Annotated in this window: 36 protein-coding genes, 1 tRNA gene, 2 rRNA genes and 11 pseudogenes (2 of these 50 running past the window's edge); 26 read left to right on the plus strand and 24 right to left on the minus strand. The window is 60.4% G+C overall.

Going from position 1 to position 48254, the window contains the following annotated elements; translation table 11 throughout:
* Positions 1-842: the 5' portion of a sugar ABC transporter ATP-binding protein gene (locus tag ACVTFQ_RS24060; RefSeq protein ID WP_113177065.1), read on the minus strand. It extends 637 nt beyond the left edge of the window; the window shows 842 of its 1479 coding nt (coding positions 1-842); the start codon lies at positions 840-842; its stop codon lies beyond the left edge, outside the window.
* A gap of 359 nt (positions 843-1201) precedes the next feature.
* Between ACVTFQ_RS24060 and ACVTFQ_RS24065 the strand changes: the two genes are divergently transcribed.
* On the plus strand, positions 1202-1414 hold the full coding sequence (locus tag ACVTFQ_RS24065) for a hypothetical protein (RefSeq protein ID WP_112950239.1): 213 nt from the start codon (positions 1202-1204) through the stop codon (positions 1412-1414).
* 140 nt (positions 1415-1554) lie between these two features.
* Here ACVTFQ_RS24065 and ACVTFQ_RS24070 read toward each other — a convergent pair whose 3' ends face one another.
* From ACVTFQ_RS24070 to ACVTFQ_RS24105, 8 genes are all read right to left on the minus strand, one after another.
* Positions 1555-2301, minus strand: coding sequence for an SDR family NAD(P)-dependent oxidoreductase (locus ACVTFQ_RS24070; RefSeq protein WP_470424034.1), 747 nt, complete (start codon positions 2299-2301; stop codon positions 1555-1557).
* A gap of 17 nt (positions 2302-2318) precedes the next feature.
* Positions 2319-3404 (minus strand): glycerol dehydrogenase, encoded by a 1086-nt coding sequence (locus ACVTFQ_RS24075; RefSeq protein WP_113177039.1) that lies wholly within the window; start codon positions 3402-3404, stop codon positions 2319-2321.
* Positions 3395-4168, minus strand: coding sequence for an SDR family NAD(P)-dependent oxidoreductase (locus tag ACVTFQ_RS24080; protein WP_113177040.1), 774 nt, complete (start codon positions 4166-4168; stop codon positions 3395-3397). Before ACVTFQ_RS24080 ends, ACVTFQ_RS24075 begins: the two co-directional genes overlap by 10 nt.
* The gene (locus ACVTFQ_RS24085) at positions 4168-4851 is read right to left on the minus strand and encodes an HAD family hydrolase (RefSeq protein ID WP_113177041.1); all 684 of its coding nucleotides are present in this window, start codon (positions 4849-4851) and stop codon (positions 4168-4170) included. Before ACVTFQ_RS24085 ends, ACVTFQ_RS24080 begins: the two co-directional genes overlap by 1 nt.
* Positions 4848-6350, minus strand: a complete 1503-nt coding sequence (locus ACVTFQ_RS24090; protein WP_113177042.1) for a xylulokinase — start codon at positions 6348-6350, stop codon at positions 4848-4850. Before ACVTFQ_RS24090 ends, ACVTFQ_RS24085 begins: the two co-directional genes overlap by 4 nt.
* A gap of 27 nt (positions 6351-6377) precedes the next feature.
* Positions 6378-7355 (minus strand): ABC transporter permease, encoded by a 978-nt coding sequence (locus tag ACVTFQ_RS24095; protein WP_313760741.1) that lies wholly within the window; start codon positions 7353-7355, stop codon positions 6378-6380.
* A 13-nt stretch (positions 7356-7368) separates the two neighbouring features.
* A complete protein-coding gene (locus tag ACVTFQ_RS24100) occupies positions 7369-8883 on the minus strand; it encodes a sugar ABC transporter ATP-binding protein (protein ID WP_113177043.1) in 1515 nt (504 codons plus the stop codon).
* A gap of 128 nt (positions 8884-9011) precedes the next feature.
* The gene (locus ACVTFQ_RS24105) at positions 9012-9983 is read right to left on the minus strand and encodes a sugar ABC transporter substrate-binding protein (RefSeq protein ID WP_113177044.1); all 972 of its coding nucleotides are present in this window, start codon (positions 9981-9983) and stop codon (positions 9012-9014) included.
* Between the two features lie 197 nt (positions 9984-10180).
* Here ACVTFQ_RS24105 and ACVTFQ_RS24110 point away from each other — a divergent pair, with 197 nt between their 5' ends.
* From ACVTFQ_RS24110 to ACVTFQ_RS24135, 6 genes are all read left to right on the plus strand, one after another.
* Entirely contained in the window at positions 10181-10807 is a 627-nt protein-coding gene (locus ACVTFQ_RS24110; RefSeq protein WP_313760744.1) for a glucose-6-phosphate isomerase, read from the plus strand.
* Positions 10808-10832: 25 nt separating this feature from the next.
* Positions 10833-11486, plus strand: coding sequence for a bifunctional 4-hydroxy-2-oxoglutarate aldolase/2-dehydro-3-deoxy-phosphogluconate aldolase (gene eda / locus ACVTFQ_RS24115; protein WP_112989465.1), 654 nt, complete (start codon positions 10833-10835; stop codon positions 11484-11486).
* A complete protein-coding gene (locus tag ACVTFQ_RS24120) occupies positions 11483-12436 on the plus strand; it encodes a shikimate dehydrogenase family protein (protein WP_112950490.1) in 954 nt (317 codons plus the stop codon). The genes eda and ACVTFQ_RS24120 overlap by 4 nt, the downstream gene beginning before the upstream one ends.
* Before the next feature lie 2 nt (positions 12437-12438).
* Positions 12439-13368 carry a phosphoglycerate dehydrogenase gene (locus ACVTFQ_RS24125; protein WP_113177045.1) on the plus strand — a complete coding sequence of 310 codons (930 nt, stop codon included), beginning with the start codon at positions 12439-12441 and terminating at the stop codon, positions 13366-13368.
* An 84-nt stretch (positions 13369-13452) separates the two neighbouring features.
* The gene (locus ACVTFQ_RS24130; protein WP_313760746.1) at positions 13453-14241 is read left to right on the plus strand and encodes an MBL fold metallo-hydrolase; all 789 of its coding nucleotides are present in this window, start codon (positions 13453-13455) and stop codon (positions 14239-14241) included.
* 87 nt (positions 14242-14328) lie between these two features.
* Entirely contained in the window at positions 14329-15207 is an 879-nt protein-coding gene (locus ACVTFQ_RS24135) for an SIS domain-containing protein (RefSeq protein ID WP_111562348.1), read from the plus strand.
* A 5-nt stretch (positions 15208-15212) separates the two neighbouring features.
* On the opposite strand, the gene ACVTFQ_RS24140 is transcribed toward ACVTFQ_RS24135, so the two are convergent.
* Positions 15213-16610 carry an FAD-binding oxidoreductase gene (locus tag ACVTFQ_RS24140; protein ID WP_112950493.1) on the minus strand — a complete coding sequence of 466 codons (1398 nt, stop codon included), beginning with the start codon at positions 16608-16610 and terminating at the stop codon, positions 15213-15215.
* Between the two features lie 307 nt (positions 16611-16917).
* Between ACVTFQ_RS24140 and ACVTFQ_RS24145 the strand changes: the two genes are divergently transcribed.
* From ACVTFQ_RS24145 to ACVTFQ_RS24155, 3 genes are all read left to right on the plus strand, one after another.
* Positions 16918-17931 carry an ABC transporter substrate-binding protein gene (locus tag ACVTFQ_RS24145; protein WP_111562542.1) on the plus strand — a complete coding sequence of 338 codons (1014 nt, stop codon included), beginning with the start codon at positions 16918-16920 and terminating at the stop codon, positions 17929-17931.
* A 95-nt stretch (positions 17932-18026) separates the two neighbouring features.
* Positions 18027-18845 (plus strand): ABC transporter ATP-binding protein, encoded by an 819-nt coding sequence (locus ACVTFQ_RS24150; RefSeq protein WP_111562346.1) that lies wholly within the window; start codon positions 18027-18029, stop codon positions 18843-18845.
* Positions 18846-18855: 10 nt separating this feature from the next.
* The gene (locus ACVTFQ_RS24155) at positions 18856-19734 is read left to right on the plus strand and encodes an ABC transporter permease (RefSeq protein ID WP_313760747.1); all 879 of its coding nucleotides are present in this window, start codon (positions 18856-18858) and stop codon (positions 19732-19734) included.
* Between the two features lie 55 nt (positions 19735-19789).
* Here the strand turns inward: ACVTFQ_RS24155 and ACVTFQ_RS24160 are convergent, their stop codons facing one another.
* From ACVTFQ_RS24160 to ACVTFQ_RS24175, 4 genes are all read right to left on the minus strand, one after another.
* On the minus strand, positions 19790-21214 hold the full coding sequence (locus ACVTFQ_RS24160) for a sensor histidine kinase (protein ID WP_313760748.1): 1425 nt from the start codon (positions 21212-21214) through the stop codon (positions 19790-19792).
* Between the two features lies 1 nt (position 21215).
* The gene (locus ACVTFQ_RS24165; RefSeq protein ID WP_047511608.1) at positions 21216-21884 is read right to left on the minus strand and encodes a response regulator; all 669 of its coding nucleotides are present in this window, start codon (positions 21882-21884) and stop codon (positions 21216-21218) included.
* Positions 21885-22154: 270 nt separating this feature from the next.
* A complete protein-coding gene (locus ACVTFQ_RS24170; protein ID WP_113177049.1) occupies positions 22155-22526 on the minus strand; it encodes a DUF2147 domain-containing protein in 372 nt (123 codons plus the stop codon).
* A gap of 275 nt (positions 22527-22801) precedes the next feature.
* Complete coding sequence (locus ACVTFQ_RS24175) at positions 22802-23080, minus strand: hypothetical protein (protein ID WP_113177050.1); 279 nt, start codon at positions 23078-23080, stop codon at positions 22802-22804.
* A gap of 264 nt (positions 23081-23344) precedes the next feature.
* Between ACVTFQ_RS24175 and ACVTFQ_RS24180 the strand changes: the two are divergent.
* A pseudogene (locus ACVTFQ_RS24180) lies at positions 23345-24145 on the plus strand (DUF1295 domain-containing protein).
* Positions 24142-24252, plus strand: a pseudogene (locus ACVTFQ_RS24185) (SAM-dependent methyltransferase); the annotation flags it as partial. The pseudogenes ACVTFQ_RS24180 and ACVTFQ_RS24185, both read left to right, overlap by 4 nt.
* 61 nt (positions 24253-24313) lie before the next feature.
* On the opposite strand, the pseudogene ACVTFQ_RS24190 reads toward ACVTFQ_RS24185, so the two are convergent.
* The 3 pseudogenes from ACVTFQ_RS24190 to ACVTFQ_RS24200 form a co-directional block, all read right to left on the minus strand.
* Positions 24314-24967: pseudogene (locus ACVTFQ_RS24190) on the minus strand (Ti-type conjugative transfer system protein TraG); the annotation flags it as partial.
* Positions 24957-25119, minus strand: a pseudogene (gene traD, locus ACVTFQ_RS24195) (conjugal transfer protein TraD). The pseudogenes ACVTFQ_RS24190 and traD, both read right to left, overlap by 11 nt.
* Positions 25119-25205 (minus strand): annotated as a pseudogene (locus ACVTFQ_RS24200) (conjugal transfer protein TraC); the annotation flags it as partial. The pseudogenes traD and ACVTFQ_RS24200, both read right to left, overlap by 1 nt.
* A 253-nt stretch (positions 25206-25458) precedes the next feature.
* Here ACVTFQ_RS24200 and traA point away from each other — a divergent pair.
* Positions 25459-29040, plus strand: a complete 3582-nt coding sequence (gene traA, locus ACVTFQ_RS24205) for a Ti-type conjugative transfer relaxase TraA (protein WP_470424035.1) — start codon at positions 25459-25461, stop codon at positions 29038-29040.
* A gap of 1013 nt (positions 29041-30053) precedes the next feature.
* Here traA and ACVTFQ_RS24210 read toward each other — a convergent pair.
* A pseudogene (locus ACVTFQ_RS24210) lies at positions 30054-30923 on the minus strand (LysR family transcriptional regulator); the annotation flags it as partial.
* 220 nt (positions 30924-31143) lie between these two features.
* On the opposite strand from ACVTFQ_RS24210, the gene ACVTFQ_RS24215 reads away from it, so the two are divergent.
* Positions 31144-31389: a helix-turn-helix domain-containing protein gene (locus tag ACVTFQ_RS24215; protein ID WP_113178745.1), complete on the plus strand. Its 246-nt coding sequence runs from the start codon at positions 31144-31146 to the stop codon at positions 31387-31389.
* A 78-nt stretch (positions 31390-31467) separates the two neighbouring features.
* Here the strand turns inward: ACVTFQ_RS24215 and ACVTFQ_RS24220 are convergent.
* Positions 31468-31602, minus strand: a pseudogene (locus tag ACVTFQ_RS24220) (HlyD family type I secretion periplasmic adaptor subunit); the annotation flags it as partial.
* 560 nt (positions 31603-32162) lie between these two features.
* On the opposite strand from ACVTFQ_RS24220, the pseudogene ACVTFQ_RS24225 reads away from it, so the two are divergent.
* From ACVTFQ_RS24225 to ACVTFQ_RS24265, 9 genes and pseudogenes are all read left to right on the plus strand, one after another.
* Positions 32163-32417: pseudogene (locus ACVTFQ_RS24225) on the plus strand (IS110 family transposase); the annotation flags it as partial.
* Between the two features lie 157 nt (positions 32418-32574).
* The gene (locus ACVTFQ_RS24230) at positions 32575-33804 is read left to right on the plus strand and encodes a site-specific integrase (RefSeq protein WP_269704327.1); all 1230 of its coding nucleotides are present in this window, start codon (positions 32575-32577) and stop codon (positions 33802-33804) included.
* Positions 33801-35168, plus strand: coding sequence for a tyrosine-type recombinase/integrase (locus tag ACVTFQ_RS24235; protein ID WP_269704329.1), 1368 nt, complete (start codon positions 33801-33803; stop codon positions 35166-35168). The genes ACVTFQ_RS24230 and ACVTFQ_RS24235 overlap by 4 nt, the downstream gene beginning before the upstream one ends.
* Positions 35165-36169, plus strand: a complete 1005-nt coding sequence (locus ACVTFQ_RS24240) for a site-specific integrase (protein ID WP_269704331.1) — start codon at positions 35165-35167, stop codon at positions 36167-36169. The genes ACVTFQ_RS24235 and ACVTFQ_RS24240 overlap by 4 nt, the downstream gene beginning before the upstream one ends.
* Positions 36170-36253: 84 nt before the next feature.
* Positions 36254-37030: pseudogene (locus ACVTFQ_RS24245) on the plus strand (IS110 family RNA-guided transposase); the annotation flags it as partial.
* Positions 37031-37403: 373 nt separating this feature from the next.
* The gene (gene tnpA / locus ACVTFQ_RS24250; RefSeq protein WP_112946149.1) at positions 37404-37766 is read left to right on the plus strand and encodes an IS66-like element accessory protein TnpA; all 363 of its coding nucleotides are present in this window, start codon (positions 37404-37406) and stop codon (positions 37764-37766) included.
* Entirely contained in the window at positions 37763-38110 is a 348-nt protein-coding gene (gene tnpB / locus ACVTFQ_RS24255; RefSeq protein WP_470424036.1) for an IS66 family insertion sequence element accessory protein TnpB, read from the plus strand. The genes tnpA and tnpB overlap by 4 nt, the downstream gene beginning before the upstream one ends.
* A 72-nt stretch (positions 38111-38182) precedes the next feature.
* Positions 38183-39748 (plus strand): IS66 family transposase, encoded by a 1566-nt coding sequence (gene tnpC, locus ACVTFQ_RS24260; RefSeq protein ID WP_470424037.1) that lies wholly within the window; start codon positions 38183-38185, stop codon positions 39746-39748.
* Entirely contained in the window at positions 39748-40053 is a 306-nt protein-coding gene (locus ACVTFQ_RS24265) for a hypothetical protein (protein ID WP_112946152.1), read from the plus strand. Before tnpC ends, ACVTFQ_RS24265 begins: the two co-directional genes overlap by 1 nt.
* A 314-nt stretch (positions 40054-40367) precedes the next feature.
* Here the strand turns inward: ACVTFQ_RS24265 and ACVTFQ_RS24270 are convergent.
* Positions 40368-41144: pseudogene (locus ACVTFQ_RS24270) on the minus strand (IS110 family RNA-guided transposase); the annotation flags it as partial.
* Between the two features lie 131 nt (positions 41145-41275).
* Between ACVTFQ_RS24270 and ACVTFQ_RS24275 the strand changes: the two are divergent.
* From ACVTFQ_RS24275 to ACVTFQ_RS24285, 3 genes are read left to right on the plus strand one after another with little or no spacing between them, the layout of a single operon-like run.
* Entirely contained in the window at positions 41276-42505 is a 1230-nt protein-coding gene (locus ACVTFQ_RS24275) for a site-specific integrase (RefSeq protein WP_269704327.1), read from the plus strand.
* Entirely contained in the window at positions 42502-43869 is a 1368-nt protein-coding gene (locus ACVTFQ_RS24280) for a tyrosine-type recombinase/integrase (RefSeq protein WP_269704329.1), read from the plus strand. Before ACVTFQ_RS24275 ends, ACVTFQ_RS24280 begins: the two co-directional genes overlap by 4 nt.
* A complete protein-coding gene (locus ACVTFQ_RS24285) occupies positions 43866-44870 on the plus strand; it encodes a site-specific integrase (RefSeq protein ID WP_269704331.1) in 1005 nt (334 codons plus the stop codon). Before ACVTFQ_RS24280 ends, ACVTFQ_RS24285 begins: the two co-directional genes overlap by 4 nt.
* Positions 44871-44980: 110 nt before the next feature.
* On the opposite strand, the pseudogene ACVTFQ_RS24290 reads toward ACVTFQ_RS24285, so the two are convergent.
* From ACVTFQ_RS24290 to ACVTFQ_RS24305, 4 genes and pseudogenes are all read right to left on the minus strand, one after another.
* Positions 44981-45235, minus strand: a pseudogene (locus ACVTFQ_RS24290) (IS110 family transposase); the annotation flags it as partial.
* Between the two features lie 151 nt (positions 45236-45386).
* Positions 45387-45463, minus strand: a tRNA-Met gene (locus ACVTFQ_RS24295).
* Positions 45464-45640: 177 nt separating this feature from the next.
* Positions 45641-45755 (minus strand): 5S ribosomal RNA (gene rrf, locus ACVTFQ_RS24300).
* A 103-nt stretch (positions 45756-45858) separates the two neighbouring features.
* Positions 45859-48254 (minus strand): 23S ribosomal RNA (locus ACVTFQ_RS24305); it runs 405 nt beyond the window's last position.

The raw sequence follows: 48254 nt of genomic DNA on the forward strand, positions 1-48254 counted from the left end.
ATTTCGCCTTTCTTGACAGAGAAGGACACATCCTCGACCTTGCCTGTCGCGCTCAAACCCGTCACCTCTAGTCCGGTGACGTCAGTCGGCGTGTTGGTCTTTACATATTCCTCGCCGAGTTCACGTCCGACGATCATGCGGATCAATTCAGGACGATCGATATCCGCAAGGTCACCCGCACCGATATACAAGCCATCACGGAACACGGTGTAGGCGTCGGCGATCTGGAAAATCTCCGACAGGCGATGGGAGACGTAAACGACACCCTTGCCGGCGGCTTTCAATCGCTCGATGGTCTTGAAAAGCTGCTGCGCTTCCTTCTCGCCGATCGCCGAGGTCGGCTCGTCCATGAAGATCACTTCGGCATCATGGCTCAGCGCCTTGGCGATCTCGACCAGCTGGATCTGCGCGACCGACAGGTTCATCATGAATTGTGTCGGGCGGATGTTGAACTCGAGTTGCTCCAGCAGCCGCTGCGCATTCTGGTTCATCGTCTTGAAATCGATGCCGCCGAAACGGCCCGACGGCTCGCGGCCGAGATAGATGTTTTCCGCGACCGTCATGTGCGGCACGGGGCTGAGCTCCTGCTCGATAATGGCGATGCCCGATGCCAAGGCCGCCGCCGGACCGGAGAACTCCACATCCACGCCACGTCGGCGTATCGAGCCGGCGTCACGCTTGTGAATACCCATCAGGATCTTGAGAAAGGTGGATTTCCCCGCGCCATTGCCGCCGCAAAGCGCATGCACGGACCCAGCCTTGAGCTGAAACCGGCCATCGCGCAGTGCCGCAACACCGTTGAAGGACTTCCTCAGCCCTTCGACATCAAGAAGATATTCCAAGTCCATTCCTCCCAGCATCGTCCACCGGTCAGGTGGATCGATGGATCATCGCGCCCTCTCCATTGGAGCGATTTTTACAATTGTCAGCGACATTGTGACAATTGTCAATCCGATATCCGTCGTTTCTTGTGGGCGGAGCTTCGCATCGAATAATCCGGCTGCGAAGACGTCGAGAGCGACGTGTTCGACAGGGGGCGCACGCGAGGCCCGGAAAAGTGAGCTTGCTGGATAGCCAGCAAGCTTCGAAGCCAGAACGTTCATGAGGGTCGCTCGGAGCCGCGTTTAAGCGCAGAGCTGAGCATGCGCCGGTTGATGATGTGGGGCGCAAACGGAAGGGCGAAAATGCCAAACATGGCCTGATGGCGATCGCTGCGCGTCAGCCGGCAAGCCTCGATTACATGAGCAGCCGCTTCGTCTCGGAGACCCACGAGGATTTCGGGGAGAGGCTGGATGCCGGCGAATTGGACAGCGAGGTGAAGAAACAGATCCTGCTCGACATCTATCTTGAGCAACTCCTCGAGCAGTATCCGGAATGGGAGAATTTACAAGCGTGCTCGGTTGCGGGGTCCTGAACGTGCTGAGACTTGTAAATTGCGGAACCTCGAAGGGAGATGAACCGCCTACTTGGGTCGCCCCCCCTGAGACCCCGAAGATGTAGCAACGCTGGCTCCGCGGATTGACCCAGTCAGCCGTGATTTAGCAAACTATCTCTTCATCCGACGCTGTAGCCCCCGTCGACCGGCAGAGTGACACCAGTGACGAATGCGGCGGCTGGCGAGCACAGGAACAGTATGGGGCCGACGAGATCCTCGGCCGTTCCCCAGCGCTTCAGCGCCGATCGCTCGGCAATCTTCGCTTCGCTGTCCGGCTGCGACCACAACGGCTTCGTCATCTCCGTGCGGTGATAGCCCGGCGCTACCGCGTTCACGCGTACGCCGTCGCGGCCGTACTTGTGGGCCATGGCGCGCGTCAGCCCGACGATGCCCGTCTTGCTGGCGGTGTAGGCGGGAACGCTTTCGTCGGCCAGATAGCTCAGCATGGAGGCGAAATTGACAATGCTTCCGCCGCTCTTCTTGAGCAACGGAAAGGCAGCGCGGGAGAGACGCATGGCGCTGCTCAGATTGACGTCCATGACGTCGAGAAAGACATCCTCGTCCCACTCGCTGTCGGGGCGCGCGATGCCCTGGCAATTGACCAGCACATCGAGTGACGGCAGGTCGGCGAAAAATCGATCGACCGCGGCGCCGTCCCGTACATCCAGCCTTAAGAAGACGATCGAACCGGATGCGCTCGATCGGGCATCGTCGAGCCGGCGCTCCGAGCTGCCAGTGGCAAGCACATTGGCGCCCGCGTTGGCGAAGCCTCGCGCGACGGCTAGGCCGATGCCGCTTGTACCGCCCGAAACCGCCACCGTCTTGCCATCAAGGAAGTTCGGCGCGAACGCATCATTTACACCCATCATTTCTACTCCATTGATCAGATCAACGCCGCCAGCGCCTCGATCACCATTGCTTCGGTGACCGGCATCGGCTCGTTGTGGATGATTTCGCCGGCGCGGCAGGCGCGCCGCGCGACCATTTCCAGCTTCTCCTGGAAAGGCTCGGCAATCCCGATATCCGCCAGCCGCGTCGGCAGCCGGACCGATCGGCAGAAATCGCGCACCCGCGTGAATTCGTCATGCCGGCCCTGGATCTTCAATCCGGCCAGTACGCCGATGGCAACCTTCTCGCCGTGCAGGTGATGATGCACGTCCTCCAATTCGCAAAGGCCATGATGGATCGCGTGCGCGGCCGCCACGCCGCCAGATTCAAAGCCTATTCCCGACAGGAGGATGTTGGCTTCGACGACCCGCTCGATCGCAGGTCCCGCGGTCTTCGCATCGCATTCCGTGAGCGCCGCGGCGCCGAATTCCAGGATCGTTTCCCGACAGAATCGGGCCACCTCGAAGGCAAGCGGCAGCCCTGGCATCTTCATGCAGTTGAAGGCACCGCTTTGACGGCACGCGTCCGCCTCGTACCAGGTTGCCAGCGCGTCACCGATCCCGGCCGCGAGGAAGCGCGCGGGCGCGGCGGCGATCAAGGCCGTATCGACAAGAACCAGGTCGGGATTGGCAGGCAGGAAGCTGTCATAGGCGACGGTACCATCCTCGTTATAGACGACCGCGAGCGCGCTGCACGGCGCATCCGAGGCGGCAATCGTCGGCACCACGATCACTGGCAATCCGAGATCGCGGGCAGCCGCCTTTGCCGTATCAAGCGCCTTGCCGCCGCCGATGCCGATGACGACCTCGGCTCCCACAGTCCTGGCGCGGGCGACGAGGCTGGCGATTTCCCCTTCGGAGCACTCTCCACCGTGACGCACGATCTCGACATTGGCGTGACCATCGAAGGCATCCGTCACGGACTTCTCGAGCATGCCGAAAACGCCACGGTCGAGCAGCGCCACGGCACGCTTGCCATATGCTTGCGCCTTCCGTCCCAGCAGCCCAATCGCGCCCGCCGCCTGGATATAGCGGCCAGGGAAGCGTGCGCCGCGCGGCTTGATGCCGGCCGTCACCAGCATACGTAGCCTCCATCGGCGAGTACGATCGAGCCGGTCATCAGGCTGGATGCGTCGCTGGCGAGGAACAGGATGACGGAGGCAACCTCATCGGTGCGGCCAAGCCGGTTCATCGGCGTGCCGCCGACCCAGTGCCGGTACATCTCGGCGTCCTCGTAGACGTACTTGTTCATTTCCGTGTCGATATAGGTGGGCGCCACCGAATTAACGCGGACGCCGCGCGCGCCCCACTCGGCGGCGAGCGATTTTGTCAGGTGATGGACGGCCGCTTTGGAGGCATTGTAGTTCGCCTGCTCCTGCGGGCGATTGACGACGAAGCCGGACATCGAACCGACATTGACGATGGTGCCGGAGCCGCGTTCAAGCATCGACTTGCCGAACGCCCTGCAGCACCAGAAAACGCCATTCAAGTTGACGTCGATCACCTTGTTCCAGACGTCGTCGGCCATGGTCTCGGCCGGATGATTGCTGATGGCAATGCCGGCATTGTTAACGAGGATGTCGACGCGGCCATGGCGGGCGACGATCTCGTCATGGGCCGCCTGCACGGCCTTGACATCGGTAACGTCGAGCACGACGCTGTCGACGGAGTATCCCTTGGCGGCAAGCGTCGCCGTCGCGTCCTTGAGAAGCGCATCGTTCATGTCCGTCAGCACGACTTTCGCTCCGGCTTCCGCCAGTGCCTCGACGGCGGCATAGCCGATCCCGCGCGCGGCGCCGGTGGCGACGGCAATCTTGCCGGTAAGCTTGAACTTATCGAGATACATCAGTCGCATCCTTGAAGGGTCGTTTGTAGAGGAAAGGAAGAAAGTAGGCCGGCGAGCGTCGAAGCCAGATCGTTGGGATCGGCAAGGGTCGTCGACGGCGGAAAGACGAGATCGGTCCTATGCGGCTCCGGCCAGCCGATGACCGTCATTGCCGCGGCAAGACCAGCGACGGCGCCGGGGATGCTGTCCTCGACCACGATGCAGTTTTCGGGGCTGACCCCAAGCAGATGCGCTGCCCTGAGATAGGGCTCGGGATCGGGCTTTCCGCGCACCACGTCGTTGCGGCTGACGGTCACCAGGCCGGGCTGCTGCAGGCCAACGGCTCGCAGGTTGGCATCGACCAGCATGCGGTCGGAATTCGAAACGACCGCAAAAGGGGTCCGTGTTTCCACAAGCAGCCTCAGAACGGCATCGACGCCATGGCGGCGCTCCAGTCTGGCGGCATCGGCCAGATAGCAGCGATACTTGCCTTTGACATATTCGTCGAAGGATGGCTCAAAGCCGATCGTCTCCCGCAACAGTGCATGGCAATCGGCGCCGCTCATGCCGGTCATGCGATCGGCGAGCGCATCAGGCACGCGATATCCCATCTGCAGCAGAGCTTGTTTCATGGCATCGAAATGCAGCCCCTCGCTATCGACGAGGGTGCCGTCCATGTCGAAAAGTACGGCTCTTTCTGTCATTGCGGCAGCCCGTCGAGATCGTCGTACAGGGCCTGGCTGTGCGCGTAGAGTTTTTCGAAGAAGGACTGCATCGGCCGATATGTTTCAGCCCAGCGCGGATCGGGTGTGATCTCCTGCGCGTAGGAGACAAACGCTCCGGCTGCATCTTCCACGCTTGAAAACTGCCCTGTCGCCGCCGCCGCCATGATCGCGCAGCCGACGAGGCCGCATTCCGGCTCCGATGGAACGAGGATCGGAATGCCGTAGACGCTGGCCTTGATCTTCATCCAGAGTTCGGTTTTCGCCCCGCCACCCGACGCGATGACCCGCTCAAGCGGCGCACCCGAGATGCGGTCGAGAATATTGATGTGGCGCTTGGTGGCGAAGGCGACACCTTCGAGAACGGCGCGGTGCATATGCGCCAGACCATGCGCGGCACCGATCCCGAAGAATTGCGCGCGCGCATTGCGATGCTCGCCAAGCCGCTCGCCGGTGAGGTAGGGCATGAAGAACAGGCGGTCGGAGCCGGCAGGCGCCTCGGCTGCCTTTGCGACGATATCCTCATAGGAGGATTTCTTCCCGTCGAACGCCCGTCTTGCCCAGCGCATGGCGTCGCCCCCGGATTCCAGAAGCATGAAGGCGCCCCAGTTGCCTTCGACGGTCCCCACATTGCAGATCGAGGAATCCAGGAGCGGCTTCGCGGCGATCGCTGTGATGATTGCCGACGTTCCCATGACCTCGGAACCTACCCCCGGCCGGCAGACGCCAGACCCGAGCAAGGCCACCGGATAATCGGCCCCGCCGACCAGCACCGGCGTGCCCTGGCGCAACCCCGTCTCGATCGCGGCGCTTTCGCTGACGGCACCGAGTATCTCCGTCGGATTGCGAAGCGGCGCCAGCTTATCCGCATCGAGCCCGAGCAGCGCGATCATCTTGCGCGACCAGGCCCCGCTGCGGGGATCCATGAGAAAGCTTGCACCGCCATCGTTGCGATCCATGGCAATCTCGCCGGTCAGGCGCAGATTGACATAGTCCTTCGGCATCAAAACGGCGGACGCCTTGCTATAGGCCGACGCGTCGTTGTCGCGCAGCCATTGCAGCTTGAAACCCGGCCAGGCGGGCGTGGGCGGGTTGGCGCAATCGGCAAGATAATCGCTCGGCGCATGCGCGGCCTCGAAGGCAGTCACATAATCGACGGTGCGCTTGTCGTTCCAGAGCGGCGCGGTCTCGCGCACCAATTCGCCATCGCCCCCGACGAGCACCGTGCCGTGCATCTGGCCGCAGGCCACGATGGCGACCACGCGAGAGCGCGCATCGGCAACCTCGCCCAGAACCTCGCGGACCGTGACGACGACGCCCGCCCACCAATCCGCGGGGCGCTGCTCCGCCCAGCCGAACTGCGGAACGATCTGCTCGTGCTCGCGGCTGCGGACCGCAAGAATTTTGCCCCTGGTGTCGACGAGGGCGGCGCGAACGCTGCCGGTCCCGACGTCGATGGCAAGGAAGAGATCATTTGGCATGGCATTAACCCCTGCAGCAGGCGGACACTACTTGCGAAACCAGTTGGAGGCATATTGCAGGAGCATCGCACCGATGATGATACAGCCCATGAAGACCTGCTGGTGGTAACCAGGCACGCGGGCAAGGTTCATCATATTGGCGATAATGCCAAGGACAAGCACACCAATGAAGGTGTTCATGACCCCGCCGCGGCCGCCCATCAGGCTGGCGCCGCCGATGACGACGGCAGCGATCGCATCGAGCTCCGAACCGACACCGATATTGGCCGAACCGATACCCGTGCGGCTCGTCGAAACGATACCGGCCGCGGCCGCCAGAACGCCGGAGATCACATAGACAGCGGTGGTGTAATAGGCGACGGGAATGCCGGACAGCCTGACGGCCTCGACATTCGAGCCGATCGCCTTCACCAGGCGCCCGAAGCGCGTGAAGGTCAGGACGATACCGGCGATGACGAAGACAACCGCCATCAACACGACGGGGTAGGGAATGGTTGCGATCGAACCCGATCCGAAGGTGGTAATCCAGACCCCGGCGTCGCCCATCTGAATGGGTTGTCCGGCGGAAACGATCAGGGAGAGACCACGCGCGACCGTCATCATCGCAAGCGTCGTGACGAAGGGCGGCAGTTTGAGGAAGGCGACGAGGACGCCGGAGGCAAGGCCGCAGGCTGCGCCGGCGATCAGGGCGGTCGCGACCGCTCCGCCGGTGCCGTGGTCCTGAATAACGATCGCCGACAGCACACTGCCCAGCGCCGCCACCGAACCGACCGAGAGATCGATGCCCCGGGTCAGGATGACGAAGAGCATGCCGATCGCCATGAGACTGGTGCCTGCGCTTTGTCGGAGAACGTTGATGATGTTGCGCTGGGTCAGGAAGACATCCGACATCGAGGTCGCAACGATCAGCAGCGCGATCAGGATTGCCAGCGTGCCGTATCGATGCAGGATGTTGGAAATGTTCAGCGAAGGCGAACGGTGAGCGGTTTCGGTGAGTTCGGTCACGGCTTTAACCCAATCAGTTGCTGGTCGCGATGGCTTCGGCCTGTGAGACGGTATTGACCATCGCCAGCTTCAGCAGTTTCTCTTCGGTGTAGTCTTGCGGGTCGAGCGACCCCGTCAGTTCTCCCTCACGCATCACGAGAATGCGGTCGCACAGCCCGAAGAGCTCGATGTGTTCGGACGAGATGACGAGCACCGCCCTGCCCTCGGCCGCAAGCGACTTGATGAGCGAGTAAATCTCGGTCTTTGCGCCGACATCGACGCCGCGGGTCGGCTCGTCGAAGATCAGAAGGTCGCCATCGGCGTGAAACCACTTGGCGAGTACAACCTTCTGCTGATTGCCGCCGGAAAGGCTCGACGCAGGATCGTTGAGACTGCCGGCCTTGATGCGCAGGCGCGCCGCCAGCTTCTCGACAGTCGCGCCTTCGGCCGCCCGCCGTACGAAACCAAACGCATTGACCAGCGGCCCGAGCTTCGACATCGTCGCGTTGACGCGGATCGGAAAATCGAGGACGAGCCCCTGCTCCTTACGGCTTTCCGGAACAAGCCCGATCCCTGCCTTAACGGCGACGCGCGGGTTGTTCACGCGCACTTCCTGGCCATGCAGAAAGATCTTGCCCGAACGGGCCTTCTCAGCGCCGAAGATCAGGCGCACCAACTCGGTGCGGCCAGCGCCGACCAGTCCTCCAAGTCCGACGATCTCGCCCGCCTTTACAGAGAGCGACGCGCCACGGATGCGCGCGCCATCCGAGAGCTCCTCGATCCGCAACACTTCTGCGCCGATCGGCCGCTCAAGATCGTCTCCGAAAAGAGCCTTCAGCGATCGGCCGACCATCATGCGGATGACGTCATCGATCGCGACGTCCTTTCGCTCGACCGTCTGGACCGACGTACCGTCCTTCATGACCGTGATGCGGTCGGCGATGCGGAACACCTCATCGAGACGGTGAGAGATATAGATGATGCCGACGCCGCGCTCCCGCAACGTCCGGATGATACCGAGCAGGCGTTCGGCGTCCTGCACGGATAAAACCGCCGTCGGCTCGTCGAACACCATCACGCTGGCATTCTTGGAGAGCGCCTTGGCGATTTCGACGACCTGCTGATGAGCAACCGACAGATCGGACACGGTCGCGGATGGCGAGATCGAAAAGCCGAGGCTCGAGATAAGCTCCGCCGCGCGCCGGTTAAGGTCTCGCCAGGAGATAACCGAGGGTATCTCGGCCAGAAAGATGTTCTCCGCCACGGTGAGGTCCGTCGCCAGCGCCATTTCCTGGTGAATGATGGCAATGCCCTTGTCGAGCGCGTCCATCGGCCCCTTGAACCGTTGCTCGGCGCCGCGAACCTTCACGCTTCCCGATTCCGGGACATATTCGCCACCCAGAACGCGCATCAGCGTCGATTTGCCGGCGCCGTTCTCGCCGAGCAGGGCGTGAACCTCACCGCCGCGCAACGCGAAATCCACGCCTTGAAGGGCGCGTACGCCGCCGAAGGATTTCCGGATGCCGGTGAGCTCAACAACAGTTTCCATAGCGTCACATTCTGCCTGTCACGACCAAGCCGCGCTCCGCGGCGGCACCGGCGCGAGCTGGCTTCGGAGGTCATTGAATGGATGGCCGGCGGGGACGAAGCCGCGCCGGCCACAGGGAGGATCGGGTCTTAGAATACCGCGTCCTTCTTCAGGTACTTGTCGACGTTGTCCTTGGTGATCGCGGTCGGCGTCGTGTAGGTCACCTTGGAGATATCGCCGGGCAGCTTGCCATCGAGCGCCTTCTTGGCGAGATCGACGGCCGTGGCGGCGACGAGCGCCGGATCGTTGAGCCCGGTCGCGCCGTACTTGCCGTCCTTGATCGCCTGCAACGCTTCCTTCTGACCATCAGCGGCCGCCAGGAACAGGACGTCGCCCGACTTGTTTGCCTGCTCAAGCGCCTTTTGCGCGCCGAGCACCATGGAGTCGTTTTCGCCGAGCACGACGTTGACGTCAGGGTTCGCGGTCAGAAGGTCTTCCATGGCTTTCAGGCCGCCTTCGTTGGTCCACGCGCCCCAACCCTGTCCGACCACCGTGAAGTTGGCGCGACCTTCGTTGCGCAGCTGGCCTTCGGTCAGACCTGCCAGCACGCCCAGACGACGCTCCTGGCCGACTTCATTGCCCTTGTCACCGGAGATCAGCGCGATCTTGAGCTCCTTGCCCTTGGTCGCATCGGCGAGCCACTGGCCGACCAAAAGGCCGTTTTGCGAATTCGAGGACTGGACCAGGGTTACGAAATTGGCCTGCGCGTCGATCGTCGAGTCGATGACGAAGACCTTGACGCCCGCCGCGGTGGCCGCGTTGACGGCCGGAACAAGGCCCTTGCTGTCACGCGGATTGATGATCAGCGCGCCGATGCCCTGCGCGACCATGTCTTCGACGTCGGCGACCTGCTTGTTGAGATCGTTCTGACCATCGACGGAGATGACTTCGCAGCCGAGCTCTTCGGCATGCTTCTTCGCCGAGACTTCCTGCGCGGCGAAATACGGCGCGTCCAGCGTCTTCATCGAGATGCCGATCTTGCAATCGGCGGCCTGCGCGGTCGCCATGGCCAGTACCGATGCGGCTGCGCAGAGCGCAAGCGTCATTACAGTCTTTTTCATTTTCGTTTCTCCTCCGGGTGAGCGCCTTCAAGCGCAAGCCATCTCCTGGCTGAAATGTAGCGTAGTTACATGAATTTTTTTCGTCAACATATTTTTTGTTCAATTTCTATGTTTTTGCGGCGCAATATAGCCTAAAAATTTCGCTTGCACGTGTTTTCATATCTATTTATGTAATTCTACTACCAAAAGGAGGATGCATGATGATGCGGGAACCAGTCTCAAGCGTTGTCGACACGATCGGCGGCGGAATGAGCGGAAACACTGGGCGCTATGAGAAGCGTCTGAGCGACCTCAATGGGCTTTACGCCGACGAAGCCGCGTTCGAGGCAGCGCTCGAAAAGCTCGGCGATGTCGTCGCCTATGACGTGGAGGACTTTCGCCCGGGAACGCACAGCGGCGACCTGATCTACGGCGTCACGCGCATGAGCCCCGGCAAGATCGCGGACGAATTCTTTCTGACGCGCGGACATATCCACGCCAAGGCGGACCGGCCCGAAATCTATTACGGCCAGAAGGGTCTAGGACTGATGCAGCTCGAATCGCCTGCCGGCGAGACGCGCATCGTCGAGATCGGGCCGCAGACGATCTGCTACGTGCCGCCCTTCTGGATCCACCGTTCCGTCAATATCGGCAACGAGGATCTGGTCATGGTCTTCGCCTACCCCTCGGATAGCGGCCAGGATTACGGGATCATCGAATCCTCCCACGGCATGCGCCATCGCGTCGTGAGCGACGGAGCCGGCGGCTGGAAGCTCATCGAGAACCCCGCCTATCAGCCGCGCGGCAAGGAAACGGTTCGCGCGCTGATGAAGTCCTACACCTGATCGACAAGAGCTTGCGGAGAATGTCATGACACATCCTATCGACCTCATCGCCGGTCTCGGCGTCGTTCCCGTTATCGCCATCGAGCGCGCCTCGGATGCGGTGGCGCTAGCCGACGCGCTGCTTGAAGGCGGATTGCCGGTGGCCGAGATCACCTTCCGAACCGAAGCCGCAGCCGACGTTCTGGCCGCCATGCGCGACGCCCGCCCCGAATTGTGCATCGGCGCAGGCACCATCCTCAACCGGGCCAATCTGAAGAAGGCAATCGCATCCGGTGCCCGTTTCGCCCTGGCGCCGGGCTTCGATCCCGACATCGTCGATGCCGCGAAAGACGAGAACCTGCCCTTCTGCCCGGGGATCATGACGCCATCGGATCTGACGCTCGCGGCCGCGCGTGGCGTGCGCTTGGCGAAGTTCTTCCCTGCCGGCGTGGCGGGCGGCCCGAAGGCGCTCGCGGGCATTTCCGCCCCCTTCGCCCATCTCGGCATCCGCTTCATCCCGACGGGTGGCGTCACCGAGGCAACGATCGGCGAGTGGCTGGCGCTTCGCCCGGTGATCGCGGTGGGCGGCACCTGGATCGCAAAGACCGAAGACATTCGTGAAGGCCGTTTCAAGGATATCGCGAAAAACGCCGCGGCCGCCGTCAAGGTTGCCAAGGAAGCTCTGGAGAAGCGCGCGTGAGCACTTACGAACCCGCAACCAGCCCGACGCTCTACTTCATCGGCGTGACAACAGGCAAAAGCTCGATCATGAAGGTCTTTCCCGCCTGGGCGGAGTACCTCGGACTGAAGGGCGCCGCGATCAAGGGCATCGATTTCAAGCTGCACGACGATCCCGCAGCCTATCGCAAGGCAGTCGAGTTCATCCGGGATGACCCGCTGTCCATGGGCGCGCTCGTCACCACCCACAAGATCGACCTCTTTCATGCCTGCAGGGGCATGTTCGACGTGATCGACCCCCATGCGCTGCTGATGGACGAAACCAGTTGCATCTCGAAGCGGGACGGAAAGCTGATCTGCCACGCCAAGGATCCGATCTCTTCCGGCCTGTCGATCGACGGCTTTCTCGGCGAAACCTACTTCGCGGACAACGACGCCGACCTGTTCTCGATGGGTGCCGGCGGATCGACGATCGCGCTGACCTGGCACCTGATGCGAAAGAGCCGCGGCAGAAACGTGCCGTCGCGTATCATCGTGACCAATCGCAGCCAGCATCGCCTGGATGAGATCAAGCGCATTCATGAGCAGGTCGAGTTCGACGTGCCGGTCGAGTACCTGCTGGCCGAACGCCCTGAAGACAACGACAAGGTTCTCGCCACCTTGAAGCCCGGCTCGCTTGTCATCAATGCCACCGGCCTCGGCAAGGACGCGCCCGGCTCGCCCCTGATGGATGCCGGCGTCTTCCCCGAACGCGCCGTTGTCTGGGATCTCAACTATCGTGGCGACCTCGTCTTTCTCGACCAGGCCCGTCGTCAGCAGAGAGAGCGATCGCTGCGCATCGAGGACGGCTGGACCTATTTCATCCACGGCTGGACGCAGGTCATCGCCGAGGTCTTCGACGTCGCGATCCCGACATCGGGCCCTTCCTTCGATCGCATATCCGAGATCGCCATTCAGGCCGCGGGGAGATGAGCATGAACCAGCGTATTCTCGTCACACCGCGTTCATTGACGCAGGAACCGCATCCCGACGTCGAGCGGATGCGCGAGCAAGGCTTCGACATCGTCTATTCCACCGCAGGCGCAATGCCGAACGAGCAGGAATTGATCGATCTGGTGCCCGGCTGCGTCGGCTGGCTCGCCGGCGTCGAGCCGGTTACTCCTAGGATCATCGAAGCGGCCGCGTCCTTGAAGGTCATCAGCCGCAACGGCGTGGGCGTCGACAACCTTCCGATCGACATGCTCAGGGAGCGTGGCGTGAAGGTCATGATCGCCGAGGGCGCCAATTCCATGGGCGTCGCGGAGCTCACGATCGGTTTGATCTTCAGCGCCCTGCGCTCCATTCCGCATTCGGATGCTGGCATCAAGGCCGGTGGCTGGCCACGGTTGCGCGGTGCTGAAATCCATGGCCGCGCCGTCGGCATCATCGGCTGCGGCGCGATCGGGCGGGAGGTCGCCCGCATGGTGATTGCGCTCGGCGCGCGCGTCGTCGCTTTCGATCCGGCGAGACCGAATCTCGATCTTCCGTCGAGCGCATTCTCCTATGCCGAGGTCGACGACATCGTTGCCGAGGCCGATATCCTCAGCCTGCATTGCCCCCTGCCCCGTGACGGCTCCACCTTCCTCGATCGAGGCCGTATCTTCTCGGCGAAAAAAGGACAGGTCATCGTCAATACGGCGCGCGCGCGGCTGGTGGACGAGGACGCCTTGATCGAAGCGCTTGATCTCGGGCAGATCGGCTCCTATGCCACCGACGTCTTCGAGCAGGAGCCGCCTGTTTCGCTCGAATTGGCCGCGCATGGACGCGTGATTGCAACGAGCCACATCGGCGGTTTTACCGCGGAAAGCGTCGACCGCGCCACACGAATAGCGGCTGACAACCTGCTCTCCGTATTGTCAGCCTGAGGTCTCACCATGCGCGCCAGGCTGAAAGAGACACCGATACGAGAATCGCTGGCCGAGCAATTGAAACGGCCACCGACCAGGCAAGTGAAAATATACTGGCTCGGTCAGGCCGGCTTCGTCATCGACATTGCCGGCATGCGGCTTGTCATCGATCCCTATCTTTCCGACAGCCTGGCCGCAAAATACCGAAACACGGCGCGACCGCATCTGCGCATGATGCCGCCGCCCGTGCCCCCGGACGAGATCTTCCACGTCGATCTCGTGCTTTGCACGCATGCCCACACCGACCACATGGATCCCGGCACCTTGCCATTGCTGCTGGCGACCAATCCTCGCGCCAGATTGATCGCGCCCCGTGCGGTTTCGGCCCAGGCCACGGAGCGCTCGGGCGCACAAGGGGATCGGCTCATTCTCGCCCGTGCCGGCGAACCCGTCTCGCCGGCTACGCGTATCGAGATCATGCCGACGCGCGCCGCGCATGAGACGCTGGAAACCGACACCGACGGAAACCACCGATTTCTCGGATATGCCATCCGGGGCGAAGGGACATGCATCTGGCACTCCGGCGACTGCATTCCCTTCGACGGGCTAGAGGACGAAGTGAGGCAGTTGCGGCCGGATGTCGCTCTCCTGCCGGTCAATGGCAGACGCGCCGAGCTTTCACAAAACGGCGTGCCCGGAAACTTCTCGCTTCACGAAGCGATCGCGGTTGCCCGGCATGTGGGCGCGACCGACCTGATCGCACATCATTACGGGCTCTTCGATTTCAATACCGAGCAGCCGGAGATAATCGACGCCGAGATCGCTGCGACTACCGGTCTCGGCCTGCACCGCGCCAGGACGAACATCTTATACACCTTGCAGAAGCCGTAACCGGCCTTTCGCTGCACGACGCGACCTTGCTCTTAAACCTCTAAGCTTCTAGCCTTCACAGCTAAGAGTGCAGGAAAGGCGATCCGGATGGATAGCGACATCAGAAGTAGCAACGGCCGCAACATCATCGAAGTCATAAGGACGATGCGGCCCGAATTGCGCAAATCCGATCGCAAGGTTGCCGACGTCGTGCTCGACGATCCGCGCCGGATCATGAATGCGACCGTCGGCGAAACGGCGACGCTGGCCGAGGTTAGCCAGCCGACCGTCCTTCGCTTTGCCACCGCAGTCGGCTGCAATGGGTTTCAGGATCTCAAGCTCCGTCTCGCCCAAAGTCTCGCCTTTGGCACTCCGGCAACGCACTCGGTGCTTCTGGACACCGACGAGCCCGAGGTTATCGCCGAGAAAATTTTCGACTACACCATGACCAGTCTCGACTGGGCCCGCTCGAAGCTCGACAAGACCGCCCTTCACAAGGCCATCGACATTCTGGCCGCGGCCCGATCGATCGTATTCTTCGGCTTCGGAGCTTCCGGCATCGTTGCGCGCGACGCGCAGCAGAAGTTCCCGCTTTTCGGCGTACCGTGTGGCGCCGAACTCGATTCCCACCAGCAACTGATGGTCGCCTCGATGATGAAGGAGGGCGATGTCGCTTTCGTCATCTCCAATACCGGGACCACCCGATCGATCATCGAGATCGCCCGCATCGCGCGCGACAATGGCGCGGTCGTCATCTGTCTGACCGGTTCGGAATCACCGCTGACGCATTATTCAGACGTCGCGCTGATCGTGGAGACGCTCGAAAACACGAATATGTATACGCCGACCATATCGCGCATCGCGGCACTCGTTGTCATAGACATCCTCTCGACCAGCGTCGCCATGCGCCGGCCCGAAGGCGAGCGGACGCGCATCAACCAGATGAAGCGCCAGCTGAGCGACATGCGCAAGATGCAGCCGATCTGATCCAATCAGAACAAAACGCCGGGGTTCATTCGCCAATCCGGATCGATCGCCGTCTTGAGAGCGGCAAGCAGCTGCACCTGCGTCGGCTGCAATCCGGCGCGGAAGTCATCCATTTTCTCGCGCCCGATGCCATGCTCGGCGCTGATACTTCCCTGGTAACGGAAAAGAACGTCGTTGATGATGGTCTTGGCGCGCTTGATGATCGTGTCGCGTTCGCCATCGGGCGTTCCCATCGGCGGCAGCACATTCAGGTGCACATTGCCGTCCCCGACATGCCCGTAGGATATTGCCAGACAGGCCGGCAGAGCGTTCGCAAGCTCGGCCTCCGCCTCGGCCACGAAGGCTGCGAGGTTGGAGAGCGAGACCGACACGTCGGTGCGCAGGTGCCGGCCACGCTTGACCTGTCCCTCGACCATGCCTTCGCGAAAGCTCCACAGGGTCTTTGCCTGGTTCTCCGAGGCGGCGATGACACCATCGAGAATGAGACCCTTTTCCATCCCGAGCTCGAGAAACCGCTGCATGAGATCCGCCATATCGACCAGCCCGGAACCTCCTAGCTCCATCAGGACATAGGCCTGGTATTGCCCGGAAAGCGGCATGACGAGATCAGGCATAGCGGCCTGCGCCAAGGGGAACGCCTCGGGCGGCATGAACTCGAACGCCGACATCAGGTCACAGCATTCCCGCCGTGCCAGGCGATAAAGCGCAACGGCGTGATCGAGAGAGGTTACTGCGAGCAACGCGGTCTCACGCTGCGTCGGTAGGGGGGCGAGCTTCAGCGAGGCGGCCGTGATGATGCCGAGCGTGCCTTCCGAACCGATGAACAACTGCTTGAGATCGATCCCGCGATTGTCCTTACGCAGCGTCGAAAGACCGTTCCAGATCTCGCCATTTGGCAGCACGACCTCGAGGCCCAGTACAAGATCGCGCGTCATGCCATACCGCAGGACATTGATCCCGCCGGCATTGGTGCTGACATTGCCACCGATCTGGCAGCTGCCCTGCGCACCCAGTGCCAGCGGAAAGAACATGCCTTGTTCCGCGGCACACTCCTTCGCCGCGGACAGGATGCAGCCAGCCTCCACCGTCATCGAGAAATCGTCGGGAACAATGACGCGAATCTTGTTCAGCCGCTCCAGGCTTAAAACGACATGGTCAGATGGCGATTGCGGTAGCGCTCCGTGCACGAGACCGGTGTTGCCACCCTGTGGCACGATGGCAAGGCCAAGATCGCGGCATGCTAAAACCGCGTTGGCCACGTCGGTTACCGATCGAGGCCGGATCACGGCAACGGCCGCACCGACGGTGTCGCGATGCCAGTCTCGCAGGTAACGATCCATGCTTTCACCATCGGCAAGAACGAGATCGTCGCCAAGCTTTGCGGCTAAGCGTTTGGATAACATGGACACTTGCAGCCCTCCTGTCTTTAGAAGGCCTGTTTACCAATCTTCCGTTGAGCGACCAATAGTATAGGTGATGCTCAACGCTGCTCTTCCCAACGGCTGGCGCTCCAGCTAGTGCGGCGGCAGGAACGCCAGTGCATTACTTCAGTGCATATCAGTGCTTTGGCTCTCTTTTCTTGAACCTGGGGCGCGGCGCTGAAAGCTGGTTGAAAGCTTGGACCGGATAGCTACAAGGCTGCATCGTGGAGGAGGCACAATGTTCGTGACGAAGTGCGATGCGCCAAAATTCTATTCGGAGGAGACTTTCATGCGTTTGACACGCAACCTTTTTAACGGAATCGCACTTTCTGCAATCGTTGCCGCGGCAGCCTTCGGCGCACCCGCCGCGCACGCGGCCGACAAGATCACCATCATGGTCGGCGGTTATGAAAAGCAGATCTACCTGCCCGCCAAACTCGCCGAAAGCCTCGGCTACTTCAAGGATGAAGGCCTTGATGTCGAGCTTTTGAACGAAGCCGCCGGCGTCGATGCCGAGAACCAGCTGCTCGCGGGCGCCGTTCAGGGTGTCGTCGGCTTCTACGACCACTGTGTCGACCTGCAGGCCAAGGGCAAGTTCGTCGAATCCATCGTCCAGTTCAGCCAGGCGCCGGGTGAAGTGGAACTCGTTTCCACCAAGCATCCCGAAATCAAGTCGCCGGCCGATTTCAAGGGCAAGACGCTGGGCGTCACCGGCCTCGGCTCCTCGACCAATTTCCTCACTCTCTACATGGCATCCAAGGCCGGCCTGCAGCCGGGTGATGTCGTGACCGTTCCCGTCGGCGCCGGCGGCACCTTCATCGCCGCCATGCAGCAGGACCAGATCCAGGCCGGCATGACGACCGAGCCGACGATCTCGCGCATGCTGAAGACCGGCGAAGCCAAGGTTCTGGTCGATATGCGTACGCCCGAAGCAACGCGCCAGGCACTCGGTGGCACCTACCCCGCGGCCTCGCTCTATCTCGAGACCTCGTGGGTCGACGAGCACAAGGAAGAAACCCAGAAACTCGCCAACGCCTTCGTGAAGACGCTGAAGTTCATCAACACGCATTCGGCGGCCGAAATCGCCGACAAGATGCCGAAGGACTTCTACGTCGGCGACAAGGACGGATACATCAAGGCACTCGACGAAGGTAAGGGCATGTTCACGCCCGATGGCGTCATGCCCGAGGATGGTCCGAAGACGGTCCTGGCCGTGCTCTCCGAGTTCTCGAAGAACGTCAAGGGCAAGCAGATCGACCTTTCCAAGACCTACACGACCGAGTTCGTCAAGAACGCGAAGTAACTTCCGTCGCGACGGGTGGCCCGCCAATCGGCGGGATCACCAGCGCGCTATGGGCACTGCGTGCACGCCCGCAGAGGCACGCATAGGTATTCGCCATGCAACAGGAAAACACCAAGACGCCCGCCGTCGAGCTGATCAATGTCAGCCGCCGCTTTGTGTCGCCGACCGGAAAATCGCTGACCGCGCTTCGCGACTTCAACATGACCGTTGAGCGCGGGGAGTTCGTCGCCGTCGTCGGCCCGACCGGATGCGGCAAATCGACGACGCTCAACCTCGTGACCGGCCTTGCCCGCCCGAGCGCCGGCGAGGTTCGCCTGATGGGTGGTCCGATCACCGGCATCGACCGCCGGGTCGGGTTCGCCTTCCAGACCGATGCGCTCTTCCCCTGGAAGAACGTGATCGACAACGTCATGGCCGGACCGCTGTTTCGCGGAAAGTCGAAGGCGGAAGCCGAAAGGAGCGCCAAGGATTGGCTCGCTCGCGTCGGCCTCTCGAAGTTCCTGCATCACTATCCGCACCAGCTTTCGGGCGGCATGCGCAAGCGCGTCTCGCTGGCACAGACCTTCATCAACGAGCCGGAAATCTTGCTGATGGACGAGCCCTTCTCGGCGCTCGACGTCCAGACGCGCACCGTCATGCACGAAGAACTCCTGAAGCTTTGGGCCGAGCGCAAGGCCTCGGTGATCTTCGTGACCCACGACCTCGAGGAGGCCGTGGCACTGGCCGACAAGGTTTACGTGTTGACGGCAGGCCCCGCGACCGTGAAATCCGTCTACACGATCGATCTTCCGCGCCCGCGCGTCGTATCGGAAATCCGCTACGAGCAGAGCTTCATCAACTATTGCAAGACGATCTGGGACGACCTGCGCGAAGAGGTGGAAACCAGCTACCGCCGCGCAAGCGAAGCCGCCTGAGGAGGAAACAATGGCTGCAACTCTTAGCGTCGGCTCCGCCGCGCTCTTCCGCCCGGGAACATCGGATGCGGAAATCGAAGCATCCGCAATGGAGGCGATGAAGCGTCGCAACGCGCTCGTTCGCTTCTGGCAGATCGCCATCCTCGTTTTCGTGATCGGCATGTGGGAGCTTTCCTCCAACATGCAGTGGATCGACCCCTTCTTCTACTCGAGCCCGAGCGGCGTCGTTCAGCGCCTCTATGAGTGGGCGACGGAAGGCACGACCGAGGGCTCGCTCTGGTACAATCTCTGGGTCACGATGGAAGAGGCGCTGATCGGCTTCTTCGCGGGCTCGATCACAGGCGTGTTCGTGGGTATCGGCCTTGGCCGCAACCGCTTCCTGTCGGATATCTTTTCGGTCTACATCAAAGCGATCAACTCGATCCCGCGTGTCGTCCTTGCCCCGATCTTCATCATGATCATGGGTCTCGGCCTTCCCTCCAAGGTGGCGCTCGCCTTCATCATGGTGTTCTTCGTGGTTTTCGCAAACGCCTTCCAGGGCGTGCGTGAAGCAGACCGCAACATGATCGCCAATGCCCGCATCCTCGGCGCTTCCGACTGGCAGGTCACGCGCACGGTGGTGATCCCTTCGGCCATGAGCTGGATCTTCGCCAGCCTGCACGTGTCGTTCGGCTTCGCCATCATCGGCGCGATCGTCGGCGAGTTCGTCGGCGCCCGCTTCGGCATCGGTCAGCTGATCTCGATCGCCAAGGGCACTTTCGACGCGGCCGGCATGTTCGCCGCGATCCTGCTGGTCATGGTCGTGACGCTTGTCGCCGAATACATCATGACGATCATAGAAAACCGCCTCGCCAAATGGCGTCCGCAGCAGCACATGGACTCTCAGTAAGAGCGCCCATCCTCCCAGGCTCTCTAAAGGTCGGATCGAAAGGTCCGGCCTTTTTTCATGCCTGCCTATCCCTGCCCTGCTTCGCAACCGCGATCGGAAGCCGCACGCTCACCACGAGGCCGCCGCCATCCGCCTCGGCGAGAACGACCTCGCCGCCGGCGCCATCGACAACTTCGCGGACAATCGCCAGTCCCAAGCCGCTGCCCTCGCCCTCGGTGCCGAGCACCCGATAGAACCGCTCGAAGACCTGTTCGCGCTCGGCCACTGGAATACCCGGCCCATTGTCCTCGACATCAAGCACGGCGACATCATCCGTCCGGGCAACGGAGACCGTCACGGTGCCGCCAGGGCGGGTATAGCGAATGGCATTGTCGACGAGATTGACGAGCATTTCACGCAGCATCGTTCCATCGCCCTCGACCGGAACGGGGCCTGAAACCTCAAGGCCGAGATCGATATCGCGCTGCAGCGCCTGCTCGGCATGAGCTGCGACGATATCGCGGGCGGTAGCGGCAAGATCGATGGTCTCGCTTCGCGGCCGCCGGCTGCCCGGCTCGGCGCGCGACAGGGTAAGCAACTGACTGGCAAGACGGGAGACATGGCGAATGCTGCCGCGCAAGGCTTGCAATGCCTCCTCGCGGCTGGCGTCGTCCGTCTCGCGTGCCGCGACGCCTGCCTGCGTCGACATCAGCGCCAGCGGCGTTCGCAGTTGATGAGCGGCATTCGAAACAAATCGCCGCTGCGCCGCCATCTGGTTTTGAACGCGCTCCATATGGTCGTTCAAGGCATGAACCAGCGGCTGAAATTCGGTCTGGACCATCTTGGGCGAGAGGGGATCCAATCGTTCACGTCCGCGGGCGCGCACTGCATCGCGCAGCCGCAACGCGGGCGCCAACCCCCGCTGCAGCCCGACAATCGTAACCGCTCCCGCTAGCAGCACGAGCACGAACTGCTTGGAAAAATCATCGAGCCATAAGCGCCTGCGCAAGGCATACTGGCTGTTATGGGTGCTCGCCACGGTGACGGAGATGGCGCCGTTATCGGGAAGCCCGACGACAGGATGATTGAGCGTCAGCGCACGAACGGTCGAATTGCGGAACGCCAGATCCTGCCCGGTGCGTTCCACCGTCGGCAACGGCAGATCGGGAAAGCCGCCGACCAGGTTTCCCCAGGCGGTGATGATCTGGTAGAAAACCTGATCCCCGTAGCCGGTATCGAACATCTCAAGTGCGGCCGGCGGAATGTCCGCCTCAACATTGCCGCCCTCATCCACCCGCACCGCTTCCGCGATCACCCGGGCGGAGCTCAGCAGGGTGCGGTCGGTGACGAGCTTCGCCGTCTGGTCGGCCGTCTGGTAGCTTTCGTAGAGATTGAAGCAGATGGCGCCGATGAGGGTCAGGACAACCCAGGCCAAAAGTTGGGCTCGCAGGCTCTGCCGCAAGGCCCAGACAGCGATCAGCATGCCACGCAGGCGACGCATGTTAGGACGCGTCCCGCAACAGATATCCGAGCCCGCGCAACGTCGCGATCTGAGCCGAGCTCGCCTCAAGCTTCTTGCGCAATCGGTGGACATAGATTTCGATGGCGCTCGGGTCGGCCTCATCGTCAAAACCGAAGACGCTTTCCGACAGAGCGGCCTTGGAGACCGTCGTTCCGACGCGGGTGATGAGGTGCTCGAGAACCGCATGTTCCCTGGGTGTCAGCGCCAGCGGCTCGCCCTTGATCGAGAACTGGCGCGTGGCGCCGGCAAAGACCAGATCACCAACTACAACCTCAGGCGCGGCGCGATCCTGCCCGCGCCGGACAATGGCTCTTATGCGCGCCTCAAGCTCTGCAATTTCGAAGGGTTTTGCAAGATAATCGTCGGCGCCGCTATCCAGACCCGCGACACGACCGTCGAGGCTGGCATTTGCCGTGAGGATGATGACGGGAACCCTCTCGCCGCTTTGCCGGAGCCGCTTCAGAAGCGTCATGCCGTCGATCTTCGGGATGGATAGGTCGAGGATGACAGCCGAGTAGCGCGCCACCTTCAGCATCAATTCGGCATCCTCGCCATCGAAGGCTATGTCGACTGCATATTGCGCCTGGCGCAGAGCCTTCGCGAGCCAATCGGCGAGCTCTTTATTGTCTTCGACGATGAGGATTTTCATTTGCGAGCTATAGCATTTCGCTCGACGGCAATGGAAGATGGTTGGTGCCCGAGGCCTCTTGCCCTGCCTGGAGAGATAAAGACGGTCCAGTTGAAATTGAGTCGCTAGTCGAGCGGACTTGGCGCGAACGCGAACGCTACTCAGGCCAAGCGCGGCCTTCTTCGGACTGCGGTTTGCGGGTATTGGCATTCGAGGACCCGGATGGCAATTCACTTCAAATCACCGGGATCGAATTTTCCATCATCACTTTCATCGCGCGCGCCTCCGCATTCAATTGATCCGAGTCCACTCAACGCCCTTGCATAGCAGCCCGGCTACGACGCACCCTTTCGTGGTCATCTTGTCTCCATTGATCGTCACGGTCAGCTTGTAGGTTAGATCGCGTTGCGGATCGAAGGCTGTTCCGGCGTACACTCCATCGGCGTCCGGATTGATAGTCATTACCAGCCTGTCGCCCGCCTTTTCCTTGGGCGTCCCCGGTCTGATCCAGGTGTTCGTGGCGCAAATGTCCGATCCGCAGGGAGCAATCCGCACCTTGGCATTGCCATCACCGCGCGCCCATTGGCCGTCGATATCGGCAGCATTGACCGTGGTGAAGGCGCAGAGGCCGGACACGATTGTGGCTAGTGTCATCTTCATCATGCTCGTTTCTCACCTCGGCGGCTCGATTACTCACGCTCAACATTTGTACGAGGGGAGAAGGCCAAGAGTTTCATGGCGGGTCTATTAATTTCGAGAGGTTCCGCCGGACCGAGACGAAGGTCTCGCGCTCGTGTTGCGTGATAGACGGGATCAGATCAGGAGAGATGAGAGTGAGAGTGAGAGTGAGAGTGAGAGTGAGAGTGAGAGTGAGAGTGAGAGTGAGAGAGCATTTGGGTGGCGCTCCCGCGAGGGCAACAGCAGGAGCGCCATCGCGGTCACTTCATGGCGTCGCAGTGTTTCATCATGTCCGCCTTTTTCATGCTGTCGTTTTCCATGCCGGCCTGGTGCATGCAGTCGGCCTTCGTGCCGCCCATCTTCATGCTGTTGGCCTTCATGGAACCGGACATCATGTTATCGGTCTTCGTCATGTTCGATTTCATGCTGTCCGGCTTCTTCATCGAATCCATGCTCGACTGCGCACTGGCGCCGCCAGCGACCAGCGAAATGCCGATAAGCGTGACACTGGCGAAGGTGGTGAAAAGACGCGTATTCATGGTGGGCCTCCCAAATGCTGCCCGCCGCACCATGCGACGGGGTCACATGTCTTTGTTCGCGCTCTCTTGGTGAATTGTTACAGCCATCACGCGCCTGTGATTATGAAATACCGAAACAGCGCGACTTCCTGACGCCCCGGATGCATAGGTAGCGAGTTTCATAGAGGACTTTGATTTTCGGAGATTTTTCCCTCCGGAATGAAACAAAGAGGCTCTACCTCCCGTAGAGACCACTCCCACTTTCGGGTCCACACGGGAGGGCTGATGGACATTCTGCTCCTGATCGTCATCGCAATCTGGTTGTCGCTGGCCATGGCCGGCGCGTGGGCGATACAGCGCAGCAGCGGACAAAGTGGGTGGATCGATACAATATGGTCGGCCGCCGTGGGTGTCGGAGGCGTGGTCGCTGCCTCGTTCGCCGGTGGTGACTTCGACCGCCGTGTCGCCCTCTTGATCGTGATCTGCGCCTGGTCACTAAGGCTCGCAAGCCATATCGGCTCGCGCACCAGAGGTGGTGGCGAAGATCCTCGCTAAGCGAAATTCATCGAAGACTGGGGCGACGGCGCAGCCTGGCGGCTGTTCGTCTTCCTGCAGATACAGGCATTGGCCGCGTTCGTCCTCGTCCTGGCCGTCTATCTCGCCGCAGCCAATGACCGGCCGTTTCCAGGCGCCATCGACGCTCTGGCCATGCTGCTCGCCATCGTCGCGCTGGGCGGCGAAGCCCTGTCCGACGTCCAGCTCGCCCGCTTCCGAAAGACGCCCGAGGCAAAGACGGAAGTCTGTGAGGTCGGGCTCTGGCGGTATTCAAGACATCCCAACTACTTCTTCGAATGGCTTTTCTGGTGTTGCTGGCCGCTGTTTACATCGACCGGATCGATATGGAACTGGCTGTCCCTGCTCGCGCCACTCATGATGTACTGGCTGCTGGTTCACGTCTCCGGCGTTCCACCTCTCGAAGAGCACATGCTGCGCTCGCGCGGCGACAAATTCCGTGCCCTGCAGCGCCAGGTCAACGCCTTCTTCCCAGGTCCTCGCAAATCCACCCTTCCAGGAGATCAACAATGAACATGCTGGCATTCGCCATCAACACTGCCGAGCGCGCGCCACTCACCGACGCAATGACACTGGCCGGCATCGACTTTCTCTGCGCGCGCACCAAGCGCAAGCTCGCGACGACGTCGTCTTGAAACCACCCGAGCCTGCGAACACGATCCCGTGCGACGAACCGAACGAGCCGTCAAAACACAAGAGCGGAGCGGAGCCACCCTTGCCCCAGGTCGTTGGCATGTCTGGTCGGAACGACGTCGCCGCTGGATCGTCCCGGTCGACACGATAACGCTCGCCGATGACGATCCCGCCCGTTTCCGCGAAGAGCTTCTCCGCCTCCCTCATCATCATCCAGTACGCCTCGCCGTGCAGCGCGCGCTTGCCCCGGATCCGTCGCGGCTCGCTTCGCGCGAACGCCGCATTGCCCATCCTGGCGACGCGCAGGGGGAAGAATGTGGTGAGCAGTGCCGCGCACGCTCCCGCGATGGTCGAAGGATCGGCATAGGACAGAAGCGTCCTTCCGGGGACCTCGCCGGCGAATGCCAGCAGGCGCAATCCCTCCCTGATCGCCGCGACAACGATCACGCCGAGGCCACCCACGGCAACACTCCAACCGGCCGTCTTGACGTTGATCGATCCCCTGGTTCCGAAGGGTAACAGGAGACCGCTGGCGCCAGCGAGCGCATAGGGCAATGCCAGCCCAATCCGCCCAAGGAACAGCTCTGCCTGATCGGTCGTTGCGAACGTCGAGAGCCACCGTTCGATGCGGGGCAGGCTTAGGCAAACAGCGATCATGGCGACGACCGGAATGCTCGTGTCCAAAAACTTCTTAGGCGTCATCTGAAGATGCCTTCGCACCGAGTTCACTCAGGCGGGTTCGCGCCGCCTCGTCAGCCTTGATCCGCTGGGAAGCATCGATCAGCAGCCCGAGCAAGAGCCCGCGCTTTTTCGTAGCCCATGCCTGCCCTGACGATCAGGCCGCCGAGCTCGATCTTCTCCCGCGCGTCGTTTCGGCCTGCTTGAGTTGCTCCTGCAGGCGAGCAATCTCTTCCCGGATTTTGGCGGTTGGCTTCTTCATGGGCGCCGGTTCCTCGTGGCTTTCAGTCCGATGAAACTGAAGCTTGCCCCGAATTTTCCCTCGCTGGAAAGGTGCAATGTTGCACCTCGCCAAAGCGCCAGCTTTCGGCGAATGATCCCGCCGTTCCGAAGGAGCGGATCCAAGGGCGCAATTATACGTCGCTGACGCGACGCCTTGCTTTCAGCCCCTGGCGGGGCCCTCCGCTCCCGACGAACAGTCTGATCGTGTTCGATCTTAGGAGCTCGTTATCGTCGTGGCGGTCCCGCATTTCTCAGTCAGCATCGTTGCTCGCGGCTCCGGCCGCAGCGCCGTGCTGTCGGCGGCCTACCGGCATTGCGCCAAGATGGAATTCGACCGGGAAGCCAGGACGATCGACTATTCCCGCAAGCAAGGGCTGCTGCATGAGGAGTTCGTCGTTCCCGAGGACGCGCCGCAATGGCTGCGGGAGATGATCGCCGATCGTTCGGTCTCAGGTGCCTCGGAGACCTTCTGGAACAAGGTCGAGGCCTTCGAGAAGCGCGGCGATGCGCAGCTCGCCAAGGATGTGACCATCGCCCTTCCGATGGAACTCAACGCCAATCAAAACATCGCGCTGGTCCGCGATTTCGTTGAGCGGCACATCACGGCCAAAAGCATGGTTGCCGACTGGGTCTTTCACGATGCTCCCGGCAATCCGCATATCCATCTCATGACCACTTTGCGGCCGCTGACCGAGGACGGGTTCGGCGCCAAGAAGGTCGCGGTTCTCGGGCCGGACGGCAATCCTCTCCGTAACGATGCCGGCAAGATCGCCTATGAGCTTTGGGCCGGCGGAGCCGAGGACTTCAACGCCTTTCGCGATGGATGGTTCGCGCTCCAGAACCAGCATTTGGCGCTCGCCGGTCTCGATATCCGCATCGATGGGCGCTCCTTCGAAAGGCAAGGGATCGAGCTGACACCGACCATCCATCTCGGCGTCGGGACCAAGGCGATCGAGAGGAAAGCTGAGGGAGCGGAGGAGAAGGTCGCGCTCGAGCGGTTGGAACTGCAGGAAGAACGCCGCGCGGAGAACGCCCGGCGGATCCAGCGCGATCCGGAGATCGTGCTCGACCTCATCACCCGCGAGAAAAGCGTCTTCGAGGAACGCGATGTCGCGAAGATCCTCTATCGCTATATCGACGATGCGGCCGTCTTCCAGAACCTGATGGCGCGGATCCTGCGGAGCCCACGGACGCTCCGGCTCGAACGTGAGCATATGGATCTTGTCACCGGCGTCAGGGCAGCGGCGAAGTACACGACACGGGAGCTGATCCGCGTTGAATCCCAGATGGTCAATCAGTCGATCTGGCTGTCGCGGCGATCCTCTCACGCCGTCAAGCCAGCGGTCCTTAACGGTGTCTTTTCCCGGCATGACCGCCTATCGGATGAGCAGAAGACGGCAATCGAACATGTCACTGGTCCCGAGCGGATCGCCGCCGTGATCGGCCGCGCCGGCGCCGGCAAGACGACGATGATGAAGGCGGCGCGCGAAGCCTGGGAGGCTGCCGGATATCGGGTGGTCGGCGGGGCGCTTGCGGGTAAGGCGGCCGAAGGTTTGGAGAAGGAAGCGGGCATTGCCTCCCGTACGCTTTCGGCTTGGGAGCTGCGATGGGATCAGCAGCGAGACCGGCTTGATGACAAGACCATCTTCGTCCTCGACGAGGCCGGCATGGTCTCCTCCCGACAGATGGCGCGCTTCGTCGAAGCGGTGACGACATCAGGTGCGAAGCTCGTCCTGGTCGGCGATCCCGAGCAGCTTCAGCCGATCGAGGCCGGGGCCGCCTTCCGCGCCATTGCCGAGCGGATCGGCTATGCGGAACTCGAGACAATCTACCGTCAGCGCGAACAATGGATGCGCGATGCCTCGCTCGATCTGGCGCGCGGAAACGTCTCGGCCGCGCTCGACGCTTATGCGGATCGCGATATGGTTCGGACCGCCTGGACCAGGGGCGAGGCTATCGCTTCCCTGATCGCTGACTGGGACCGCGAACACGATCCGGCCAAGGCGACCCTGATCCTCGCCCATCGCCGCGTCGATGTGCGGCTGTTGAACGAGATGGCTCGCGGCAAGCTGGTCGAGCGAGGCGTGATCGAGGCCGGTGATGCGTTCAGGACGCAAGACGGCACGAGGCACTTCGCGGCCGGCGATCAGATTGTCTTCCTGAAGAATGAAGGATCGCTGGGCGTCAAGAACGGCATGTTGGCGCGTGTGGTCGAGGCCCAGCCAGGGCGTATTGTCGCTGAGGTCGGCATTGGCGGAGACCGGCGCCAGGTCGTGGTCGAGCAGCGTTTCTACACCAATGTCGATCATGGTTACGCCACCACGGTCCACAAGAGCCAGGGCGCCACCGTCGATCGCGTCAAGGTGCTGGCGTCGAGCACGCTGGACCGACATCTCTCCTATGTCGCCATGACCCGCCACCGCGAGACGGCCGAACTCTATGTCGGCCTGGAAGACTTCGCGCAACGGCGCGGCGGCGTGCTGATCGGTCATGGCATGGCGCCCTACGAACACAAGCCGGGCAACCGGGACAGCTACTATGTGACGCTCGGCCATGCCGATGACCAGGAGCGCACCATCTGGGGTGTCGATCTCGCGCGGGCGATGAATGAAGCGAAAGCCGAGATCGGTGATCGCATCGGCCTCAAGCACGTCGGATCGCAGCGCGTCACGCTTCCAAATGGCAAGGAGGTCGACCGGAATTCCTGGAAGGTCGTGCCGATCGAGGAGCTGGCGATGGCACGACTCCATGAACGGCTCTCGCGGGCCGGATCGAAGGAAACGACGCTCGATTATCAGGACGGTTCGCACTATCGCGCGGCACTGCGATTTGCCGAGGCACGTGGCCTCCATCTCATGAATGTCGCCCGCACGATCGCGCACGACCGGCTGCAATGGACCGTCCGTCAATCGTCGAGGCTCGCCGAGCTTGGCGCACGCCTTGCCGCCGCGGCAGTGGAGCTTGGCCTTGGCGGAGCCAAGTCGAGAGCATCGACGTCGTCCGCAATCAAGGAGGTAGAACCCATGGTCTCAGGTACGACGACCTTCCCCAGATCGATCGCTCAGGCGGTCGAAGACAGGCTCTCGGCCGACCCCGTCCTGAAGGACAGCTGGTCGGCGGTATCTGCTCGCTTCCATTACGTCTTTGCGGATCCTCGGGCCGCTTTCAAGGCGGTCAATGTCGATGCCATGCTGACGAACGGGACATTGGCGGCAACGACGCTTATGCGGATTGCCGAACGGCCGGAAAGCTTTGGCGTGCTGAAGGGCAAGACTGGCCTGTTTGCCGGCAGCACCGAGAAGCAGGCGCGCGATACAGCACTCGTCAACGCGCCAGCCCTTGCCCGCGATCTGCGGGGCTTCATCGCGCAACGGGCGGAGGCTGCCAGCCGCTATGAGGAGGAGGAGCGCGCGGTGCGCACCAAGCTCTCGCTCGATATCCCTGCCCTCTCCGCGTCCGCAAGGCAAGTGCTCGAGCGCGTGCGCGACGCCATCGATCGAAACGATATACCCGCCGGTCTTGAATTTGCCCTGGCGGACAGACAAGTGAAGGCCGAACTCGAGGGGTTTGCCCAGTCGGTGTCGGAGCGCTTCGGAGAACGAACCTTCCTGCCACTCGCGGCAACGACGGCGGACGGGAAGGCGTTCGAGGCGGCGTCGGCGGGAATGCAGCCGGCCCAGAAGAATGAACTACGTTCCGCCTGGGACACGATCCGTACCGTCCAGCAACTGGCCGCGCATGAACGCACAGCGGTGGCGCTCAAGCAGGCGGAAATCATGCGCCAAACCCAGACGAAAGGGTTGTCGCTGAAATGACGTCTCAAGAAAATAAGACCCCTGCCAGCTATTACTCCATCTTAAGCCACGGATCGCTTCTGGCTGAGACCAGCGCACAAAATGCACGCTAGCTTCCTCGCATGGTGACGACAGTTTAGTCTCAGGGTCCGCAGTGGGCTGCCGGCGTTCTTCAAGACAAGTACGTCCCGACGGAAATCGGACCCAACCGTCGCTGACCTCCAAATCATGATCTGCACGGCCCCGGCTCTTCAAGAAGCGTTGGACCGGCGGAGAATTGCTCAGCATGTGCACAAAGTTCAAGGATTCTCGAACCATTCGGGAACAGGATGTCGGTCGAGACGACGAGGACATGGTTTTGACCGAACGACAGCTTGTTGTTGTAACGACCAAAGAAGCTTCGCGTCTTGCGGGCGTCGCGGGACAGGGCTTTCAGAACGGACAAGCGTCCAAGGATCAGCAGATCGGGGAAGGTCGAGGCCGGGGCGCCGGACCCGCACCGGTGTGCTAACCAAACCTTAGTCCACGTGAGGAGACGCCGTAAACGAGAACGGCGAGGAACAGAACCAGGATCCAGAGGCCGACGAACAGAGGCACGCGATTGAGGCTTTTCATCCCGTTCTCGTCAGCAGACTGATTTGAATTTCGAGTTGCAGAGATTGGACAATTATCGTCTCCGCCGGTGAGCTTCGCTTCGTAGGAGAAACAGGGCACGCTGGCGTCTCTGCACGCGTCGCAGATCTCGCCGGTCTCGCGATCCACTATAGGCAGCTTCTTGCTGAAATAATCGACCAACACCTTTCATGTTCAGCCTTCGTCTCTTCGACATGCCATCTCCTCACGTTCGCGCGGAAGTACACGCCAAGGCTGCTGACTGCCTACGCTGAAAAGCTGTCCGGTAAGTCATCGAAATCTGTTGGCAATGCGCAAACCTGATCGTCGCGCAAAGGCCCAGTTGCTGACAGTTACGGAAACATGGATGCGACATCATTTCCAATGCAGTTTTGAGTTCTACCGGTGAGGTGAAGGCAACATCACCCCCGCCGCACCATCGACTTCGCGATCTCGACGATATCATCACGCGATGCCGTCGGATCCTCCTTCGACCAGGCAATGCCAAGCCCGATCTTGAAGTCGATCCCCCTCACCTTCTTGAGCACGAAGCTGCGGTTCGGGATGTCGGTCGTCCACTCCGGTGCAAAGCCGATGCCAAGACCGGCGGAGACGAGAGAGACCAGCGAATAGGTGTCGTCGCAGCTGTAGGCGGCGTTCTTGGTCAGATCGTATTCCTCGAACTTCCCGTTGAAATACCGTTCGGTGTAGGAGAGGTTCTGCCGATTGAAGGCAATGATCTTCTGATCGCGGAGGTCCTCGATCGAGATCTCGTTCAGTGAAGCCAGAGGATTGCTCTCGGCGACCGCCAGAAGATAGCGTTCATGGGCAACGGAGAAGAAGCGCAGCGATCCGATGTTCTCGACCGGCCTGATGAAGCCGAGGTTCAATTGTCCGGTCTCCAGCCCGCGTATAATGTCTCCGGTGTTGCCTGAAGCAATGTGAATGCGGACATCCGGAAACTTTCGGGCGATCTTGCCAAGAAACAGGGGCAACATGCCCATGGTGGCTGGATAGACGGTACCGATCTTGATCTGGCGGATGCGACTGCCGCCTGCGGCCCGTGTCAGCTCGGTCGTCAGTTCCATCTCGCTAAGGATGCGGACAGCACGATCGTAGAAGGTCTCCCCTGCCCTCGTCAGCTCGACCCGCCGTGTGGAGCGGATGAACAGAGGACAGCCGAGCTCCCTCTCCAACGCCATGACATGATTGCTGAGCGCTGGCTGGGCGATGTTCATCTTGATCGCGGCACGACCGAAGTGGAGCTCCTCGGCAACGGCTCGGGGATAGTTGGCGGAGTTCCACGTTTACCCCGCTATGAGAAGAGTGAAGAAAGACGGCAAGCCAGCGTGACGGTTGATAAAGTTCTGCTATTGTCGGAATCAGCCATGATCCGAGCTCCTGACAGCTTAGGTTTTGGCAGGCCGCATGCGGTGGCGAAAACACCGATGCGGCCGCTTGAACCTAAATGTTGCATATGAACGAAAATGTTTCAATGAGAAACTGGAAAATATGAGCGAAATCACCGGGGCTCAGATACGAGCGGCGAGAGCGCTTCTTAAATGGTCGGCAGAAGACCTTGCCGAGACAGCGAGTGTGGGACTTTCAACGATACGACGTGCCGAGGCCGAGAATGGAGTGCCCTCCATCACAGCCGCTAACCTGAAGCTGATTCGAATGACATTGGAAAATGCCGGGGTCTTGTTTCTTTCGAGCGATGGTGGCGGGGTTGGAGTTCGTTTCAAAGAGCCCAACTGATGCGTATTACGACGTCTGATGCCTCCGCCCGATCGGGGCGATCACCATTGCAGAGCCACTTGACTGGCAAATGTCCAATCATTCCTCTCGAAATGCTCGCCCCATCTGGTCAGGGAACGGCTTGGCGAGATACGCGAGCGCCGTACGCTCTCCGGTCTGCACGAACGCTTCCACCGGCATTCCGGCGAGTGGCGCGAGTTCACCAAGTCTGGCCCGCCTCAATATCCGCCGTGACACGCTTGAAGCGAGCATCCTGAGCGGGCTCGACAGGCACCTGATGGAACCGGCGCTGTTCAAGGAGTTCTGCGAAGAATTCACGCGGGAGGTCAAAGAGGCCCGCATGGAAGCCCGCGTTTCGATTGACGCCGCCCAAGCGGGTCGAACGGGAGCACGAGAAGATCCTGGATCTCTAGCTTAACGACGCCCTACCCGTGGAGATGCTCAAGCAGCGCAGCGGCAAGCTCGAAGCTCGGAAGAGGGAACTGAGCGGGCATTCTCGATGGCGCAGACGAACCGCCTCCCCTGCTGCATCCAAACCTCGCCAAGTATTACCACGACGAGATCGCGGCGCTTCACGACCAACTCGGCAATAAAGAGACACGCGCGGGCGCCGCGCATCCTGCAAGAAGGACCCGGCGTTCCTTGCCGAGGCGGACGTGCTTGAAGGGCTGCTTCGTAGTTGCTCAAACGTGAGCGATGGGGTGGACGCTCCCACTCAACAGCACCTTCGTGCCAGAATGGTCGTGTTGGGACCATCACAGGAGAGAGCGTCCATGGAGAAGGTTAGTATAGTCGGCCTGGATTTGGCCAAGAGCATCATCCAAGTTCACGGTGCCAGTGTTGATGGCTCGGTCCTCTTCCGGCGAAAGATTTCGAGTAAGAAATTGCTCGACTTCTTATCGAAGATTGATCCCTGCATAGTTGCAATGGAAGCATGTGCCGGAAGCCACCATTGGGGGCGCGAGATTGCAAAGCTCGGGCACCAGGTCAAATTGATCGCGCCGATCTACGTGAAGCCCTTTGTAAAGTTATGCTCACCTCGCCATAACTTGACTAATCACGAGGTCGTCGTAATGCGGAGGAGCGCGGCCTGATCGGCGGATTTTCGCTGTTTTCCGATCGGCTTGCTTTGCATTATTCGGTGCCGAACCTCTGCGGGTCAATCGACCAACAGAGGACTCGCCAATGCCCTATATCCGTCACGAACTAATTGCCGCACTCAATTCCTCCCTTATCAGTCAGCGATACAGCCCGGTCGTGGTGAGGAATTACTGCACCTACGCATCTGGATTTCTCGATTATCTGGGACAGCGGGGCATCCTGGTCGCAGACGTGATCGACGTGCAGGTAGAGCAATACCTGCGGCACGCGATCGTAAAGTTCGAAAAGGAGCGTGGTCGACGTCCCGGCGCACGCTGGCACGAGGTTCCGCGCTCCGGAATTCATGCGCTGTTGCGACTTGCTCACGGTCAATGGCCGCCAGCAATCGAGCCTATCTGCGCGGCCGATGTGGCCCGATTTGCAGTTTGTGACGAATACGAAATCTGGCTGCGTGAGGAACGCGGGTTGGCTCGCTCCAGCGTCGCAGCGCTGATGTGGGAAGCCCGGAACTTTCTTGCCTGGCAGATCGATTACGGAAGCGGCGGCTTGGCGGGGCTGAGCGTCGTTGACGTAGACCGTTACATGGATCTGCGCGCGCCGAAACTGACGCGCTGCTCGCTGAAGTCTGTCGCAGAGCGGCTTCGCTCGCTGCTGCGATATCTCCACATCACGGGTCGCGTCACAACGGACCTGTCAGGGCATGTGATAGCTCCGACGCTTTATGCATATGAAGGAGTGCCCTCAATCCTGGAGCGAGACCAGATCGCCGCGGTGCTGGAAACCGCGAGGGCGGACAAGACGCCAGCGGGGCTGCGGGACCATGCAATCCTGCAACTCCTTGCAACATATGGGCTACGGTCTGGAGAGATCCGCAATCTGCGGATCGAGGACATCGACTGGCGGACGGAAGCCATCCATGTTCGCCACCACAAGACGCGGGCCAGCACATCGCTGCCCCTGATGGAGCCGGTCGGTGAAGCGTTGCTTGCTTATCTGCGTTCCGGGCGGCCCGTGACGGACGCCAGGGAAATCTTCCTCCGCACGCGCGCGCCCTATCGCAAGCTCGACAAGCTTTACAGCGTGGTTCGCCGGTGGCTCCGTGACGCTGGTGTCCAACCGCCTGGTAAGTGTGGACCCCATATCTTCCGCCATGCGCGCGCTGTTGAGATGTTGCGGGTCGCGGTGCCTCAAAAGGTCATCGGCGACGTGCTGGGGCACCGTTCGACGGGATCGACGGCTCCCTACCTCAAGCTCGCCACCGAGGACCTCAGGGCCATTGCGCTTGACGTGCCGGGAATGGAGGTGCTGGCATGACCGCCCGCTGGCCCGATCCCGACCGCGCGATCATTGACCGCCATGTCGCGATCCTTGATCTGCACAGCATGAAAAGCCGAGCCTGTTATCGGCAGGTCCTGCATGGCTTCCAGGATGTGGCCGAACGTTACGATGCACTCGGTCAGGAAGTGCTGATTGCGTGGCTGCGTAAATCGGCCGAATGCTGGGCAGCGACGACGCGGCTACACCGCACCCGCATCATTGACCGGTTCCTCGAACGCCTGGTGGAAATCGGCGCGATCGAACGCAATCCCGTCACCGCTCTGCGAGATGCGTGCAATATCAAGCAGTGCATGCCCATCTGGCGGGCATTGGCGTCGCGGGATCCGGAACAGGCTCTCGCCGAACTGCGCCAGCCCAGGCCGTTCGGCAGCGTGCTGGGCGAAATGATGGCTGAGCATGTCGCGATGATGCGGCGCAGAGGATACAAATACACTTCGCAGCCCCTGTTGCTCTTGCGGTTCGACCGGTTCCTGCAGCTGCATCCGGGACCGGAGGCCGAACCGCTGAGCGCCATGGTTGATCGATGGGCGGCAACGAATGTCACGCGTCACCAAGTGGAGGAATGCGAAAAGCTCAAACGCGTCTTTGCGAAAATCCTTCGTCACCGCGACCCGTCGATACCTGTGCGGCGACCGGACCCGAGACCGAGGAAGGAGGCGGCCAGGCAATGGCGAAAGGCTCATATCTACTCGCCTGCCGACGTGCGGCGGATGCTCGAGGTTGCCCGCACCTATCCGTCTCCACGGGTGCCGCTTCGGCCGCTGAGCATGTACACAATGCTGCTGCTGGCCTATTGCGCAGGCTTGCGGCGCGGCGAGCTTGCCCGGCTCGATCTTGGTGACGTTGACCTGCGGGACGGTACGGTAACCGTCCGGCAGACCAAGTTCTTCAAGACTCGGATACTGCCGCTTCCCGACAGCGTTGTAGTCGAGCTTCGCGCCTACGTCGATGCACGGCGTCGTGCCGGTGGATCACAGGACGCGCGCTCCGGCTTGTTCTGGCACGAGCGAGGCGACGGTCACTACACGCCGGAAATGATCACGTGGTTGCTCTCTGACGTCATACGTCGCGCTGGGTTGAAGCCATTGCGAGGAAAAGCGGGCCCTCGCGTTCATGACCTGCGCCACTCGATGGTCGTGAACAGAATCCTGGAATGGTACCGGACGGGCATCAACCCGCAGGATCGCCTGCCGTTCCTCGCGACCTATCTCGGCCATAGGGATATCAACTCTACATTGGTCTACATCACCGTCACGCAGGAGCTGCTGCATTACGCGAATGAGCGGTTCCGGGCAGTTGGCGCACCGTGCCTCAGCATGGGGCAGGAGATGCGGCCATGAGCAAGGTTGACCGGTTCCCGGCCCTGCTGCGCGCGTTCTTCTACGAATGGCTGGTCGAGCAGCGCAACGCATCCATCCATACAGTCCGATCATACCGCGATACCTGGCGGTTGTTGCTCCGGTTCGTCGCCCAGCGTACTGGGAAGAAGGTGGCTATGATCACGCTGGCCGATCTGGCCGCCAGCGAGGTCGCCGCGTTCCTCAGTCACGCCGAACATGACCGTGGCGGTACGATCGGCACGCGCAACTGCCGGCTTGCGGCGATCCGCAGCTTCTTCCACTTCGTGGCCACAAGGGATCCTGGATCGATCGCGCAATGCGTGGAAATCCTCAACATACCGATCAAGCGCGCTCCGGTGTCGGAACCGAGCTATCTGGATCCGGCGGAAGTGACGGCGATCCTCGCTCAGCCAGATCGTTCGACCATTGAGGGCATGCGGGATCATGCGCTGCTCTCGTTCCTCTACAACAGCGGCGCACGAATACAGGAAGCGCTCGACCTTTGCCCAGAAGCAATCCGGTTCGAAAGCCCGAGTTGCGTGCGTTTGACCGGTAAGGGACGGAAGGAACGTATCTGTCCGCTCTGGCCAGAAACCGTGATGTTGCTGCGGAAACTGCTTGAACGGCAACCACGGGCGCCCGACCAGCGGCTGTTCGTCAACCGCTATGGCGAGCCGCTCAGCGCCTCCGGGGTCCGGTTCAAGCTCGCCGCCTACGTGAAGGCGGCGGCCGAAACCATGCCAACGCTGCGTGCCAAGCACGTAACGCCACACGCCTTCCGGCACGCCACCGCCGTGCACCTCATCTCGGCCGGCGTCGACATTACGGTCATCCGAAGCTGGCTCGGTCATGTCAGCCTCGACACGACCAACCACTATGCCAGGGCCAATCTGGAAACGAAGCGGAAAGCCCTGGAAAAGGTCGCCGTTCCAGCCACACCCGGCAGCCAGCCATCCTGGAAGCGCGATGCCAGCGTGCTCGCCTGGCTCGACACACTCTGAAATAATGCGGAGGAACATCGACAAGAACGGCGAAAATCCGCCGATCAGGCCGCGCTCCTCCGCATTACGACGACCTCGTGATTAGTGAAGCGACAGAAGAATGACGCGGCCGATGCAGAAGCCATCTGTGAGGCGGCGATGCGGCCAACGATGCGTTTTGTGGCAGTCAAAAGTCAGGAGAAGCAGGCTTCAGCGACGGTATTTAAGGTGCGTGACCTTCTCGTGAGGCAAAAGACGCAAGTTATCAATGCGCTGCGTGGTCTGATGGCAGAGTTTGGCATTACCGTTCCGCAAGGCCCCGCGCATGTCGGTATTCTGATCAGTCAAGTTGAAGGGGATTGCTCAAGCCTGACGGAGGCCGCGCGCGCGCCTTGCTTGGCATTGATTGCAACGTTGCGCGCACTCATGGATAAAGTCCGGGAACTTGATCAGGAGATTGGCCGGAGGGCACGACGGGATGATGTTGCCAAGCGGCTGATGAGCATTCCGGGTATTGGACCTGTCATTGCAACAGCGCTCGAAGCTTTAGCTCCGCCTGCAGAGACTTTTACGCGAGGTCGAGATTTCTCTGCGTGGATGGGTTTGACACCGCGCCAGCACTCATCTGGTGGAAAAGCCCGGCTGGGTAAAACCTCCAAAATGGGGCAGCGTGACCTTCGACGACTGTTGATAATTGGGGCAGCAGCGGTCGTTCGCTGGGCATCAAGGCGCGGAGCGATCGAAGGGTCTTGGTTGTCGCGCATGATTGGCAAAAAGCCGCCAATGCTGATCACCGTTGCACTCGCCAATCGGATGGGGCGGATTGCTTGGGCGCTTATGACAAACGGAGGTCGCTACGAGGAGAAAAGGCTAGCAGCATAAGATCACCTCTGGCGGAGAGGACATCTCACCGTCATTGCGAGTGTAGGCAGGTCGAACGAAGGATATGGACAAACGGTCAAGAGACGGGATTAGGAAAACCAGTTCTACCGGACGGCACCTTGAGTGCGCGTGAGCGTGTTGGACCTGATCTGCGAACTCCCATATGGGCCCGCGACGTTTGAGGTCGCAACGAGAGGCCGGACACACGTCAGCACCCGACCACTGTTCAAGACTGAGTGAAGATTTTGCTTGCATTCGAGGGAGCGTCCACACACGTCCGGTGAGCAGTTTTTGCTGATCGAGCAAATCAGGCGATGTTCTGGACTTAGAACCAGCATTAGTGCTGACATTAATACCAGAACAAAGAGGTTTCATGGTTCGCATGGAGATCATGTCCGGTACCGAGCGCAGACGGCGGTGGTCGGACGAGGCCAAACTGAGGATATTGGCGGAAGCCGATGAACCCGGTGCTCGCATTGGTGACGTGGCTCGCCGGCATGACGTTCATCCCGGCCAGATCCGCTTGTGGCGGCGGTCATTCAGCTATCTTGATCGACCGACGATTTTCCTCCCGGTGGAGATTACCGATGAGGTTGGTGTAAGCCAGCCGTCGACCACGCAACTGAAGTCGGCGGTTGTTGAGATCCTGCTGCGAAACGGTCGGTGCCTGAAGGTTCCGATTGACGTTGAACTGAAGCTGCTTGGCTCGATGGTGGCCTGTCTGGAGGCGGCGTGATCGGACCTTCTGGGAACGTGCGGGTCTTTCTGGCCTGTGGGGTGACGGATATGCGGCGTGGCATTGATGGCCTGTCGGCGCTGGTTGAGACGGTCGTAAAAGAGGCGCCTGGCTCTGGCGCGATCTTCGGCTTCCGCGGCAAGCGCGCTGATCGGATCAAGCTTCTCTGGTGGGACGGTCAGGGGTTCTGCCTGTTCTACAAGATTTTGGAGCGCGGATACTTTCCCTGGCCGACGGCCAAAGATGGCGTGGCGCACCTCACGCAGGCGCAGCTTTCGATGCTCGTCGAGGGGATTGATTGGCGACGCCCGGCGTGGACTTCCGCGCCCGGTCGAACGGGATAAAAGCTATATTTTGCAGATACATCCGGGGTATATTGCTAGCGCGCCAGGGCCAAATCAGCTAGATTTGCGGGTATGGAAACAGCGCCGCCGGACAATCAGGACGAGCTCACTGCTTTGCGCGCACTCGTCGCGGAACAGGCGGCGAAACTTGAGAACCAGGAAGCCGAGGTCAGCAAGCGCGACTCCATAATCGGACTTCTGCGCGCGCAACTGGAACTGCTCCGCCATCGGCAGCATGGCGCTTCCTCTGAGAAGATCGACCGGAAGATCGAGCAATTCGAGCTGATGTTGGAGGAGATCGAGGCCTCTCGCGCCGAGGCTGAAATGCGCTCCGGGAAAGCTCCTCTACCGGAGTTGGACGACGCATCCGAGAAGCCGAAGCGTAAACCATTGCCCGATAGTCTTCCAACCGAAGAACTGGTCTATGCCGCTCCGTGCAATTGCCCGACCTGTGGTGGCACCTCGTTCCTGAAGGCGGCCGACAGGGTGGTTCAGGTGTTGGAGCACGTGCCAGCGTCGGTTAAGATCGTCCGCCATGTCGAAAAGCGCATGATCTGCAGGGATTGCGATACGACAGTAGCTGGCGAGATGCCGACCCTGCCAATCGAGCGCGGCAAACCCGGGCCGGGCCTGCTCGCCCATATCATGGTCGCTAAATTCGACGATCACATTCCCCTCTACCGCCTGTCCGAGATGTACGACCGTTTGGGGATAGACATCTCCCGATCCGTAATGGCTGACTGGGTCGGTCGCGTATCCAGTCTGCTAGCTCCTCTCGTCTCGGCTATCAGGGCCCATATAGCCGCGCTCGATCGAATACACACGGATGATACCCCCGTCGATGTCCTAGACCCCGGGCGGGGCAAGACAAAAACCGGCAGGGTCTGGGTCTACGTCTTTGACGGCAGTGGGTATCAATCCGCCACTCCCGGTGCCGTCGCCTATTACTACAGCCCAGACCGCAAGGGCGCGCATCCGGCTGACCACCTTGCCACCTTCAGCGGCGTCATGCATGCCGACGGCTACGGTGGGTACAAAAAGCTTTACGGCAATCAGATCATTGAAGCCGCCTGTATGGCCCATGTGCGCCGTAAATTCCATGATGTGATCAAGCTGAAGCCATCTCCAATTGCCGAGGAAGCGTTGTCGCGCATTGGAGCACTCTACGATATCGAGAACCGCATCCGCGGAATGTCGGCTGATGAGCGGCGTACCTTGCGCCAACAGCACGCAAGGCCCATTCTGGACGAGCTGAAGGTCTGGATCGAGGCTACACTTTCGACGCTGCCACAGAAGCAGAAGCTAGCTGAAGCGATGCGATATGCTCTCTCGCGGTGGGCTGCGTTGAGCGTTTACATCGACGATGGCCGTGTTGAGATCGACAACAATATAGCCGAGCGCGCCATGAGACCGCTCGGAATCGGAAGAAAGAACTGGCTATTTGCCGGGTCAGACAAGGGCGGTGAGCGCATCGCCAATATCCTCACCATCATTGAGACTGCCAAACTCCATGGTTACAATCCGGAAATCTATCTGAAGGACGTCCTGGCCCGAATCCAGGATCACTCCAAAGATCGAATTGCGCAACTGCTACCCTGGAACTGGATGCCGGCGCGAGACGGATGCCAGGCCGCGTAATGGCACGATCAAGGTTTATCTATACGCTAAAAGAAGTCGCCAGCATGATTGGCGAGAACCTCGAACTCGTCGAGGAGGTGACTGCCAACTCGGACAATATCGCCGAGGGCGAATTGGTTTATGTGCGCGATGGCAGTGAAGATGGCACGAAGGGTCTGACGGAAAGTGGAATTGATGACCTTCGAAGTCTCCTCGCCGATATCAGGACTTGGGATGGCGGGATCCGACAGTTCCTCCTTTATGAGCAATGCGATCCCGAAATGATCGAGCGCGTCATGACCGGCGAAATAAAACGCAGCCTATAGCTCCACTCGCTCGACCGTGCGGAAACAGCTTCGCCGGACGTGTGTGGACGCTCCCTCGAATGCAAGCAAAATCTTCACTCAGTCTTGAACAGTGGTCGGGTGCTGACGTGTGTCCGGCCTCTCGTTGCGACCTCAAACGTCGCGGGCCCATATGGGAGTTCGCAGATCAGGTCCAACACGCTCACGCGCACTCAAGGTGCCGTCCGGTAGAACTGGTTTTCCTAATCCCGTCTCTTGACCGTTTGTCCATATCCTTCGTTCGACCTGCCTACACTCGCAATGACGGTGAGATGTCCTCTCCGCCAGAGGTGATCTTATGCTGCTAGCCTTTTCTCCTCGTAGCGACCTCCGTTTGTCATAAGCGCCCAAGCAATCCGCCCCATCCGATTGGCGAGTGCAACGGTGATCAGCATTGGCGGCTTTTTGCCAATCATGCGCGACAACCAAGACCCTTCGATCGCTCCGCGCCTTGATGCCCAGCGAACGACCGCTGCTGCCCCAATTATCAACAGTCGTCGAAGGTCACGCTGCCCCATTTTGGAGGTTTTACCCAGCCGGGCTTTTCCACCAGATGAGTGCTGGCGCGGTGTCAAACCCATCCACGCAGAGAAATCTCGACCTCGCGTAAAAGTCTCTGCAGGCGGAGCTAAAGCTTCGAGCGCTGTTGCAATGACAGGTCCAATACCCGGAATGCTCATCAGCCGCTTGGCAACATCATCCCGTCGTGCCCTCCGGCCAATCTCCTGATCAAGTTCCCGGACTTTATCCATGAGTGCGCGCAACGTTGCAATCAATGCCAAGCAAGGCGCGCGCGCGGCCTCCGTCAGGCTTGAGCAATCCCCTTCAACTTGACTGATCAGAATACCGACATGCGCGGGGCCTTGCGGAACGGTAATGCCAAACTCTGCCATCAGACCACGCAGCGCATTGATAACTTGCGTCTTTTGCCTCACGAGAAGGTCACGCACCTTAAATACCGTCGCTGAAGCCTGCTTCTCCTGACTTTTGACTGCCACAAAACGCATCGTTGGCCGCATCGCCGCCTCACAGATGGCTTCTGCATCGGCCGCGTCATTCTTCTGTCGCTTCACTAATCACGAGGTCGTCGTAATGCGGAGGAGCGCGGCCTGATCGGCGGATTTTCGCTGTTTTCCGATCGGCTTGCTTTGCATTATTCGGTGCCGAACCTCTGCGGGTCAATCGACCAACAGAGGACTCGCCAATGCCCTATATCCGTCACGAACTAATTGCCGCACTCAATTCCTCCCTTATCAGTCAGCGATACAGCCCGGTCGTGGTGAGGAATTACTGCACCTACGCATCTGGATTTCTCGATTATCTGGGACAGCGGGGCATCCTGGTCGCAGACGTGATCGACGTGCAGGTAGAGCAATACCTGCGGCACGCGATCGTAAAGTTCGAAAAGGAGCGTGGTCGACGTCCCGGCGCACGCTGGCACGAGGTTCCGCGCTCCGGAATTCATGCGCTGTTGCGACTTGCTCACGGTCAATGGCCGCCAGCAATCGAGCCTATCTGCGCGGCCGATGTGGCCCGATTTGCAGTTTGTGACGAATACGAAATCTGGCTGCGTGAGGAACGCGGGTTGGCTCGCTCCAGCGTCGCAGCGCTGATGTGGGAAGCCCGGAACTTTCTTGCCTGGCAGATCGATTACGGAAGCGGCGGCTTGGCGGGGCTGAGCGTCGTTGACGTAGACCGTTACATGGATCTGCGCGCGCCGAAACTGACGCGCTGCTCGCTGAAGTCTGTCGCAGAGCGGCTTCGCTCGCTGCTGCGATATCTCCACATCACGGGTCGCGTCACAACGGACCTGTCAGGGCATGTGATAGCTCCGACGCTTTATGCATATGAAGGAGTGCCCTCAATCCTGGAGCGAGACCAGATCGCCGCGGTGCTGGAAACCGCGAGGGCGGACAAGACGCCAGCGGGGCTGCGGGACCATGCAATCCTGCAACTCCTTGCAACATATGGGCTACGGTCTGGAGAGATCCGCAATCTGCGGATCGAGGACATCGACTGGCGGACGGAAGCCATCCATGTTCGCCACCACAAGACGCGGGCCAGCACATCGCTGCCCCTGATGGAGCCGGTCGGTGAAGCGTTGCTTGCTTATCTGCGTTCCGGGCGGCCCGTGACGGACGCCAGGGAAATCTTCCTCCGCACGCGCGCGCCCTATCGCAAGCTCGACAAGCTTTACAGCGTGGTTCGCCGGTGGCTCCGTGACGCTGGTGTCCAACCGCCTGGTAAGTGTGGACCCCATATCTTCCGCCATGCGCGCGCTGTTGAGATGTTGCGGGTCGCGGTGCCTCAAAAGGTCATCGGCGACGTGCTGGGGCACCGTTCGACGGGATCGACGGCTCCCTACCTCAAGCTCGCCACCGAGGACCTCAGGGCCATTGCGCTTGACGTGCCGGGAATGGAGGTGCTGGCATGACCGCCCGCTGGCCCGATCCCGACCGCGCGATCATTGACCGCCATGTCGCGATCCTTGATCTGCACAGCATGAAAAGCCGAGCCTGTTATCGGCAGGTCCTGCATGGCTTCCAGGATGTGGCCGAACGTTACGATGCACTCGGTCAGGAAGTGCTGATTGCGTGGCTGCGTAAATCGGCCGAATGCTGGGCAGCGACGACGCGGCTACACCGCACCCGCATCATTGACCGGTTCCTCGAACGCCTGGTGGAAATCGGCGCGATCGAACGCAATCCCGTCACCGCTCTGCGAGATGCGTGCAATATCAAGCAGTGCATGCCCATCTGGCGGGCATTGGCGTCGCGGGATCCGGAACAGGCTCTCGCCGAACTGCGCCAGCCCAGGCCGTTCGGCAGCGTGCTGGGCGAAATGATGGCTGAGCATGTCGCGATGATGCGGCGCAGAGGATACAAATACACTTCGCAGCCCCTGTTGCTCTTGCGGTTCGACCGGTTCCTGCAGCTGCATCCGGGACCGGAGGCCGAACCGCTGAGCGCCATGGTTGATCGATGGGCGGCAACGAATGTCACGCGTCACCAAGTGGAGGAATGCGAAAAGCTCAAACGCGTCTTTGCGAAAATCCTTCGTCACCGCGACCCGTCGATACCTGTGCGGCGACCGGACCCGAGACCGAGGAAGGAGGCGGCCAGGCAATGGCGAAAGGCTCATATCTACTCGCCTGCCGACGTGCGGCGGATGCTCGAGGTTGCCCGCACCTATCCGTCTCCACGGGTGCCGCTTCGGCCGCTGAGCATGTACACAATGCTGCTGCTGGCCTATTGCGCAGGCTTGCGGCGCGGCGAGCTTGCCCGGCTCGATCTTGGTGACGTTGACCTGCGGGACGGTACGGTAACCGTCCGGCAGACCAAGTTCTTCAAGACTCGGATACTGCCGCTTCCCGACAGCGTTGTAGTCGAGCTTCGCGCCTACGTCGATGCACGGCGTCGTGCCGGTGGATCACAGGACGCGCGCTCCGGCTTGTTCTGGCACGAGCGAGGCGACGGTCACTACACGCCGGAAATGATCACGTGGTTGCTCTCTGACGTCATACGTCGCGCTGGGTTGAAGCCATTGCGAGGAAAAGCGGGCCCTCGCGTTCATGACCTGCGCCACTCGATGGTCGTGAACAGAATCCTGGAATGGTACCGGACGGGCATCAACCCGCAGGATCGCCTGCCGTTCCTCGCGACCTATCTCGGCCATAGGGATATCAACTCTACATTGGTCTACATCACCGTCACGCAGGAGCTGCTGCATTACGCGAATGAGCGGTTCCGGGCAGTTGGCGCACCGTGCCTCAGCATGGGGCAGGAGATGCGGCCATGAGCAAGGTTGACCGGTTCCCGGCCCTGCTGCGCGCGTTCTTCTACGAATGGCTGGTCGAGCAGCGCAACGCATCCATCCATACAGTCCGATCATACCGCGATACCTGGCGGTTGTTGCTCCGGTTCGTCGCCCAGCGTACTGGGAAGAAGGTGGCTATGATCACGCTGGCCGATCTGGCCGCCAGCGAGGTCGCCGCGTTCCTCAGTCACGCCGAACATGACCGTGGCGGTACGATCGGCACGCGCAACTGCCGGCTTGCGGCGATCCGCAGCTTCTTCCACTTCGTGGCCACAAGGGATCCTGGATCGATCGCGCAATGCGTGGAAATCCTCAACATACCGATCAAGCGCGCTCCGGTGTCGGAACCGAGCTATCTGGATCCGGCGGAAGTGACGGCGATCCTCGCTCAGCCAGATCGTTCGACCATTGAGGGCATGCGGGATCATGCGCTGCTCTCGTTCCTCTACAACAGCGGCGCACGAATACAGGAAGCGCTCGACCTTTGCCCAGAAGCAATCCGGTTCGAAAGCCCGAGTTGCGTGCGTTTGACCGGTAAGGGACGGAAGGAACGTATCTGTCCGCTCTGGCCAGAAACCGTGATGTTGCTGCGGAAACTGCTTGAACGGCAACCACGGGCGCCCGACCAGCGGCTGTTCGTCAACCGCTATGGCGAGCCGCTCAGCGCCTCCGGGGTCCGGTTCAAGCTCGCCGCCTACGTGAAGGCGGCGGCCGAAACCATGCCAACGCTGCGTGCCAAGCACGTAACGCCACACGCCTTCCGGCACGCCACCGCCGTGCACCTCATCTCGGCCGGCGTCGACATTACGGTCATCCGAAGCTGGCTCGGTCATGTCAGCCTCGACACGACCAACCACTATGCCAGGGCCAATCTGGAAACGAAGCGGAAAGCCCTGGAAAAGGTCGCCGTTCCAGCCACACCCGGCAGCCAGCCATCCTGGAAGCGCGATGCCAGCGTGCTCGCCTGGCTCGACACACTCTGAAATAATGCGGAGGAACATCGACAAGAACGGCGAAAATCCGCCGATCAGGCCGCGCTCCTCCGCATTACGACGACCTCGTGATTAGTGAAGTTATGCTCACCTCGCCATAACTTGACAAAGGGCTTCACGTAGATCGGCGCGATCAATTTGACCTGGTGCCCGAGCTTTGCAATCTCGCGCCCCCAATGGTGGCTTCCGGCACATGCTTCCATTGCAACTATGCAGGGATCAATCTTCGATAAGAAGTCGAGCAATTTCTTACTCGAAATCTTTCGCCGGAAGAGGACCGAGCCATCAACACTGGCACCGTGAACTTGGATGATGCTCTTGGCCAAATCCAGGCCGACTATACTAACCTTCTCCATGGACGCTCTCTCCTGTGATGGTCCCAACACGACCATTCTGGCACGAAGGTGCTGTTGAGTGGGAGCGTCCACCCCATCGCTCACGCTCAAACGAGGGCGTGCAAAAAGCAAAAAGCCCACGGTGGGGGCTCTTTCGGATCGCAGGAATCGTTGGTTGCGGGGGCAGGATTTGAACCTGCGGCCTTCAGGTTATGAGCCTGACGAGCTACCGGGCTGCTCCACCCCGCGCCAAGTGCAAAACCCTTTGGGTTTTGTTCCTGTAAGGGACGCACCATTATAGACCAGGTGCGTCTAAGTTTCATTCTGTATGTTCGAACCAGCAAAAGCAAAAGGCCGCTTGCGCGGCCCGATGTTTTCGGCGTGGGCCGAGGATGTGATGAGAAGATTTTATGTTGCGTTTAGCAGACCTGGCAGCGACCGACTCTCCCGCGTCTTAAGACGAAGTACCATAGGCGCAGGGGCGTTTCACGGCCGTGTTCGGAATGGGAACGGGTGCAGCCGCCCCGCCATAACCACCAGGTCAGCGAAGCGCAACGATGAGAAGCTGGTGAGGCCGGTTAGGCCTCGTTTTTAGTCTTGAACACGCCTTGGCGTCATCTGTTTGATGAGCATAAGCAATGAGAACAATTAAGCCGATCGAGCTATTAGTAACGGTAAGCTTCACACATTGCTGCGCTTCCACACCCGTCCTATCAACGTGGTCGTCTTCCACGGCTCTGATAGGGAATACTCGTTTTCAGGTTGGTTTCCCGCTTAGATGCCTTCAGCGGTTATCCATTCCATATGTAGCTACCCTGCTATGCCGTTGGCACGACAACAGGTCCACCAGAGATATGTCCATCCCGGTCCTCTCGTACTAGGGACAGATCCTGTCAATATTCCTACACCCACGGCAGATAGGGACCGAACTGTCTCACGACGTTCTGAACCCAGCTCACGTACCGCTTTAATTGGCGAACAGCCAAACCCTTGGGACCTGCTCCAGCCCCAGGATGCGATGAGCCGACATCGAGGTGCCAAACAACCCCGTCGATATGGACTCTTGGGGGTCATCAGCCTGTTATCCCCGGCGTACCTTTTATCCGTTGAGCGATGGCCCTTCCACGCGGGACCACCGGATCACTATGACCGACTTTCGTCTCTGCTCGACTTGTCAGTCTCGCAGTCAGGCGGGCTTATGCCATTGCACTCGACGACCGATTTCCGACCGGTCTGAGCCCACCATCGCGCGCCTCCGTTACTCTTTCGGAGGCGACCGCCCCAGTCAAACTACCCACCATACACTGTCCCGGATCCGGATAACGGACCGCGGTTAGACATCCATGACGATAAGGGTGGTATTTCAAGGATGGCTCCACAGAAACTGGCGTCCCTGCTTCAAAGCCTACCACCTATCCTACACATGCCGACACGAATGCCAGTGTAAAGCTATAGTAAAGGTGCACGGGGTCTTTCCGTCTGACCGCAGGAACCCCGCATCTTCACGGGGAATTCAATTTCACTGAGTCTATGTTGGAGACAGCGGGGAAGTCGTTACGCCATTCGTGCAGGTCGGAACTTACCCGACAAGGAATTTCGCTACCTTAGGACCGTTATAGTTACGGCCGCCGTTTACTGGGGCTTCAGTTCAAAGCTTGCACCTCTCCCTTTAACCTTCCAGCACCGGGCAGGCGTCAGACCCTATACGTCGTCTTGCGACTTCGCAGAGCCCTGTGTTTTTGATAAACAGTCGCTACCCCCTGGTCTGTGCCACCCCATCACACTTGCGTACAATGGGGTCACGCTTCTTCCGAAGTTACGCGTGCAATTTGCCGAGTTCCTTCAACATAGTTCTCTCAAGCGCCTTGGTATACTCTACCTGACCACCTGTGTCGGTTTCGGGTACGGTCTATAATGATGGAGCTATTTCCTGGAACCGCTTCCCTGCACCCACAATCCAATAAGTGAATACAAGTTACGCAATCCGTCACTACCACCAGGCCCACGAATATTAACGTGGTTCCCATCGACTACGCGTTTCCGCCTCGCCTTAGGGGCCGGCTAACCCTGCTCAGATTAACTTTAAGCAGGAACCCTTGGTCTTTCGGCGAGAGGGTCTCTCACCCTCTTTATCGTTACTCATGTCAACATTCGCACTTCCGATACCTCCAGGATGTCTCACGACTGTCCCTTCACAGGCTTACGGAACGCTCCGCTACCACGTGCATTACTGCACATCCTCAGCTTCGGTGCATGGCTTCAGCCCCGTTACATTTTCGGCGCAAAGACCCTTATTTAGACCAGTGAGCTGTTACGCTTTCTTTAAATGATGGCTGCTTCTAAGCCAACATCCTGGTTGTTTTGGGATCCTCACATCCTTTCCCACTTAGCCATGACTTGGGGACCTTAGCTGGAGGTTAGGGTTGTTGCCCTTTTCACGACGGACGTTAGCACCCGCCGTGTGTCTGCCGAGTAGTACTCCCGGGTATTCGGAGTTTGGTTAGGATCAGTAAGACGGTGAGTCCCCATAGCCCATCCAGTGCTCTACCCCCCGGGGTATTCGCTCGACGCTCTACCTAAATAGATTTCGCGGAGAACCAGCTATTTCCGAGTTTGATTGGCCTTTCACCCCTAACCACAAGTCATCCCAATCTATTGCAACAGATGCGGGTTCGGTCCTCCAGTTGGTGTTACCCAACCTTCAACCTGCTCATGGCTAGATCACTCGGTTTCGGGTCTAATGCAACAAACTAAATCGCCCTATTCAGACTCGCTTTCGCTTCGCCTACACCTACCGGCTTAAGCTTGCTTGTTACACTAAGTCGTTGACCCATTATACAAAAGGTACGCCGTCACCCTTGCGGGCTCCGACTGTTTGTAGGCATCCGGTTTCAGGTTCTATTTCACTCCCCTTGTCGGGGTGCTTTTCACCTTTCCCTCACGGTACTTGTTCGCTATCGGTCATGCACGAGTACTTAGGCTTGGATAGTGGTCTACCCACGTTCAGACAGGGTTTCACGTGCCCCGCCCTACTCTAGGA

The sequence above is a fragment of the Rhizobium sp. O111 genome, assembly GCF_055616315.1.

What these genes read in the sequence shown, in the direction of transcription:
- ACVTFQ_RS24080 (WP_113177040.1), bottom strand. Translation starts at nt 4,168, where the DNA reads ATGTATCTCGATAAGTTCAAGCTTACCGGCAAGATTGCCGTCGCCACC.
- ACVTFQ_RS24240 (WP_269704331.1), top strand. Translation starts at nt 35,165, where the DNA reads ATGAGCAAGGTTGACCGGTTCCCGGCCCTGCTGCGCGCGTTCTTCTAC.
- ACVTFQ_RS24280 (WP_269704329.1), top strand. Translation starts at nt 42,502, where the DNA reads ATGACCGCCCGCTGGCCCGATCCCGACCGCGCGATCATTGACCGCCAT.
- ACVTFQ_RS24165 (WP_047511608.1), bottom strand. Translation starts at nt 21,884, where the DNA reads ATGAAAATCCTCATCGTCGAAGACAATAAAGAGCTCGCCGATTGGCTC.
- ACVTFQ_RS24230 (WP_269704327.1), top strand. Translation starts at nt 32,575, where the DNA reads ATGCCCTATATCCGTCACGAACTAATTGCCGCACTCAATTCCTCCCTT.
- eda (WP_112989465.1), top strand. Translation starts at nt 10,833, where the DNA reads ATGACACATCCTATCGACCTCATCGCCGGTCTCGGCGTCGTTCCCGTT.
- ACVTFQ_RS24155 (WP_313760747.1), top strand. Translation starts at nt 18,856, where the DNA reads ATGGCTGCAACTCTTAGCGTCGGCTCCGCCGCGCTCTTCCGCCCGGGA.
- ACVTFQ_RS24125 (WP_113177045.1), top strand. Translation starts at nt 12,439, where the DNA reads ATGAACCAGCGTATTCTCGTCACACCGCGTTCATTGACGCAGGAACCG.
- ACVTFQ_RS24070 (WP_470424034.1), bottom strand. Translation starts at nt 2,301, where the DNA reads ATGGGTGTAAATGATGCGTTCGCGCCGAACTTCCTTGATGGCAAGACG.
- ACVTFQ_RS24150 (WP_111562346.1), top strand. Translation starts at nt 18,027, where the DNA reads ATGCAACAGGAAAACACCAAGACGCCCGCCGTCGAGCTGATCAATGTC.
- ACVTFQ_RS24090 (WP_113177042.1), bottom strand. Translation starts at nt 6,350, where the DNA reads ATGCCAAATGATCTCTTCCTTGCCATCGACGTCGGGACCGGCAGCGTT.
- ACVTFQ_RS24235 (WP_269704329.1), top strand. Translation starts at nt 33,801, where the DNA reads ATGACCGCCCGCTGGCCCGATCCCGACCGCGCGATCATTGACCGCCAT.
- ACVTFQ_RS24085 (WP_113177041.1), bottom strand. Translation starts at nt 4,851, where the DNA reads ATGACAGAAAGAGCCGTACTTTTCGACATGGACGGCACCCTCGTCGAT.
- ACVTFQ_RS24285 (WP_269704331.1), top strand. Translation starts at nt 43,866, where the DNA reads ATGAGCAAGGTTGACCGGTTCCCGGCCCTGCTGCGCGCGTTCTTCTAC.
- ACVTFQ_RS24065 (WP_112950239.1), top strand. Translation starts at nt 1,202, where the DNA reads ATGGCGATCGCTGCGCGTCAGCCGGCAAGCCTCGATTACATGAGCAGC.
- ACVTFQ_RS24075 (WP_113177039.1), bottom strand. Translation starts at nt 3,404, where the DNA reads ATGCTGGTGACGGCCGGCATCAAGCCGCGCGGCGCACGCTTCCCTGGC.
- ACVTFQ_RS24110 (WP_313760744.1), top strand. Translation starts at nt 10,181, where the DNA reads ATGATGATGCGGGAACCAGTCTCAAGCGTTGTCGACACGATCGGCGGC.
- ACVTFQ_RS24175 (WP_113177050.1), bottom strand. Translation starts at nt 23,080, where the DNA reads ATGAATACGCGTCTTTTCACCACCTTCGCCAGTGTCACGCTTATCGGC.
- ACVTFQ_RS24275 (WP_269704327.1), top strand. Translation starts at nt 41,276, where the DNA reads ATGCCCTATATCCGTCACGAACTAATTGCCGCACTCAATTCCTCCCTT.
- ACVTFQ_RS24215 (WP_113178745.1), top strand. Translation starts at nt 31,144, where the DNA reads ATGAGCGAAATCACCGGGGCTCAGATACGAGCGGCGAGAGCGCTTCTT.
- ACVTFQ_RS24105 (WP_113177044.1), bottom strand. Translation starts at nt 9,983, where the DNA reads ATGAAAAAGACTGTAATGACGCTTGCGCTCTGCGCAGCCGCATCGGTA.
- ACVTFQ_RS24170 (WP_113177049.1), bottom strand. Translation starts at nt 22,526, where the DNA reads ATGATGAAGATGACACTAGCCACAATCGTGTCCGGCCTCTGCGCCTTC.
- tnpA (WP_112946149.1), top strand. Translation starts at nt 37,404, where the DNA reads ATGGTTCGCATGGAGATCATGTCCGGTACCGAGCGCAGACGGCGGTGG.
- ACVTFQ_RS24145 (WP_111562542.1), top strand. Translation starts at nt 16,918, where the DNA reads ATGCGTTTGACACGCAACCTTTTTAACGGAATCGCACTTTCTGCAATC.
- ACVTFQ_RS24265 (WP_112946152.1), top strand. Translation starts at nt 39,748, where the DNA reads ATGGCACGATCAAGGTTTATCTATACGCTAAAAGAAGTCGCCAGCATG.
- tnpC (WP_470424037.1), top strand. Translation starts at nt 38,183, where the DNA reads ATGGAAACAGCGCCGCCGGACAATCAGGACGAGCTCACTGCTTTGCGC.
- ACVTFQ_RS24100 (WP_113177043.1), bottom strand. Translation starts at nt 8,883, where the DNA reads ATGGAAACTGTTGTTGAGCTCACCGGCATCCGGAAATCCTTCGGCGGC.
- ACVTFQ_RS24160 (WP_313760748.1), bottom strand. Translation starts at nt 21,214, where the DNA reads ATGCGTCGCCTGCGTGGCATGCTGATCGCTGTCTGGGCCTTGCGGCAG.
- ACVTFQ_RS24135 (WP_111562348.1), top strand. Translation starts at nt 14,329, where the DNA reads ATGGATAGCGACATCAGAAGTAGCAACGGCCGCAACATCATCGAAGTC.
- ACVTFQ_RS24140 (WP_112950493.1), bottom strand. Translation starts at nt 16,610, where the DNA reads ATGTTATCCAAACGCTTAGCCGCAAAGCTTGGCGACGATCTCGTTCTT.